Source organism: Citrobacter sp. wls613 (assembly GCF_005281195.1).
Classification (GTDB): domain Bacteria; phylum Pseudomonadota; class Gammaproteobacteria; order Enterobacterales; family Enterobacteriaceae; genus Citrobacter; species Citrobacter gillenii.
Genome location: NZ_SZXN01000051.1, coordinates 39,429 through 97,099 on the forward strand (window position 1 = coordinate 39,429; position 57,671 = coordinate 97,099).

Genomic DNA, 57,671 nt, shown 5'->3' on the forward strand with positions numbered 1-57,671 from the left:
TCTATCACCGACCAAATTTAAAGCCCTGCTCAACGAGCAGGGTTTTTTGCATCTGAAGCCGAGAGGAGTTGTAGGCCTGATAAGCGCAGCGCCATCAGGCAATTAAAGCGCGTGGGAGTCTGCATCGCCGGATGGCGGCGCAGACGCCTTATCCGGCCTACGGGCTGCTTCCCTGTTTCATCTTCATTTCGCCTGCAAAAATTGTGTACCACTTCCCACTGTCTGTTAACGATTCTGTGACATATTCCATTGTCTTTTTTTATATTTGCTTGAATCTTTTTTTGCGTTACTTATGGCTGAACCTAGCATTTTCCGCTGTGCGCTTTAACGTTCATGGTATTAATCGCTCAGATATGCAGCATTCATTAAGAAATTTTTCACATTTTGCATAAATGTTAATCACTAAACGTTGCTAAATATGAAGATATTTATTCTGGTATAGGCCGCGTAGCACAAATTTCCCTGCTGAAAATGCCCCTCTGCACTTTTTTTAATCTTTGTTTGCGAATTCTCACCGTTGGCGTAAATCACGGTTACCTGTATTGACGTTTTCACATTCTGTTGACAGATTGTAGGGCATGAGGGGCATTTCATGGAGAATCCGCACTGCAACTCAGTCGCTTATGTGAACGGAATCCCCATCCTCTTAACGCCGACCCGGCCGGGTAAAAAACAAAAAAGGCCAGGCGGTGCAAACCCACTGCAAAGGGTAAAACAACAAACATCACATTTGGAGCAGAAGAATGAGTATTTCCTTGAAGAAGTCAGGGATGCTGAAGCTTGGTCTGAGCCTGGTGGCTATGACCGTCGCAGCAAGCGTACAGGCTAAAACTCTGGTTTATTGTTCAGAAGGATCTCCTGAAGGCTTTAACCCACAGCTTTTCACTTCTGGCACAACCTATGATGCCAGCTCAGTACCGATCTATAACCGCCTGGTTGAGTTCAAAACCGGTACGACTGAAGTGATCCCGGGCTTGGCTGAGAAGTGGGAAATCAGCGAAGACGGTAAAACTTATACCTTCCACCTGCGTCAGGGCGTGAAGTGGCAGGACAATAAAGAATTTAAACCGACGCGTACCTTCAACGCTGATGACGTGGTGTTCTCCTTTGACCGCCAGAAAAACGCCCAGAACCCGTACCATAAAGTCTCTGGTGGCAGCTATGAGTACTTCGAAGGGATGGGCTTGCCGGATCTGATCAGTGAAGTGAAGAAAGTCGACGATAACACCGTCCAGTTCGTACTGACCCGCCCGGAAGCACCGTTCCTGGCAGATCTGGCGATGGACTTCGCGTCTATTCTTTCCAAAGAATATGCCGACAACATGCTGAAAGCCGGCTCCCCGGAGAAAGTGGATCTGAACCCAATCGGTACCGGTCCGTTCCAGATGCAGCAGTACCAGAAAGACTCGCGCATTCTGTATAAAGCGTTCGAAGGTTACTGGGGCACCAAGCCGAAGATCGATCGTCTGGTCTTCTCCATCACCCCTGACGCATCCGTGCGTTACGCCAAACTGCAGAAGAATGAGTGCCAGGTGATGCCGTACCCGAACCCGGCTGACATCGCGCGCATGAAGCAGGATAAAAACCTCAACCTGCTGGAGCAGGCGGGCCTGAACGTGGGTTACCTGTCTTTCAACACCGAGAAGAAACCGTTCGATGACGTGAAAGTGCGTCAGGCGCTGACCTACGCGGTGAACAAAGAAGCGATCATCAAAGCGGTATATCAGGGCGCAGGCGTTGCAGCCAAGAACCTGATCCCGCCAACCATGTGGGGCTATAACGACGACGTTAAAGACTACAGCTACGATCCGGAAAAAGCCAAAGCGCTGCTGAAAGAAGCGGGCCAGGACAAAGGCTTCACCGTTGAACTGTGGGCGATGCCGGTACAGCGTCCGTACAACCCGAACGCACGCCGTATGGCTGAAATGATCCAGGCGGACTGGGCGAAAATTGGCGTCCAGGCCAAAATCGTCACCTACGAGTGGGGCGAGTACCTCAAGCGTGCCAAGTCTGGTGAGCACCAGGCGGTGATGATGGGCTGGACCGGGGACAATGGGGATCCGGATAACTTCTTCGCCACCCTGTTCAGCTGTGCGGCAGCGAAAGACGGCTCCAACTACTCTCGCTGGTGCTACAAGCCGTTTGAAGATCTGATTCAACCGGCCCGCGCGACCGACGACCACAACAAGCGTGTTGAACTCTACAAACAAGCTCAGGTAGTGATGCATGACCAGGCGCCTGCGCTGATCATTGCTCACTCCACCGTGTATGAGCCCGTGCGTAAAGAAGTCAAAGGCTATGTGGTTGATCCATTAGGCAAACACCACTTCGAAAACGTCTCTATCGAATAACTAAAACTCAGGGGTGTTCATGCACCCCATGCCTGGCGGCGCTACGCTTGCGCAGGCCTACGAGAGTAGGCCGGATAAGCGTAGCGCCATCCGGCGTAGTGCTTTACCCACAGTTGTTTATGCGTGGGATAAGATTTGTGAGCAATACAGATTCACGGTTCCAGGCCGTGCGTCATTAGAGAGAATCCGGGTTATGTTGCAGTTCATTCTCCGACGTTTGGGACTCGTCATCCCTACGTTTATCGGTATCACTCTTCTCACCTTTGCCTTCGTCCATATGATCCCCGGCGATCCGGTAATGATCATGGCGGGTGAGCGTGGGATCTCCCCTGAGCGTCATGCTCAACTGCTGGCTGAACTCGGTCTGGATAAACCGATGTGGCAGCAGTACCTCCATTACATTTGGGGGGTTATGCATGGTGACTTAGGCATTTCGTTAAAAAGCCGCTTGCCGGTGTGGGAAGAGTTCGTGCCGCGCTTTAAAGCGACGCTGGAACTCGGTGTCTGCGCCATGATGTTTGCCACCGCGGTAGGCATTCCCGTTGGCGTACTCGCCGCGGTTAAGCGTGGTTCTATTTTCGATCACACCGCTGTGGGTCTGGCACTGACCGGTTACTCCATGCCTATCTTTTGGTGGGGCATGATGCTGATCATGCTGGTTTCCGTGCAGTGGAACCTGACGCCGGTTTCCGGGCGGGTGAGCGACATGGTGTTCCTTGATGACTCCAACCCGCTGACCGGGTTTATGCTGATCGACACCGCCATCTGGGGTGAAGAGGGTAACTTCATTGATGCCGTGGCGCATATGATCCTGCCCGCGATGGTGCTGGGCACCATTCCTCTGGCCGTTATCGTGCGTATGACCCGTTCGTCAATGCTGGAAGTGCTGGGCGAAGATTACATTCGTACCGCGCGCGCCAAGGGGCTGACGCGGATGCGCGTGATCGTCATTCATGCTCTGCGCAACGCCATGCTGCCCGTGGTGACCGTTATCGGTCTGCAGGTCGGTACGCTGCTGGCTGGGGCTATTCTGACCGAAACCATTTTCTCGTGGCCGGGTCTGGGGCGCTGGCTGATTGATGCGCTGCAACGCCGTGATTATCCGGTAGTGCAGGGCGGTGTATTACTGGTAGCGACGATGATTATTCTCGTCAACCTGCTGGTAGACCTGCTGTACGGCGTGGTGAACCCGCGTATTCGGCATAAGAAGTAAGGGGCCATCATGTCACAGGTTACTGAAAATAAAGTTATTGCTGCACCGGTGCCGATGACCCCGTTGCAGGAGTTCTGGCACTATTTTAAACGCAACAAAGGTGCGGTCGTTGGCCTCGTTTATGTGGTCATCGTGCTGTTTATTGCAATTTTCGCCAACTGGATTGCGCCCTATAACCCGGCGGAACAGTTTCGCGATACGCTGCTGGCACCTCCTGCGTGGCAGGAAGGCGGCTCGTGGGCGCATCTGTTTGGTACTGACGACGTAGGGCGCGATGTGCTGTCGCGCTTGATGTACGGTGCACGCCTGTCGCTGCTGGTCGGCTGTCTGGTGGTGGTGCTCTCGCTGCTGATGGGCGTGATTCTCGGGCTGGTGGCCGGTTATTTCGGCGGCATCGTTGATAACGTCATCATGCGAGTGGTCGATATCATGCTGGCACTGCCGAGCCTGTTGCTGGCCTTGGTGCTGGTGGCGGTATTTGGCCCATCGATAGGTAATGCGGCGCTGGCACTGACGTTCGTGGCGCTGCCGCACTATGTGCGTCTGACACGTGCCGCTGTGCTGGTGGAAGTGAACCGCGACTACGTCACCGCCTCTCGCGTGGCGGGTGCCGGTGCGATGCGCCAGATGTTCGTCAATATTCTTCCTAACTGTCTTGCGCCGCTGATTGTTCAGGCGTCGCTCGGCTTCTCTAACGCCATTCTCGATATGGCCGCGCTTGGCTTCCTGGGCATGGGCGCGCAGCCGCCAACACCGGAATGGGGCACTATGCTCTCCGACGTGTTGCAGTTCGCGCAAAGTGCCTGGTGGGTCGTGACCTTCCCGGGTCTGGCGATCCTGCTGACGGTGCTGGCATTTAACCTGATGGGTGACGGTCTGCGTGACGCGCTCGATCCCAAACTGAAGCAGTAAGAGGTTCGAGATGGCGTTATTAAATGTAGACAAATTATCTGTACATTTCGGCGACGTTGGCGCCGAATTTCGTGCCGTAGACCGCATCAGCTACAGTGTGAACCAGGGCGAAGTGGTGGGGATTGTCGGGGAATCCGGCTCCGGTAAGTCCGTCAGTTCACTGGCGATTATGGGGCTGATTGACTATCCCGGCCGCGTGATGGCGGAAAGCCTTGAGTTTAACGGCCGCGACCTGAAACGCATCTCTGAAAAAGAGCGTCGCCAGCTGGTGGGTGCTGAAGTGGCGATGATTTTCCAGGACCCAATGACCAGCCTCAACCCGTGCTACACCGTCGGCTACCAGATTATGGAAGCCATTAAGGTGCATCAGGGTGGCAACAAGAAAACCCGTATTCAGCGGGCGATTGACCTGCTGACGTTGGTGGGCATTCCTGACCCGGCTTCACGTCTTGATGTGTATCCGCACCAGTTGTCTGGAGGCATGAGTCAGCGCGTGATGATCGCCATGGCGATTGCCTGTCGTCCGAAATTGCTGATTGCCGATGAACCGACAACCGCGCTGGACGTGACTATTCAGGCGCAGATCATCGAACTGCTGCTGGAGCTTCAGCAGAAAGAAAATATGGCGCTGGTATTGATTACTCATGACCTGGCGCTGGTGGCAGAAGCGGCACACAAAATCATCGTTATGTATGCCGGTCAGGTGGTGGAAACCGGGGCTGCACACGATATTTTCCGCGCGCCCCGCCATCCGTATACCCAGGCATTGCTGCGTGCGTTGCCGGAGTTTGCGCAGGATAAAGCGCGTCTGGCCTCGTTGCCGGGCGTGGTGCCGGGTAAATACGACCGCCCGAACGGTTGTCTGTTGAACCCTCGCTGTCCGTATGCCACGGACAAATGCCGTAGCGTAGAGCCGGAGCTGAACATACTGGGCGAAGGTCGCCAGTCGAAATGCCACTACCCACTCGATGATGCCGGGAGGCCCACACTATGAGTACGCACGAGGCCACCTCGCAACAGCCATTGTTGCAGGCAATTGACCTGAAAAAACACTATCCGGTGAAGAAGGGGATGTTCGCCCCGGAGCGCCTGGTTAAAGCGCTGGACGGCGTGTCATTTACCTTAGAGCGTGGCAAAACGCTGGCGGTGGTTGGCGAGTCGGGCTGCGGGAAATCAACGCTGGGTCGCCTGCTGACGATGATTGAAGTTCCGACCGGCGGAGAGCTGTATTACCAGGGGCAGGATCTGCTCAAGCATGACCCGCAGGCGCAGAAGCTGCGTCGGCAGAAAATCCAGATTGTGTTCCAGAACCCGTATGGCTCGCTGAACCCGCGTAAGAAAGTGGGGCAGATTCTGGAGGAGCCGCTGCAGATCAACTCCTCGCTCAGCAAAGAGCAGCGTCGTGAAAAAGCGCTGGAGATGATGGCGAAAGTGGGCCTGAAAACCGAGCACTACGACCGCTATCCGCACATGTTCTCCGGTGGTCAGCGTCAGCGTATTGCCATCGCCCGCGGTCTGATGCTTGACCCGGACGTGGTGATTGCCGACGAACCGGTTTCCGCGCTGGACGTTTCCGTGCGTGCGCAGGTGCTGAACCTGATGATGGATCTGCAGCAGGATCTGGGGCTGTCCTATGTCTTTATCTCCCACGACCTGTCGGTAGTGGAACATATTGCCGATGAAGTGATGGTGATGTATTTAGGTCGCTGCGTGGAGAAAGGGACCAAAGATCAGATCTTCAACAATCCGCGCCATCCGTACACCCAGGCGCTGCTCTCTGCGACGCCGCGTCTGAACCCGGACGACCGTCGTGAGCGCATCAAGCTGACCGGCGAGCTGCCAAGCCCGCTGAATCCACCGCCGGGCTGCGCGTTCAACGCCCGCTGCCGCCGTCGTTTTGGTCCTTGTACCCAGCTACAGCCGCAGCTTAAAGATTACGGCGGTCAGCTGGTGGCGTGCTTTGCCGTAGACCAGGATGAGAATCCGCAGCAATAAGCGTGGGTTATGACCCAATAACCGGAGCCTTGTGCTCCGGTTTTTTTATATTTCGTTTTTACTTCCACAATGTGAGTCCATTGGCAGAACATTATTCCACAGCGTCTAGAATGTAGTCAGATTCTTGAGCGTCACCGAAATATCTACTTCGCAGTTGCTAACTACCTGGAGCAAATGTGGTCACGATACGCTGGGATATTAAAACAATTGATCGCCTGTCTATGGTTGAGGATGTCCTGAAGGAGTTTTCCTGCTGTGATATCAATATCATCTCAATGAAAGTGACGGCAGGCCGGATCCTGATTAAATCCTGGTGTCGTCAGTTGCAGGATATTTCCTGCGTGCAATCCAGCTTAAGTCAGCGTGCCGATATTATTAACGTTGCTTACTTTTGCGAAGAGATAAGCGAACTGTCGATGCCCGAAGTGGAACGCCCACGCTATTTTTCAGACATTATTTGCAGCAGCCAGAGCATGCAGGCACTGATCGAAAAAGCGATCAGAATTGCGGACAGCAAGTATACCGTCCTGATCCGCGGTGAAACCGGCACCGGTAAAGAGCTGCTGGCCCGAGCGATTCATAACTCTGGCCAGCGTAGCTTTTATCCATTTATTCCGGTTAACTGCTCTGCATTACCCGAGTCGCTGATGGAGAGTGAATTCTTCGGATACGAAAAAGGCGCCTTCAGCGGTGCGGACGGTAAAGGCAAAAAAGGGCTGTTTGAAATGGCGGATAAAGGCACCCTTTTCCTGGATGAATTTGGTGAGATGCCGCTGAATTTACAGGCCAAATTACTGCGAGTACTGCAAGATGGCGGGATCCGCCGCGTGGGCGGGGCGCAGATTATTCCGGTTAACGTGCGTATTATTGTGGCGACCAACGCCAATCTGGAAGAGATGGTCGAACAACGCCTGCTGCGCGCTGACCTGTATTATCGAATTAACGTCCTCTCCCTGACTATTCCTCCGTTGCGGGATCGCCCGCAGGATCTCAGCCTGCTGATCCGCCATTTTGTGCAGAAATACGCGAAAGAATTTCAGCGCCGGTTAATTTTGGATAAAGGCTGCTTTGATGCGATGCATCATCATGGTTGGCCGGGGAACGTGCGCGAACTGGAAAACACCATTATTCGTCTGATGTTGATGGCAGAATCTGATGTGATTACCCGAGAGGATTTGGATATCGCGAGTATAACCTCAGTTAATCAGGCCCGCGGCGGACAGCCTTTTAAACAGCAGGTTCAATGCGCTGAGCGTCAGTTGATAGAGCAGATGGTGGATGAGAATGTTTCATCGCGGCATATTGCCAAAGCGTTGGGGGTGTCGCATACCACGGTACTGAATAAAATCCGTAGCTATCAGCTGGAGAGCGTGGAGTAAGCGCCGTCAGGGCTGACGGCGCTGTTATCGGGTTAATTAATTTGTTATTCAATCAGCTTCAACAGTGGTGACAGGCACAGCAACATTCCGTACAGCAGGATAAGCCAGGTTTTTACCCCGCGCAGTTTTTCCAGCTGTGTGACTTTATAAATCAGGAAGAACGGAATAATGCACGAGACGATACCGTAAAGCGGGCTACCCAACTGGAAGAACACCAGTACTGATACGCGGAACGACACCCAAATCACCAGCGTGGTGACGATAAAGGCGCAAATCCCCAGCGTCAGAACCAATGGATTAATTTTCTCAACGTCGATAACACGACCCAGTACGTTAAGAATAATACCCTTCATAGCCTCATGGAATCCCAGATAAATACCGAAGAATGCTGTCAGTACGGCAAAAATATTCAACACCGTGGAGGTGATATGAATAATTTGTCCTGGGATAACTTGAGCCGCCAGCGCCAGTGCGGAAATATTTTGTTCGAAGGCTGAGACCGCTTCTTCATGGCTAATAGAGAAGGTAAAGGAAAATGAGAAGAACAGAATGACTGCAATCAATGTAATATAACTGATGCGGTGGGTACGAATGACCATGCGCGTAGCCAACACCCGGTCTGACACCCGTTTGCGGTAGGCGATATTCATGGGGTTCAGTACCTGAATAAACACCGCCGAGAAGAAACAGAACGGGATGGTTAGCAGGACATCGCGGAAGAAGACGCCCGCCTCAGGGAATGCGCTGATATTATTAAAGTTCCAGTGCGGGACCATCGCAAAGCCAAACACAATGATGATGCCAACTTTTACCACCACCATCGGGCCGGAGATTTTGAACAGCAGCTTTTCTCCGCCGGAAGCAATGGCAACCAGCACCGCAAAAATCGCGACTTTGTAGATAATTGACTGCGAAAGATCGGCATCGGTGAGTCCGAAGGTTTTGATATAGGACGCACTGTCAAAAACAACCGATAATGAATAAATAAAGATGCCGTGGATAATCATCAGAAAATAGATGACGCCAAGAAATACACCCCAGTTCTTACCTAAATAATGACTAATAATATCGGTGTAGTCATTACAGGTTTCACTTTCAGAGAGCGTTTTTAAATAGATATCCTGCACAATATAGGTGGCGGGATAAGCAATAATAAAGGCGACAATAAATACCCAAATACCGGTTAAACCAATTTGTACCGGCATCAGCACCGTTCCGGCGCCAATTGCCATGCCGATGCAGAGTAATACCCAACCAAAATCGTATTTTGTAAAAGGTAGCTTTGTTGAGAAGGATGCGGCGGTTGCTGTAGTGTTGCTTAATTGTAATGTGTTGTCCTGCATAGAACCCCCTGCCGAAAATACACGCTCTCCCCCCGAAAAGGAATTACGTGTATAGCCAGGCTGTTGTGCCTTGATTCTCAACGGCCTGAACCGATCTGCATCGGTTCAAGCCGTAATAGTCAGAATGTTGCCTTTCTGATGGCGTGTTCAAGGTCGTTAATAATATCTTCTGGATCTTCAAGACCAACAGAAAGACGGATAAGTCCGTCGGTAATACCTGCTTTAAGCCGTTCCTCTGGCGCAACGGGCGAATGTGTCATAGACGCTGGGTGCTGAATGAGGGTTTCGGTGTCACCGAGACTGACCGCGAGGAGGCACAATTCTACAGAATTGATCATCCGTCTGCCAGCCTCGAGGCCGCCGGCGATTTCGAAGCTGATAATTCCTCCCGGCAGGCTCATCTGACGTTTACCCAGCTCATACTGCGGATGTGAAGGCAAGCCAGGGTAATACACGCGGGTAATGGCCGGATGCCCTTCCAGGAAGCGGGCAATTTTTAACGCGTTTTCACAATGGCGCTCCATTCGGATGCCCAGCGTTTTCACGCCGCGCAGCGTCAGCCAGGCGTTGAACGGACTCATGCAGCCGCCGGTGATATCTTTCAGCCCGACGAATCGTGCCTGGTCGATAAATTCCTGCTTGCCAACAATCACACCGCCAATCACGTCCCCGTGGCCGTTGATGTACTTGGTCACGCTGTGCACCACGATGTCGGCACCTAACAGCAGAGGTTGCTGGCAGTAGGGCGACATAAAGGTGTTATCCACGACCAGCAATGCGCCTTGCTGATGGGCGATACCGGCGACCGTTTCAATATCAACCAGCGAGAGCGTTGGGTTTGCTGGTGTTTCGATATACACCACTTTGGTTTCCGGGCGCATGGCCGCGCGGATTTCTTCCGGCTTGGCGGCGTCGACGAAGCTGACGTTAATGCCGAACTTCGGCAGGCTGTGTGACAGAAAAGCGTGAGTACAGCCGTAAATAGCACTGGCGGAAACGATATGGTCGCCCTGCTGGCACAGGGTCAGCAACGAGGTGGTGATGGCTGAAATACCGGATGCAGTTGCCAGCGCGGCATCGCCTCTTTCCAGCACAGCCAGCTTTTTCTCCAGCGCGTCGGTGGTGGGGTTTCCAAGGCGCGTATAGATGTAGCCGGGTTCTTCAAGCGCAAAGCGGGCGGCGCCCTGTTCGGCACTGTCAAAAACGAAGGTTGACGTCTGGAAAATAGGCGTACTGAGCGCGCCAGTGGAAGGGTCGGGTTGTTGGCCCGCATGAACGATCTGGGTATTGAATCCGTAAGCACGACAGTCAGACATGATATCTCCTTTGATTCGGAACAGAACAGCTCACAGTCAAATAGCAATCGCTGTGCCAGAACATGAATGTATAGATATCAATGTGTTAGTAATTTAATCATTTGAGATGCCGTCAGGAAAGTTGCCAGCTGGCAAATAACTTTCCAGTTACGGCGAGATAAACGTGAATGCGAGGCTTCACGCAGACGGGGTACTGGCGAAGTGGTTGGGGTGATGTGTTACCGCAGAATCATCGATAAGCCGGGCTTGTCCGGTGAGGCGTAATCTTGCGGCCTTTTTCGCCTTTCTGTCGGTAACTTGCCACGCCAGGCGTCAAACCTGCGGCGAAAATACACGATGGGAACTTTTCAGATAGCGCCTCTCTTAATAACGCTATGATCGGGTATACTCTGACGGCAGTTTTATTTATCCATGGAGAGTCAGTTTGCGTGTCAGTCGCTCGTTAACAATTAAGCAGATGGCGATGGTTGCGGCCGTAGTCATGGTGTTTGTTTTTATTTTTTGCACCGTTTTGCTGTTTCATTTGGTACAGCAGAACCGCTATAACACGGCTACGCAACTGGAAAGTATCGCCCGCTCTGTACGTGAGCCCCTGTCGGCCACCATTCTGAAAGGGGATATCCCCGAAGCGGAGACGATTTTACGGCGAATTCAGCCCGCGGGCGTGGTCAGCCGCGCCGATGTGGTACTGCCGAATCAGTTTCAGGCATTGCGGATGAGCTTTATTCCCGAACGTTCGGTCCCGGTAACGGTGACGCGTCTGTTCGAACTGCCGGTGCAGATCTCGCTGCCGGTCTATTCTCTGGAGCGTTCTGCCAACCCACAGCCGCTGGCCTATCTGGTGCTGCAGGCGGATTCGTACCGTATGTACAAATTCGTGATGAGCACGCTCTCAACGTTAGTGACCATTTACTTACTTTTATCCCTGGTCCTGACGGTGGCGATCTCCTGGTGTATTAACCGCTTGATTGTGCATCCGTTACGTAAAATAGCCCGAGAACTGAATGAGATCCCTCAGCAGGCGTTAATGGGCTACCAACTGGCGTTGCCGCGCCTGCATCAGGATGATGAGATTGGCATGCTGGTGCGCAGCTACAACCTGAACCAGCAGTTGGTGCAGCGCCGCAGCGAAGAGTTGAGCGACTATTCAATGCGTTTTCCGGTCTCCGAACTGCCCAACAAAACGTTTTTAATGGGGCTGCTGGAGCAGGTTGTATCCCGCAAGCAGACCACAGCACTGATGATTGTCACCTGCGAAACGTTGCGGGATACCGCAGGCGTGCTGAGCGAAACTCAGCGGGAAATCCTGCTGCTGACGGTTGTCGAAAAACTCAAGTCGGTACTGGCGCCCAGAATGGTGCTTACCCAGGTCAGTGGCTACGATTTTGCCATTATTGCGCATGGTGTGAAGGAACCCTGGCATGCCATCACATTAGGTCAGCAAGTACTCACTATCATTAATGAGCGTTTGCCTATCCACGGCATCCAACTGCGCCCCAACTGCAATATTGGGGTCGCGATGTTTTATGGCGACTTAACCGCAGAGCAGCTTTACAGCCGTGCGCTCTCTGCGGCACTCACCTCACGCCGGAAGGGTAAAAACCAGATTCAGTTCTTTGACCCGCAGCAAATGGAAGAAGCTCAGCAGCGTTTGACGGAAGAGAACGACATTCTTACCGCGCTGGACAACCAGCACTTTGCGCTGTGGATGCAGCCGCAGGTAGAAATTGCCAGCGGCAAAATACTGAGTGCGGAGGCGCTGTTACGGATGCAGCAGCCGGATGGAAGCTGGGAACTGCCGGAAGGGTTAATCGACAGGATTGAATCCTGTGGTCTGATGGTAACTGTCGGGTACTGGGTGCTGGAAGAGTCCTGCCGCCAGCTTGCTGCCTGGCAGGAGCGCGGTCTGATGCTTCCACTATCGGTCAATCTTTCTGCACTGCAGTTAATGCACCCAAATATGGTGTCAGACCTGCTGGAACTACTAAACCGGTATCGTGTGAAGCCCGGCACGCTGATTCTCGAAGTGACCGAAAGCCGACATATCGATGATCCCAACGCGGCCGTTGCCATTTTGCGCCCGCTGCGTAATGCAGGTGTGCGTATCGCGTTGGATGACTTTGGTATGGGCTACGCCGGTTTACGCCAGCTACAGCATATGAAGTCGCTGCCGGTGGATGTGCTCAAAATCGATAAGATGTTTGTCGACGGCGTGCCTGAGGATTGCAGCATGATCACGGCGATTATTCAGCTGGCGCACAGCCTCGATTTACAGATGATTGCCGAAGGTGTCGAAACCGAAGCCCAACGCGCGTGGTTAGAGCAGGCGGGTGTGGAAGTGGCGCAGGGATTCTTATTTGCCCGTCCCGTTCCGGCAGATATCTTCGAAGAACGTTATTTAACGCAGTAATGGGCTGATTACAAAACTTAAAAAAGGGTGCGCTTGTGCGAGCCAGCTCAAAATTTTTAACATTTTTGTATCAATTATGATCTTTGTACATTTCTGTCATGTTGTGTGGGTGTTACTTTAGGGTCGCAGGTTAAATAAAACCTTACAAGACCTGTGGTTTTTACTTTAAGGACACCCTATGAAAACCTCAATATTCAAAAGCCTTTACTTTCAGGTCCTGACAGCGATTGCCATCGGTATTCTCCTTGGCCATTACTACCCTGAATTGGGCGCCCAAATGAAACCGCTTGGCGACGCGTTCGTTAAGCTCATTAAGATGGTCATCGCTCCCGTCATCTTCTGTACTGTCGTTACCGGCATTGCAGGCATGGAAAGTATGAAAGCAGTAGGCCGCACGGGTGCGGTTGCACTGCTTTATTTTGAAGTAGTCAGTACGATTGCGCTGATCATCGGTCTTATCATTGTCAACGTGGTGCAACCCGGTGCCGGGATGAACGTTGATCCGGCCACGCTGGATGCCAAAGCTGTCGCGATTTACGCTGAGCAGGCAAAAGACCAGGGGATTGTGGGCTTCCTGATGGATATTATCCCAGGTAGCGTCATTGGCGCGTTCGCCAGCGGCAACATCCTGCAGGTATTGCTGTTCGCGGTGATGTTTGGTTTCGCGCTGCACCGTCTGGGCAGCAAAGGCCAAATGATTTTCAACGTGATTGAAAGCTTCTCGCAGGTCATTTTCGGCATCATCAATATGATCATGCGCCTGGCGCCAATCGGTGCTTTCGGGGCCATGGCCTTTACCATCGGTAAATATGGCGTCGGTACGCTGGTACAGCTGGGGCAGTTGATTATCTGCTTCTACATCACCTGTATTCTGTTTGTGGTGGTGGTGCTGGGGTCTATTGCTCGTGCAACCGGCTTTAGCATCTTCAAGTTCATCCGCTATATCCGTGAAGAATTGCTGATCGTTCTGGGGACATCATCTTCCGAGTCCGCGCTGCCGCGTATGCTTGATAAGATGGAAAAACTGGGCTGTCGGAAGTCGGTGGTCGGGCTGGTTATCCCTACAGGTTACTCGTTTAACCTTGATGGGACCTCGATCTATCTGACGATGGCGGCGGTGTTTATCGCTCAGGCCACGAACAGTCATATGGATATCTTCCATCAGATAACCTTGTTGGTGGTGCTGCTGCTCTCCTCGAAAGGGGCTGCGGGTGTCACCGGAAGTGGCTTCATTGTCCTGGCGGCGACGATCTCCGCTGTGGGCCATTTACCGATTGCCGGTCTGGCGTTGATTCTCGGTATTGACCGCTTTATGTCTGAAGCCCGTGCGCTGACCAACCTGATTGGTAACGGTGTGGCCACGGTCGTTGTGGCTAAGTGGGTGAAAGAATTGGATACCAAAAAGCTGGATGACACGCTGAATAACCGTGCGCAGGATGGCAAAACGCACGATTTATCCTCTTAATCTCGTCACTTCTGCCCGTAGTCCCTTGTAGGGCTACGGGCTCCTGCGCATAATTACCCCCTGTACCTGAAGCCGTCGATCCGATGGCTTCGGGATTTTTTCACTTCTTCCGTGACATTTTTATGTTTTCGCGGTCTAACACGAAGTGTTTTAACGTCATATTCAGAGAGTCCTGTTCAGGGCTGTCTTTTTATTACCAGGATTGTTGATCAGGGGTTCACATGCAGGGCACAAAAATTCGACTTTTAGCGGGCAGCTTGCTGATGATGGCCTCTGCCGGCTATGTGCAGGCAGATGCGCTCCAGCCTGACCCGGCGTGGCAACAGGGTACGCTGGCAAACGGTTTACAGTGGCAAGTATTAGCCACCCCCCAGCGCCCCAGCGACCGTATCGAGGTTCGCCTGCTGGTTAATACCGGTTCACTCACCGAAAATACACAACAGAGTGGTTTCAGCCATGCGATCCCGCGTATCGCGCTGACGCAAAGCGGTGGCCTTGATGCCACGCAAGCCCGTTCACTGTGGCAGCAGGGGTTCGATCCCAAGCGTCCCATGCCGCCTGTTATTGTTTCCTATGATTCCACACTGTATAACCTCAGCTTGCCCAACAGCCGTAACGACCTGCTGAAAGAGTCGCTCTCTTATCTGGCGACTATCTCCGGCAAACTGACCATCACGCCAGAAACCATCAACCATGCGCTGAGTAGCGAAGATATGGTGACAACCTGGCCGGTGGACACCAAAGAAGGCTGGTGGCGCTACCGACTGAAAGGATCAACGCTGCTGGGACACGATCCTGCCGATCCGCTGAAAACCCCGGTCGATGCTGAGAAAATCCAGTTGTTCTACCAGAAATGGTATACCCCGGATGCCATGACGCTGATTATCGTCGGCAACGTTGACGCACGTAACGTGGCAGAGCAAATCAACAAAACCTTCGGCGAATTAAAAGGTAAACGTGAGACTCCGGCACCGGTGCCGACACTTTCTCCGCTACGCGCTGAAGCGGTGAGCATTATGACCGATGCGGTACGCCAGGATCGCCTCTCCATCATGTGGGATACGCCGTGGCAACCGATTCGTGAATCTGCCGCGCTGTTGCGCTACTGGCGTGCTGATTTAGCCCGTGAAGCGCTGTTCTGGCACATTCAGCAGACGCTTACTAAAAACAATGCGAAAGATATCGGCCTCGGCTTTGACTGTCGGGTGTTGTTCCTGCGTGCGCAGTGCGCCATTAACGTTGAGTCACCGAATGATAAGCTGAATGCGAATCTGGGTACGGTGGCGCGTGAGTTGGCGAAAGTGCGTGATAAGGGGCTGCCAGAAGATGAATTTAACGCGCTGGTGGCACAAAAAAATCTGGAACTGCAGAAGCTGTTTGCCACCTATGGCCGAACCGATACCGATATCTTAATCAGCCAGCGCCTGCGCTCGCTGCAAAATCAGGTGGTGGATATTGCGCCGGAACAGTACCAGCGTTTACGCCAGAACTTCCTCAATGGCCTGACCGTAGAAATGTTGAATCAGGACCTGCGCCAGCAACTGTCGCAAGAAATGGCACTCATTCTGCTGCAGCCGAAGGGTGAGCCGGAATTCAATATGAAGGATCTGCAGGCGACGTGGGATGCCATCATGGCGCCGGTGGCCGCTGCGGCAGCGTCGGTTGAAACCGATGAGTCGCATCCTGAAGTGACGGATATTCCGCCAGTACAGTAGAGGGTATCGTAACCTGTAGGCCGGGCAAGCGAAACGCCCCCGGCGTACCCAATGCCGGATGCGGCGTTAACGCCTTATCCGGCCTACAAGAACAATAAGTTACTGCGGCATTGCGTCGCGGGGAATAATCGCCCCGCGATGCTGAATCACCGTGCTGGCCGTCAGATGACCGCGTTTGGCGGCTTCTGCGGCATCACCACCGGTTAAGCGTACGGCCAGATACCCGGCGCTGAACGAGTCGCCCGCGGCAGTGGTATCAATCACTTTCTCTTTCGGCAGTTTTACCGCCGGTACATCAATGAGCTCTTCGCCATTGATAGACACCAGGCACGAGTCTGCGCCGCGTTTCACCACTACCTCTTGCACACCGGCCGCGTGGGTGCGGGCAATGACCTCAGCAACGGGTTTTTCACCCCACAGCGCGTCTTCATCATCCAGCGTCAGGAACGCGATATTGGTGCACTCCAGCATCTGCTGATACACCTGCTGCGTCTCTTCTTTACTGCTCCACAAGCGCGGGCGGTAGTTGTTGTCAAAAATGACTTTTCCGCCGTTGGCGCGGCATTCGCGCAGCAGTGACAGCAGTTTCTCGCGGCTGGTCGGGCTTAAGATCGCCAGGCTTATACCGCTCAGGTACAGGTAGTCGAACGTCGCCAGCTCTTCGCAAATGGCGGCGGATTGTTCACTCTCCAGCCAGAATTTTGCCGCGGCTTCATTACGCCAGTAATAGAAGGTACGTTCGCCGGTGCTGTCTGTTTCAATGTAATAGAGACCCGGAAGGCGATTGTCCATGCGTTGCGTTAATGAGGTATCGACGTTTTCGCCATGCCAGGATTCCAGCATCTGTTGGCTGAAACTGTCCGTGCCCAGCGCCGTGACATAGTGTACAGAAAGGGCCGCAGAATCGACCTGACGGGCGATATAAACGGATGTATTCAACGTGTCGCCACCGAAACCGCGCTGAACGTCTGCGCCTTTCTGTGACAGTTCAATCATGCATTCGCCAATCACGGCAATCTTGCTGGACATAGTCGTAACCTGCTCTGAAAAAAATTAACGGTAGTGTGCGCTGTGGGTGTTAAGTGGTCAACTATATTAAAACATCGTTCCATTAATTTTTTGAGCCAACGCGTATTCTGCGCAATTTTTTTGCTGCCTGGTTTTTATTTTGCGATGTGCTGAACGTAAAGTTCTGCGCCCGAGCGCCGATAACCTTTGACGAGTCCGGTCAGTCACACTCTTATTTACAGGACATCTCAGATGATAAAGCAGGTTACCCAGCAGCTAATTACGCCTGATGCGAGTATCGAGAGCTTGCTGGAGAGACGCTATTGGCTGCAGTGCGAGCGTGCTTACACCTACCAGCCGATTTACCAGACCAATGGGCGGCTGATGGCCGTTGAACTGCTGACAGTGGTGAGCCATCCTGACAATCCTGCCCAGCGTCTTGCGCCGGACCGCTATTTTGCCGAAATAGCCGTACGTCATCGTATTGACGTGGTGAAAGAGCAGCTTCTGCAACTCCAACTGAAAAGCGACTTTTTCAGAGCCCACGACCTGCTGGCGTCGGTGAACGTCGATGGCCCGACGCTGCTGGCGATGCGCCAGGATCCCGACATACTGAAAATCATTGAATGCCTGCCGTGGCTGCGCTTTGAACTGGTGGAGCATATTCGTTTACCGAAGGGAGCGTCATTTGCCTCAATGTGCGAGTTTGGTCCGCTTTGGCTGGATGACTTTGGCACCGGGATGGCGAATTTCTCCGCTCTGAGCGAAGTCAGCTATGACTACATTAAGGTAGCGCGGGATCTGTTTATTATGCTGCGCCAGACGCCGGAAGGCCGCAACCTGTTCACACTGCTGCTGCAGTTGATGAACCGTTATTGCCGCGGCGTGATTGTTGAAGGTGTGGAAACACTGGAAGAGTGGCGCGACGTGCAAAACTCACCGGCGTTCGCTGCGCAGGGCTATTTTCTCTCGCGTCCGGTTCCCCTGAATACCCTTGAAGAGGTGATATTGTCGCTGTGATGTTGGCGTCATCGGCCTCCTTTTAACCCTGCTGGACTATCTTTAGAACAGGCAAGGAAGAAAGTGAGGAGGTAAAAGATGACGAAAGCAGGCAAAATAACCACAGCAGTATCAGGGGTTTTCTTGTTGTTGATCGTCGTACTCATCATCGTGATTGCGACATTTGACTGGAACCGGCTCAAACCGACCATCAACCAGAAAGTCTCTACTGAGCTCAACCGACCGTTCGCGATACGCGGTGATTTGGGCGTCGTCTGGGAACGCCAGAAGCAGGAAACCGGCTGGCGAAGCTGGGTTCCGTGGCCGCACATTCATGCGGAGGATATTATCCTCGGCAACCCGCCGGATATCCCTGACATCACCATGGTGCATCTCCCGCGCGTTGAAGCCACGCTCGCGCCGCTGGCGTTGCTGACCAAAACCGTCTGGCTACCGTGGATTAAGCTGGTGAAACCGGACGCGCGGCTTATTCGCCTGTCGGAGAAAAACAACAACTGGACCTTTACCCTCGCGGGGAGTGAAAACCCCGATCCCAACACCCCGCCTTCAGCCTGGTCATTTCGACTCGATAATATTTTGTTCGATCAAGGACGTATCGCCATCAACGATAAGATCACCCAATCGGAGATTGAAATCGTCGTTGATCCGCTGGGCAAACCGTTGCCCTTTAGCGAAGTGACGGGAACGAAAAGCACAGAAAAGCGTGCCAACGTTGGCGATTACGTTTTCGGCCTGAAGGCACAGGGGCGGTATCGCGGTGAACCGCTAACCGGCAGTGGAAAAATCGGTGGAATGCTGGCGTTACGCGGCGAAGGCACACCGTTCCCGGTGCAGGCCGATTTCCGTTCAGCTAATACGCGGGTGGCCTTTGTCGGTGCGGTAAATGACCCGATGAATATGGGCGGCGTCGATCTTCAGTTGAAATTCTCCGGTGATTCGCTCGGGGATTTGTACGATTTGACCGGCGTTCTGCTGCCGGATACTCCCCCCTTTGAAACAGACGGGCGGCTGGTGGCCAAAATAGGCAGCGAGAAATCTGCCGTATTTAGTTATCGCGACTTTAATGGCCGCATCGGCGACAGCGATATTCACGGCACGCTGGCTTACACCACCGGCCAGCCGCGCCCGAAACTGGAAGGCGACGTTGAGTCGCGTCAGCTTCGGCTGGCGGATTTAGGACCGCTGATTGGCGTGGATTCCGGTAAAGGTGCACAACGCGCCAAACAATCTGAACAGCGTAAAGGCGAGAAGAGCGTTCAGCCCGCGGATAAAGTCTTGCCGTACGACCGTTTCGAAACCGATAAATGGAACGTGATGGATGCCGATGTGCGCTTCAAGGGACGGCGTATTGAGCACGGCAGCAGCCTGCCGGTAAGCGATCTCTCCGCCCATATCATCCTGAACAATGCCGACCTGCAACTGCAGCCGCTGAAATTTGGTCTGGCGGGAGGCAGCATCGTCTCTCGCATTCATCTGGAAGGGGATAAAAAGCCGATGCAGGGCCGGGCGACTATTCAGGCGCGTCGTCTGAAGCTGAAAGAGCTGATGCCGGATGTGGAACTGATGCAGAAAACGCTCGGTGAAATGAACGGTGATGCCGAATTTCGCGGGAGCGGGAATTCGGTGGCTGCGCTGCTCGGAAACAGTAATGGCAACCTGAAGTTGTTGATGAACGATGGGTTGATCAGTCGAAACCTGATGGAAATAGTGGGGCTGAATTTGGGCAACTATATCGTCGGACAGATATTTGGTGATGACGAAGTGCGAGTGAACTGTGCGGCGGCGAATCTGGATATCGTCAATGGCGTTGCGCGCCCGCAAATTTTTGCTTTTGATACCGAAAATGCGGTTATCAATGTTACCGGAACAGCGAGTTTTGCCTCTGAACAGCTGGATTTAACCGTCGATCCGGAGAGTAAAGGCATTCGTATTATTACGCTGCGTTCACCGCTGTATGTTCGCGGGACATTCAAAAATCCACAGGCCGGAGTGAAAGCAGGGCCGTTGATTGCGCGTGGGGCCGTCGCCGCGGCACTGGCAACGCTCGTCACGCCGGCTGCCGCCCTGCTGGCACTGATCTCACCGTCAGAAGGTGAGGCTAATCAGTGCCGGACGATTTTGTCGCAAATGAAGAAGTGATGTCTGGCCGGATGTTTACCCGGCCTGGATTTCATGCTCAACGTAGGCCGGATGAGGTGGTTACACCGCCATCCGGCAAAAGAATCACAACGACTGATGACGCGTCTCGTGGATTAACAGCAGCGCGATCAGCGTTAATGCGGCCATCGATGCCAGATAAATCCCGACGGCCGGCAAACCATAGTTACCTTGCAACCATGCCGCGATGTAGGGGGCCACGGACGCGCCGAGAATCGATGAAACGTTATACGAGAACGACGCGCCCGTGTAGCGCACCTCGGTCGGGAACAGCTCCGGCAGCAGCGCGCCCATCGGGCCGAATGTCAGCCCCATCAGGCTCAGCCCCAGCAGCAGGAAGACAAAGACCAGCGCCGGATTGCCAGAACCCAGCAGCGGTTTAAAGGCGAACAGGGCGAACAGAATGATAAGCGTGGTGATGATGAGCATGCTCTTGCGACGACCAAACGCGTCGGCCAGCAGTCCGGCAACCGGGACCATCACGCCAAAGCCAATCACCGCCATCATCAGCATCCACAGGACTTCATTACGCGGTAAACCAAGGCCCACAGGGGCGGCGGCGGTACTGAAGGTCATTGAGTAAACGGTCATGATATAGAACAGCGTATAGGTCGCCAGCATGATAAACGTGCCGAGGATCGTGACGCGAACATGTTTTGTCAGCAGGGTTCCCAGCGGGATCTTGACCTGCTTTTTCGCTGCCGCGACTTTGGCGAACACCGGGGATTCATGCAGTGAGACGCGAACGTACAGACCGATAATCACCAGTACCGCAGAGGCTATAAACGGTACACGCCAGCCCCAGCTCATAAACTGCTCATCGGTCAGCAGCCAGGAGAGCAGCAGAAACGTGCCGTTGGCAAAGAAGAAGCCGATCGGTGCGCCCAACTGCGGGAAGGACCCATAGAGCGCCCGTTTGCGCGGTGGGGCATTTTCTGTGGCCAGCAATGCAGCACCGCCCCATTCACCGCCAAGACCCAATCCCTGACCAAAACGCGCCAGTGCCAGCAGGATCGGGGCGAAAATCCCAATCGACGCATAACCCGGCAACAAGCCGATAATCACCGTCGAGATCCCCATGGTCAGCAGCGAAGCAACCAGCGTGACCTTACGCCCGACGCGGTCGCCGAAATGTCCGAACACCGCCGAGCCGATCGGCCGCGCCACAAAGGCGATAGCAAAGGTGGCGAGAGACTGCAGCGTAGCCGCCGCCGGGTCGCCCTGCGGGAAGAAGATATGGGGGAAAACGATCACCGCGGCGGTCGCGTAAATATAGAAGTCGAAGAACTCAATGGCGGTACCGATGAGTGAGGCGACGACGACTTTATTGCGCGAATTGACCGGGGTGTGTTCCTGTTCGTTGTCGAGCGTTGTGGCGGTTGCTTGCATAATATTTTCTTATTTTTTGTCGAACGAACGGTCATATTACGCACAGCAAAAGAGACATTTCAATCTGTAACAAACGTTGCGCTTGGTCAAAAATCGGGCAAAAAGGGGATAATGTTTAGGCCGAAGATTTCGCTTCTATGAAATGCTTCACATAATTTAAAACTTGGATGATAAAACTGGTTTTTGGTTAAATAAAAGTTACGGGTTGGATTTATTCACTGAATCAGTGAGAGCGGGCGGCATTATAATTGCCGGATGGCGCTACGCTTATCCGGCCTACAAAACTCACCAGTAGGGCAGATAAGCGTAGCGCCATCCGGCAGTTAACGAAGATTAGCGGTGTGTTTTCCCCGGCATCCGCGGGTCGTCTTTGTATTCTGCGGTGGCTATCCAGGCGGCGCAGAACAGGGTCAAACGGGCGAAGAAGTAGAAGAAAGCCATTAGACCTAATACCGAGCCAAACGCCGCGCCTGATGGGGATTGCACCAGTGACGGCAACGTGTAAGTCATAATAATTTTGATTGCTTCAAAGCCAAAGGCCGCAATAAAGGTACCGCGAATGAGCGCCTTCTTACGTGGGCGATGACGCGGGAGTCGCCAGAAAATCCAGAAGAACAACAGATAGTTGGCGAAAATAGAGATCGCCAGGCCGATCAGTCGCCAGGCGGGCTTCAGCCAGTCAATACCATCGAGGTACAGGGCCGAGATTATCATCTGCTGGGCGGAACCGGCGATGGAGGTAATTGACAGGGTGACAATCAGCGCAATCAGTAATCCAATCAGCGAGACAAAATCGCGCAGATATTTAACCCAGATTTTCTCCTGATCCTGCGGCGTGCGTTCCCAGACATCACGCGACTGGGCGCGAATGGCCTCGCGCAGGTTTCCCATCCAGTTAACCCCGGAGTAAAGGGCGATACCCAGCCCGACCAGCCCGACGGTGGTACGTTGCTGAACGGCGGTATTGATGGTGTTTTTCAGCGTGGATGCCAGCGTCGGATCGCTGACGTTGGCCAGGATTTTACTGAAGATATCCTGCAATAACGTGGGGTGCGACGCGAGAATAAAACCGGCGGCAGCGAACGATACCATCAGGATAGGGATCATCGACAGGAACGAGAAATAGGTGATTGCCGCGCCAAACTGGTTTCCCATCCGGTCATTAAAACGTTCTGCGGCGCGGATAAGGTGGGCGATCATGGGCTGGTGTTGAACGCGTTCCGCCAGAGTCAGGGCTGTTTTCAGCGCCTGATGGGTCTTATTGTTGGTTTCTGTCTGGTCACGCTCTGGTGTGTCAATTTTGGCGATCGGCGCGTGCTCAAGTTCCTGAATGGGGCGTTTTACGTCTTTTTCCTGCGTCATCAGGGCGGTAGTCCTTATTCTGTGCATTCACAGGACAGTATAGCGCGTCAGTCCACATAGTCTTTCATCACGCCGGTCAGCCATTCCATAAACAGGTGGACCCGGCGGGAGAGATTACGGCGATGTGGATACAGCAGAGAAACCGGCATCGGTTCGGCGCGATACTGCGGTAAGACTTCAACCAGCGTACCGGCGCGCAATGCCTCACGTACACCCACGCGTGGGACCTGAATGATGCCCAACCCGGCAAGACAGGCCGCATGATAGGTTTCGGTACTGTTCACCGTCAGCATGCCGCCGGTTTTTATCCAGCGGGGCCCGTTGTCGGTCGCTATTTCAAAGCCCTGCGAACGGGTACCCAGATTTACCGCGTAATGCACCACCGCATGCGAGGCCAAATCGTCCAGACTTTCGGGATAACCAAAACGGGCCAGATACTGTGGGCTGGCGCAGTTAATCTGCGTCAATTTCCCCAGCGGGCGGGCAATCAGCCCTGAATCTTTCAGCGCACCCACGCGCACCACGCAGTCGAAACCCTCACGGATTAAATCCACCAGACGGTCGCTGCTGCTGAGTTCTAGCTCAAGTCCTGGATACTGATGCAAAAAGGCAGGCAGGCGGGGCATCACCAGATTTCTGGCCACGCCAACCGGCATATCGACCCGCAGTTTACCGCTGATGCTGGTGGGATCGTGATGAAAAAGTCCGTCCAGCTCATCCAGATTGCTCAACAGATCTTTCGCACGTTCGTAATAGATCATCCCGTCCTGGGTCAGTTGAACGCGGCGGGTGGTGCGATGCAGCAACTGGGTACCCAGATGATTTTCCAGCGCCTGGATTTGTCGCGATACGCTTCCCTTAGGCAGTCCGAGGGTGTCGGCCGCACGCGAAAAACTCTCCAGTTCTGCGACGCGGAGGAACAACTGCATTGCGTGAATTTTATCCATCTCTCTGCCCTATTGTTGTTCTCAAGGAAACAGTAATGCGCAATTCGACATATTTATTGTTTTTCTAACACCTAATAAGCTTTATCTCAATCTTCACAACGCCTGAAATGAGGTTTCTTATGACGCAACGTATTGTATTGGTGACCGGCGGCGGTCGTGGACTGGGGAAAAACGCGGCGCTTAAGCTGGCGAGTAAAGGTATGGGCATCATTCTGACGTGGAACAGCAATGAAAAAGAAGCTCAACAGGTGGTGGATGATATTCGCCAACTTGGCGGCAAAGCAGCAGCATTGCCGCTGAATGTCGGCGATGTCTCAACGTTTCCGCGCTTTGTTGAACAAATGCAGGAGACGCTGCAAACCCAGTGGCAATGTACGAGGTTTGATTATTTATTGAACAACGCCGGAATCGGCATAACTGCGCCGTATTCTGCTTTCACCGAAGCGCAGTTTGACCAGCTTTTGAACATCCAGTTTAAAGGGCCTTTTTTCCTGACACAGAGCCTGTTGCCGCTGATAAACCAAGGGGGCAGGATCCTCAATGTGTCGACCGGGCTGTCGCGTTTTGCCCTGCCAGGCTACAGCGCCTATGCCGCCATGAAAGGCGCGATGGAAGTGCTGACCCGCTATCAGGCAAAAGAGTTGGGGGAGCGCGGTATTACGGCGAACATTATTGCGCCCGGCGCGATTGAAACCGATTTTGGCGGCGGGAACGTGCGGGACAATGCGCAGCTGAATGCATATATTGCCTCGCAAACCGCATTGGGACGTGTCGGGATGCCGGATGATATTGGTGATGCCATCGCTGCGTTGCTTAGTGATGACCTGGCGTGGATGACCGCGCAGCGCATTGAGGTCTCTGGCGGGATGTTCCTGTAAACCCGTCCCGTGCTTATTCGGTCACTGACTCTGATTAAATAAGCACTTCATGCTACATTATTTTTTGTAACATATTTCCCTGATATGCCATGTTCCTTATTTTTGGTGAAAAACATAGACTCTGATTAATTAATATTACTTGGCGAGAGGTATGCGCTAATAATAAGGAATTCCTTAATTCAGAGTCTTTTTATGACCTCTTTATGTAATCCTTTTGTTTGAGCTGTAACTATTCATAACTTCTGCTTCTCTCTTCTTCTTTCATCGGTAGAATGGCCCCTGCCAAATGGTGAGTTCTTATTTTACCCCGTGGGTAATACCCTTCCGCGTGTTAAGGCCAATATCTTATTCAGACGGAGAGAAATAATGCAGGTAATAATGTTTGACAGGCAGTCAATATTTATTCATGGAATGAATGTCAGTTTACAAGAAAATCTTCCAGGAGTGGATGTTCAGGGTGTCAGTCAGGCAGATGACCTTTGGCAAAAGCTGGAAGACAATCCCAATGCGTTGGTTATGCTTGATGGCGATCTTGGCAGTGAGTTTTGCCGTGAACTGCTCCAACAACTCGCGCAACGCTATGCGACAGTAAAAGTACTGATCACCGCCACAGATTGCCGTAAAAAATGGCTGCAGGAGGTGACACAGTTAAACGTGATGGCCATTGTGCCGCGCGACGCTGACGCAGAAACATTCGCGCTGGCGCTCAATAGCGTGGCAATGGGCATGATGTTTTATCCCAGAGATTGCTTAACGCCAACCGCGTGCGGTAGCCAAAATATAAAAGCACTAAGTTCGCGTCAGCGCGAGATCTTGACCATGCTGGCTGCGGGGGAGTCCAATAAACAAATTGGTCGCCTGTTAAATATCAGCACCGGGACGGTAAAAGCGCATCTGGAGTCGCTGTATCAGCGTCTGGAGGTAAAAAACCGTACCCAGGCGGCGATGATGTTAAACGAAGTACATTAATCAACGCTTATTTCACAGTCAGAACGTCTCTGGCTGTGAAATATGAGCAGGCCACATTTCTGATGCGCAAAACCGGGTTATCCCCACGCTAAACATCCACGCAATTAATGCTTCCAGCTGAAACAGATCGTTAAGTTGCGGCAGTTTCGCCTGGATTAATTCCTCGCAGGCGTAGAGATCCATGAGCAGCAGCGTTTCTGCCTGTGCTACTGAAATTTGGCTCGTGAAGGTTTCACCTACGGTGATTTCATGCCCGTAGCCAATGACCCAGACCCCGCGTTCATCCTGATATTTTTCCAGCGACAATCCCTGTCCTTGTTTAATAAAGGCGATACAGGCGGGCGTAAAATGTGATGAATGGCGGTACATACTGATTTCTCTGCAAAGAGAACCATTCTAGAGCAAACCTTCCGTTATGGTACCTGCCATACAGCCCGTTTTTTCAGTAAGACGCCTTATGACGCGCGGAGCGGATATTCGTGCTTTAACAGGCCGAAAATCCAGTCATCGTGCCAGGTTTGATGCAGCCAATAGCTTTCGCGCAGTGTACCTTCGAGAATAAATCCCGTCTTTTCCAGCAGACGTCGAGACGCATAATTGCCGGCGGTGACGCAGGCCGTCATACGGTGTAGCCCGCCGGTTGTAAACGCGAAATCACACACGGCATGCAAAGACTCCGCGCCATAGCCTTTACCTTGCGCTTCGGGCGCGAGCAGAAACCCCACTTCGGCACACTCATTATTTTCGTGAACATATCCGGTGACGCCGAGCGGCGTTCCCGAGTCGTTATCGCACATGACCAGGCATAGCCAGTGTGGGCTTCCGGGAGACCATTCGGCTAAACGCGAGTCGAATATTGTCCGTACGTCTTGTTCAGAGCGCGCATCAGAGACATAGTGCATTACGCCAGGATCCTGCTGTAATGCTAAGAAAAAATCCCAATCAGACGCCGTCAGCGGGCGGCAGGTCAGTCGTGGTGTTTTTAACACGGGCACAGGCTTATCTCCTGGATAATTTTCAATGATTACGAGGTCATCACTGTAAAACACATTCATTTGTTATATGAATGTGTTTCAGTTTACACCGGCACGTTTTAATACGGCGTCGCGTTTATAAAAAGAGCAATAAAGACCATTGTGAGGCCGTACCGTTACGGCCCTTTTAGGGATGATAATGACCAATAGCGCATTACCGGCGACATGTACGCCATTTGAACACTGTTTGGGGATCATCCGCCAGGCATCGGTGGAAATCCTGTTGTTGTTAGGTGTGCATGTTGCAGAGGGAAAAGACCCGCGCTGGTTTCTGGAACAGCTCGACCAGGCTCGCCTGAATCTGGGTGGCTGGGGGGCGGTAGCCAGACGATTGCAGATGAACGATGCGCAATTAAGCCAGTTCACCCTGCGGTTACGCCATCTTCAGCAAAACGTTCCCCAGTATGAAAGTGGTCAGGATGTCAGTGAAAACCAGCTCATTTCTGCGCTGCGTTTTGTCGCGTCTCTGGAGCAACTGCGCCAGCTTCAGCCGATCCTGCACTATCAAACCGATATTGAAAGTGGAGGACAGGAGGCGCAGCTGCAAGCGCAGAGTCAACTTCGTGCTATAGAGTTAACCCTCAAAGCCCTTGTCGCAAGGGTATGGCCGGACCAGCATCCGCTCAACAGCTTCCTGAAACAGCACTTCGGTGCCGACCGGCTGCGCCGCTGGCTTAAGCTGGGTGAGGGGCGTGATGCGCTGGACGGCATGTTGTTTAGCGAGCTGGCGCTGATGGTGGTCGATAAGAAACTGTTCGTGCGCCACTTTACCCAGATTTTTAATGACACTTCGGTACTCACGCTGTTTGTCGAACCGCGCTTAACGCTGCGCATGTTTCTTGATGATTGCCGGATAGCACGTAATAGCATTCTTGCTCAGCAGCCGCTGACCTCGGTACAGCTGATGTTGTTAAAGTATCAGTACCGACAAATTACCCACCCCGTGCAGCGGGCGTTTGAAGAACGTCGTGTCCGCATCAATCCCGCATCGTATCTGGAATCTGATGAGGGTCTCGTTCGCCAGTTCTGGGAAACGGCAAAGCAAAAGGCTGAACAGACCGGGGATGATAAACAAGAAATTGCCGACAGCATTGACCCACCAGAAAAGCGAGCGCAGCGTACGGCTGAAGAGCGTGAGCAGCTGATTTCCAACATGCTGTGGGTCGCCGTTGGCGCGATGGTGCTGGCAATATCGCTGGGCGCATTCTGGTTATTTAGCTCGCCTGCGCCGCGGGTGACCGCCGGTCAATCGGTTGAAATCATACAAGAGGAACCGCGACGTGATGCTCCTTCCGCACGGGAAGCCGTGACCCGCATGGGCATTTCGTGGGATGCGTTTACCATGCGGGCGGCTATCGATCGCAATGATACCCGCATTACGTCATTGTTTTTACAAGGCGGGATGGACTGGAAGCTGGCGTGGACGGAGCAGGCGTTCTCTGCGGGCAATACTGCTGTGCTGAAGCTGTTGTTGCGCTATCCCTTGCAGATGGATGAAACCCAGCCCTGTCAGCAGTTTATGAGTACGCTAAGTCATGCGATGTCGAACGGCGCATCGCTGACGTCGCTGCATAAAAGCTATCTGCAAAGTTTTTGTGCTAAACCGGACGTTGTCGCGCGCCAACGGTATGACGCCGAGCAAGCCGAACGACGCGCTCGCGCGGAGCCAAACGCCGAAAACAAGAAATGGCAGAAAATTCATACCGCGCTGTATGACGCCATTAACTGACGGTCTGATGAGCAACGTCTTGTCAGACCGTTACGGCTCGCCGTAGAGACCGATTAATCGGCGCACGACGCCGTTGGTCCAGCCAAAGCCATCCTGCAACGGGTACTCGCCGCCGCCGCCTTCACGCGGCGTGCCGTCGGCGATATGGTACTTCTCGATAAGCTTATGGTGCTCCTGATAAAAAAGGTTAACCGTTTTCAACCAGTTGCGGGCAATCTCATCTCCCAGGTGGTCGTCACCGTACAGCTTGAAGCCCTGAATCGCCATCCACTGCAGCGGTGCCCAGCCGTTGGGTTTATCCCACTGTTCACCGGTTTCGTATTCCGTCGCCATAATACCCCCGGGGGTTAACAGACGGCTGCGTACGGCATTAGCGAGGCGGTCGGCTTGTGCATGGGTTGCCATACCGACATACAGCGGCACGATACTGGCGGCGGAGAAGAGGGCCATCTCTTCGCGTCGCCAGTCATAATCCCGATAACAGCCGTTTTCATCATCCCATAGAAAGTGGTCCACGGCGGCGCGGCGGTTGGTGGCTTTCTGGCGAAACAGAGCCTCGGTTTCGCGATCGCCTTTCAGTGCCGAAATGTTTGCAATGGTGCTTTCCAGTTTGTACAGGAAGGCGTTGAGATCAATGGGGATGAACTGGGTGGTGCGGATGCTGGCAAGGCGGCCCGCATCGCGCAGCCAGCGTGAGGAGTAATCCCAGCCGGAAGCCGCACCGGCACGCAAATCCCGGTACACCTCATTCGGCGGTCGGCCAGAATGCTTGGCCGTTTCGACGTCTTCGATCCACGATTCATCGCGCGGGGTATCACGATCGTCCCAATAACGGTTGAGCAGAGAACCATCTGGCATTCTGATGACATGACGGTACGCCTGGTTTAACGCCAGGGAATCTGCGCCATCCATCCAGAACGCGTATTCCATTTTGAGATGATCCAGATAACGCCGCGCGCCGCGCACGCCATCTTCTTCAAACAGTTCCACCATCAGTGCAAACACCGGCGGCTGAGAGCGACTCAGGTAGTAGGTCCGATTACCGTTCGGGATATGGCCATAGTTTTCAATCATCCAGGCAAAGTTATCCGCCATACATTTCAGCAGATCCCCCCGACCGCTCTCCGCCAGACCGAGCATAGTGAAGTAGGAATCCCAGTAGTAGGTTTCGCTAAAACGTCCGCCCGGCACAATATACGACTGCGGCAGCGCCAGCAGCGAGGACCAGGGAATGTGATCCTGCGGTTCGCGTGTCAGCACTGGCCACAGCTGGTCAATATGCTCTTTCAGAGAGTCCTGCGGGTTGGAAACGTACTCACTCGACGGGGTCTCGGGGAGCCAGAAATGGTTCTCAACAAAGCGCTGCAGGTCAAAGTCCCGGTGCCGCTTAACCTTGCGATAGCGGATCAAAATGTCCAGCGGGTCCATTTTGGGTGCGCAGTCGGGGAAGGTTTTGCTGTCGGCAAACAGCTTTGACGACTGAACATGTTCGAACAGTTCGAGGTAACGATCGGCGGGCGTTAACGCATCTGAGGCAGGCAGCCCTTCAATCATCTCCGGCTCAGGCTCTGCCTCAATCATTTCATCCAGCTTTAACTCGCACGGATCCATTTCATAAAGCAGATCGAGGTCGATCGTCAGTTCTTCTGAAGGGGCGTGGGGTAGTTTCTGGTTGAGCATAATGAGAAAGACCTCCGGTAAAGAGATGGTGAAAGGAAACGGCTATTGCCCGGCTGTCTGTTAAGCGTAGACATTCGCTTCGGTGTCGGGTGAGTAAAGCGTGCGGTTGATCACGTTCTTATGTTTTTTAATATTTAAAAAATCAAACTATCTTAATGATAATAATGAAGAATTACTGGTCTTGTGCGATCTGTATATTTTCCATTTTCAGAACATTCGATTGCAACGAGGTGTGAACAGAATCAGCTAACATCCGATCCCTGTAATAGGTGCAGGCTATTCTAATGATAGTTCTGGCCCATGTAATCTGGGCCGGTAAGGTCAGTGATGCTGAGCGAGAAGACATTCTTGGCTGGGTAGCCAAACAACGTGAGCAGTACTACGCCAGCCGTGATACCGCCACGCAGCATCGTAATGAGCCCGTACAGCCAATACCGGAAAGTATTCCGACTGATGCCCGCAAAGTGGCGCTGGGCTTTACGCTTTATCATGACCCGCGCATTTCTGGCGACAGCACGATCTCCTGTGCGCACTGCCACGCCTTAAACGCAGGCGGTGTGGATGGCAGGAAAACGTCAATCGGTGTCGGTGGCGTCGAAATCCTGGGATGAAATTATCCAGAAGTTAAATAAAGACCCGGTGCTGAAGCAAGAATTTATCACCATTTATCCTCAGGGATTCAGCGGGGACAATATTACCGATGCGATTGCTGAGTTTGAGAAAACGCTAATTACGCCAAATGCACCGTTTGATAAATGGCTGCGGGGTGATGAAAGCGCGTTAACGGCTCAGCAAAAACATGGCTATCAATTATTTAAGGAAAATAAATGTGCCACCTGCCATGGCGGTATTATTTTAGGCGGGCGTTCATTTGAACCCTTAGGCTTGAAAAAGGACTTTAATTTTGGTGAGGTCACTGCCGTAGATATTGGTCGAATGAACGTCACCAATGAATTACGAGATAAGCTGCGCCAGAAAGTCCCTGGATTACGCAACGTTGCACTGACTGCGCCTTATTTCCACCGGGGAGATGTGCCAACCCTCGACGGCGCGGTAAAACTGATGCTGCGTTATCAGGTCGGCAAAGAACTGCCGCAAAAAGATATCGACGATATCGTGGCGTTCCTTGAAAGCCTCAACGGGATCTATACGCCGTATATGCAGGATAAGTGATTAATACAATGCCGAAGGGCGACTGATGCTTTATCTGGCCTACATATTACGGTGTTTGTAGGCCGGATAAGGCATTAGCTGCCATCCGGCATTTATAGTATTAACGCATGGTGACAAATTCTTCCGACGCGGTCGGGTGAATAGCGACTGTGTTGTCGAAGTCTTTCTTGGTCGCGCCCATTTTCAGTGCCACGGCAAAGCCCTGCAGCATTTCGTCCATGCCAAAGCCGATGCCGTGAATACCGACAATCTTCTCTTCCGGACCCACGCACACCAGCTTCATACGGCACGGCTGACGGTGTGTGGTGACAGCGGTATACATCGCGGTAAACGATGATTTATACACTTTCACCTGATCATCGCCGTGCTGCTCGCGCGCCTGTTGCTCGGTTAAGCCGATGGTGCCAATTGGCGGATGGCTGAAGACCACGGTCGGGATGTTGCTGTAGTCCAGATGTTCGTCCGGCTTGTTGTTAAACAGACGTTCGGACAGGCGACGACCCGCGGCAACGGCAACCGGCGTTAATTCAACGGCACCGGTGTTATCGCCCACGGCGTAAATCCCAGGAACGCTAGTGTTCTGGTATTTATCAACGATGATGTAACCTTTTTCGTTGGTTTTCACGCCAGTAACCGCCAGGTTAAAGTTATCGGTTGCCGGTTCACGGCCAATCGCCCAGATCAGGCAATCCACGGTCTGGCTACGACCATCTTCCAGCTCCAGGGTCAGGCTGCCATCTGCATTTTTAACCACCGCTTTTGGAATCGCGTGTGTATGCAGGGTCGGGCCTTCGGCATTCATTACCTCAACCAGCGTGTCGACGATCATCGGGTCAAAGCTGCGCAGCGGCGCGTGTTTACGCACGAACAGATGTGTTTCTGCGCCCAGGCCGTTAATCACGCCAGCCAGTTCAACGGCGATGTAACCTGCACCAACTACCGCAACGCGCTTCGGCAGGGCCGGCAGTTCAAAGAAACCGTCGGAATCAATACCGTATTCCACGCCTGGAATGTTCGGGTGGCTCGGGCGGCCGCCGGTAGCAATCAAAATATGATCGGCGGTGATGGTTTCACCGTTTACTTCAATGGTCTTGGCATCAACGAAGCGGGCAAAACCTTTGATCACATCGACATTATTTTTACCCAGTACGTTGTCGTACGAGGTGTGAATGCGGTCGATATAGGCGGTACGGGTGGCAATCAGCTTGTCCCAGTCGAATTTATTGATGGTGGTATCGAAGCCGTAGTCCGGGCCGTACATATGGATCGCTTCACGAACCTGTGCGGCATGCCACATCACTTTCTTCGGTACACAGCCAACGTTGACGCAGGTACCGCCCAGTTCTTTGGCCTCAATCAACGCGCATTTCTGACCGTACATGGCCGCGCGGTTAATGGAGGCGATACCGCCGCTGCCGCCGCCGATAGCGATGTAATCATAGTGTTTGGTCATGACCGCTCCTTCATGTTCATTGTAGGGCGGAGAAGCGTTATGCCTTCCGCCAAAATATTCGCGATTGTATACCTGAAATCAAAAGGTTCCACCGATGGCTGCGATTACTCCGGTACGATCCAGCTTACCGAGGTATGTCCGGTTCCCGCCGGAACCAGTTTGCGGTGCAGCCACGGCAGCACATTATTCATTTGCTGTTCCAGCTTCCACGGTGGGTTAACCACAATCATGCCGGACGCCGTCATGCCGCGTTGATCGCTGTCCGGACGAACCGCCAGCTCAATTTGCAGGATGCGGCGAATGCCGGTCGCTTCCAGCTCTTTGGTCATGCGTTTGATTTGCTGGCGCAGGACTACCGGATACCACAGGGCATAGGTGCCGGTTGCGAAACGCTTATAGCCTTCGTGGATACCGGCCACTACCGCCTGGTAGTCGGTTTTAATTTCGTACGGCGGATCGATGAGGATCAGCCCGCGACGGGAGACGGGTGGTAATTTCGATTTCAACTGCTGATAGCCGTCGGCTTTTGCCACGCGCGCGCGCTCATCTTTCTGGAATTCGGAGCGCAGCAGCGGAAAATCGCTCGGGTGCAGTTCGGTTAGCTGCAGGCTGTCCTGCGCGCGCAGCAGCTGGCGGGCAATCAGCGGAGAGCCTGGGTAGTAGCGCAGTTGACCGCTACGGTTGAAATGATTCACTACGCTGATGAACGGCTCGAGTTCTGCCGGCAGGTCGTCCTGCTGCCAGATGCGGGCGATACCTTCCAGATACTCACCGGTACGTTCAGCACGTTCACTGCTCAGCTGATAACGGCCCGCACCGGCGTGGGTGTCCAGATAGAGAAACGGTTTATCTTTCTCTTTGAGCGACTCGATGATCAGGCTCTGAACCGTGTGTTTAAGGACGTCGGCGTGGTTGCCAGCGTGAAAGCTGTGGCGATAACTGAGCATGGGTAAACGTGTTCCAGGTTGTAAACGTAGGCCCGATAAGCTGCGTGCTATCGGGCGAAAATAGAGCGTATCGCCACAGTATACAGAAAAGTCGTCACTGCCGCGAAAGCGCAACGCCTGGCATTGAAATCCTCTACACTTAACCCCATTCTACAAATAATATGCACAGCGCCGGATGCGCGCTTCATTCACTCTTTTCTACAGGACTGCGCTAATGACCAATCCATTGCTGACTCCCTTCGAACTGCCGCCGTTTTCCAAAATTCAGCCGGAGCATGTTGTACCCGCCGTCACTAAGGCGCTGAACGACTGCCGCGAAAACGTCGAGCGCGTGGTTGCGCAGGGGGCGCCATACACCTGGGAAAATCTTTGCCAGCGGCTGGCGGAAGTGGACGATGTTCTGGGGCGTATCTTCTCTCCGGTCAGCCATCTGAACTCGGTGAAAAATAGCCCGGAACTGCGCGAAGCCTACGAACAAACGCTGCCGCTGCTGTCTGAGTACAGCACCTGGGTTGGGCAACATGAAGGCCTGTACCAGGCGTACCGCGATCTGCGTGAAGGTGACCATTACGCCACTCTGAATACCGCGCAGAAAAAAGCCGTCGATAACGCCCTGCGTGACTTTGAGCTTTCTGGTATCGGCCTGCCGAAAGAAAAACAGCAGCGCTACGGTGAAATCGCGACCCGCCTGTCTGAACTTGGCAACCTGTACAGCAACAACGTGCTCGACGCCACCATGGGCTGGACCAAACTGGTCACCGACGAATCTGAGCTGGCTGGCATGCCGGAAAGTGCGCTGGCGGCAGCAAAAGCCCAGGCCGAAGCCAAAGAGCAGGAAGGTTATCTGCTGACGCTGGATATCCCGAGCTATCTGCCGGTGATGACCTACTGCGACAACCAGGCATTGCGTGAAGAAATGTACCGCGCCTACTCCACCCGTGCGTCCGATCAGGGGCCCAATGCGGGCAAATGGGACAACAGCCCGGTGATGGAAGAGATCCTCGCGCTGCGCCACGAGCTGGCTCAATTGCTGGGCTTTGAAAGCTATGCCTTTAAATCTCTCGCCACTAAAATGGCCGAGAACCCGCAGCAGGTGCTCGACTTCCTGACCGATCTGGCAAAACGTGCCCGTCCGCAGGGTGAAAAAGAGCTGGCCCAGCTGCGCGCCTTCGCCAAAGCAGAGTTTGGCGTTGATGAGCTGCAGCCGTGGGATATCGCCTACTACAGCGAGAAACAGAAACAGCACCTGTACAGCATCAGCGACGAGCAGTTGCGCCCGTACTTCCCGGAAAACAAAGCCGTAAACGGCCTGTTCGAAGTGGTTAAGCGTATTTATGGCATCACTGCCAAAGAGCGTACCGATGTTGACGTCTGGCACCCGGAAGTGCGTTTCTTTGAGCTGTATGACGAACACAACGAACTGCGCGGCAGCTTCTATCTGGATCTTTATGCGCGTGAAAACAAGCGCGGTGGGGCATGGATGGACGACTGCGTTGGGCAGATGCGTAAAACCGACGGCACGCTGCAAAAACCGGTCGCTTACCTGACCTGCAACTTTAACCGTCCGGTCAGCGGCAAGCCGGCGCTGTTTACCCACGATGAAGTGATTACCCTGTTCCACGAGTTCGGTCACGGCCTGCATCATATGCTGACCCGCATCGAAACGGCCGGTGTTTCCGGTATCAACGGTGTGCCGTGGGATGCTGTCGAACTGCCAAGCCAGTTTATGGAAAACTGGTGCTGGGAGCCGGAAGCGCTGGCGTTTATCTCCGGTCACTATGAAACCGGTGAGCCGCTGCCTAAAGAACTGCTGGATAAAATGCTGGCGGCGAAAAACTACCAGGCGGCGCTGTTCATCCTGCGTCAGCTGGAGTTCGGTCTGTTCGACTTCCGTCTGCACGCTGAGTTTAACCCGCAGCAAGGGGCGAAAATTCTCGACACCCTGGCGGAGATTAAAAAGCAGGTTGCCGTGGTGCCGGGCCCAACATGGGGTCGCTTCCCGCACGCTTTCAGCCATATTTTTGCCGGGGGTTATGCGGCGGGTTATTACAGCTATCTGTGGGCTGACGTGCTGGCGGCGGACGCCTTCTCCCGCTTTGAAGACGAAGGGATTTTCAACCGTGAAACCGGCCAGTCGTTCCTCGATAACATCCTGACCCGTGGGGGTTCCGAAGAGCCTATGGAGCTGTTCAAACGCTTCCGTGGCCGTGAGCCGCAACTGGATGCGATGCTGGACCATTACGGCATCAAGGGCTGAAGACTGGCGTGAAAATTTGTTTACTGGATGAAACGGGCGCCGGAGACGGCGCCTTATCTGTTCTGGCTGCCCGCTGGGGACTGGAACACGATGAAGACAATCTGATGGCGCTGGTGATGACACCGGCGCATCTGGAACTGCGCAAGCGCGATGAACCCAAGCTCGGCGGCATCTTCGTTGATTTTGTCGGCGGGGCGATGGCCCACCGGCGCAAATTTGGCGGCGGTCGCGGTGAAGCGGTGGCGAAAGCCGTTGGCGTGAAAGGCGATTATCTGCCGGACGTGGTGGACGCGACGGCCGGGTTGGGACGCGATGCGTTCGTGCTGGCCTCCGTGGGCTGTCGCGTACGGATGCTGGAACGTAACCCGGTAGTGGCGGCGTTGCTCGACGATGGCCTGGCGCGCGGTTATGCCGATGCGGAAATTGGCCCGTGGTTGCAGGCGCGTTTGCAGTTAATTCATGCATCCAGCCTGACGGCGCTCACCGATATCACCCCACGCCCGCAGGTGGTATACCTCGACCCGATGTTCCCGCATAAGCAGAAAAGCGCGTTGGTGAAAAAAGAGATGCGCGTGTTTCAGTCGCTGGTGGGGCCGGATTTAGATGCCGATGGCCTGCTGGAGCCTGCGCGCCAGTTAGCCACTAAACGCGTGGTGGTCAAGCGCCCGGACTATGCCCCGCCGCTGGCGGAGGTGGCAACGCCGAACGCGGTGGTGACCAAAGGGCACCGGTTTGATATTTATGCCGGAACTCCGTAAGCCGGATAACACGCGTCGCGTCGCCATCCGGCATGGTTTGCTGCCCGATGGCGCTGCGCTTATCGGGCATACGCGCAGCCTTGCGAGTACGCTGACATCCGGCAATATCAATTACACAAACGGTGCCAGCGGGTCGGCAATCTCAAAGGCGACTGTACGGTCCGCTTTCGGTGGATAAATCAGCTCGCTGACGATTGATCGCTTCAGTTTCTTCGCCTCTGCGCGCGTCAGTTTCACCTGCTGAACCCAGCCTTCGCTGTACACCGCGCCCCACGCGCCCAGATCCAGACAGGTGACGTAGTTTTCCTGGCGATAGGGCAGTGGCATCACATCTAACAGGCAGGCAGCGGCATTGTTCCCGGCAAATTTACCCAACAGAATCGCGTGCTGGCAGGTCATTAAGGCGTGGTTGCCTTTGTCATCAGTGGCGGCCCAGGCGACATCACCCGTCGCGTAGATATCCTCGTGGCCCACAACCTGAAGATGCGCATTCACATGCAGACGGCCCTGACGATCGCGCGGGGCGTCGATCTGTGCCGTTAAGCCGTTTGCCTGCACGCCGACCGTCCAGATAACGGTTTGTGATGCAATCGTCTGCCCGTCTTTCAGCGTCACGCCGGACGCATCCACGCTTTCGACTTCTGCATTGACCCGCCATTCCACACCCAGTTCAGCGGAGGCTTCGGCGATCACATCGCGCAGCTCCCGGCTCCAGCGTGCACCCGGTTGCGGGCCGCGTTCAACTACGACAACTCTGGTCTTAGCATCAGCACCGAGAATGTCGCGCAGGCGACCCGGTAATTCCAGCGCCATTTCGATCCCGGTAAAGCCGCCGCCGCAGACCACCACGGTATTGCGCGCCTCGCTTTCTGGTCTGTGCGCGAGATCTTTCAGATGCTGCTCCAGTACGGTTGCGCTTTCCAGCTGATCGAGGTCGAAGGCGTGCTGCGCAGCGCCGGCAACCCTATTGCGATTAACTTCACTGCCGCTGGCCAGAATCAGCCGGTCGTAGCGGAGAAGCTGTTTTTGGCCCGTTGCGTCCGTCCAGCTCACTTCTTTAGATTGTGGAAGCAACTGGGTAACCGTGCCGCGCAGGAAGTTCACACCGGTGACATCAAACAGCGGCTGCAGTGGCGCAACCAGCGTCTGGACATCATTCTCATAAAAACGCGGGCGCACGCGCAGCTCTGGCTGCGGCGCAATAACAGTAATATCAATGGGCTGCTGATGTTTATCCGCCAGTCGTGCGGCGCTTAATGCTGCCCACATACCGGCAAAACCGGCGCCCACGATCAGAATTTTTTTACGCATTGGCGTTTCTCACTGGTGACTATGAATTATTTACTCGGATTTTATTGGTCGTAGTTAAAGATTGCAATGTGATTTCCTGTAAAAGCGCTTCTTTGTCTGTCGAATTGTATTTATATATTTGATATTTAATGAATTAAATTTTATTTATGAGCAGGTGAATTCTGAGTATCTGGTATGTGCAGGCCGAAAAAGTTACAATAACTCAGATTCATTTTTGCTGAGATAAGAGCATGGCATTCTACAGTTCCGGGGTTGAGTACGGCATCCATAGCCTGATGTGTATGGTTGACAGTAAGGGGGATGCGCGGGATATGAGCGTACGGGAAATTGCTGAGCTACAAAGCGTGCCGTATGACTATCTGGCGAAGATCTTCACCCGTCTGTCGAAGGCCGGACTGGTGCGCAGCAGTGAAGGAAAGGGCGGCGGTTTTCAGCTCGCCAGGCCCGCCGAGCACATCACGGTGCTGGACGTGGTCAATGCCATTGACGGCGATAAGCGCATCTTCGAATGCCGTGAAATCCGCCAGCGCTTAGCGGTCTTTGAGGAGCATCCGCCGGAGTGGGCCTGTGAAGGGATTTGCGGCGTGCGCTCAGTGATGGATATGGCGCAGCAGCGTATGGAAGAGGCGCTTGGTCAGCACACGATCCTGGATTTGGCGCGTAAGATGTATCGCAAAGCACCGGATACGTTTGTCGTAGAAGTGCAGGACTGGATCGACGCACGCAAAGGATAACCACTAAAAATGCCCGATAGCGCAAGGCGTATCGGGCATAATGAATGTAGGCCGGATAAGGCAATAGCCGCCATCCGGCACGGCGTATTACTGTTCAGTACTCGGCGTATTAATCATCCGATTCAGCCAGGGCACCATAATCGCCATCACTACCGTGACGGCCAGCGTGACCAGACCGATTTTACTAAAGACGTTGGTATAGATAGGCAGCGTCTGTAGCGGGTCAGTGATGTTTTCCGGTACCGCGGTGAACGTTGCCACGTAGCCACCCATCAGGAACGCTGCAGCCTGGGTCAGGAACCACATCCCCAGAATAAAGCCCATCAGATGCTGCGGCACCAGCGCGGCGACCATGGCCAGCCCCAGGGCGCTAATCAGCAACTCACCCAGACTCTGGAACAGATACACCAGCACGATGAACCACGGCGAGGTCAGCCCCTGCGCATCGGCAAACCACATACCCGCGGCAGCAGCGGTCAGGAAGCCCAGTGAGCACAGGAACATACCGAGCGTGAACTTCATCGGCATGGTCAGGTCTTTGCCCTTGTTGCCCAGACGGGTATAAATCACTGCCAGTACCGGGCTGGCAAGCACCACCCAGAACGGGTTCAATGCCTGGAAGCTCACCGGGTTGATGGCGAAACCGAGAATTTCATGGTGCACGTTATTGATGGCAAAGAAGTTCAGTGATGTCGGCATCTGCGCGTACAGCACGTAGAACACCACCGCTTCCAGCATCAGGATAAAGGCTACGAACATCTTATTGCGCCCGGTTTTATCCAGTTTGAATGCCTGACGGAAGAAGATGATGGTGACGATAATCGACAGGACGATCAGCACCAGGTTGGCAACTTTCACGTTGTGCATCAACCAGGCGCACACGAATATCATCACCACGGTACCGGCCAGTACACACAGCAGATTGCGGAATACCAGCGGCTTATGGTCCGGCTCAGAACCGATATCCTTCACCATGCCACGGCAGGCAAAATAGACCAGCAGTGCAACGATAAGTCCCGCGCCACACAGGTTGTAAGTCACCGCATAGCCAAACTTATCGGCAATGACCGGCGCCAGCGACAGCGACAGCAGGGAGCCGATGTTAATCGACATATAAAACAGGGTGAAGGCGCCGTCCAGTCGGGCGTCTTTTGGCGGATAGCATTTTGACAGCAAGCTTGCCGGGTTAGCTTTAAACAGCCCGTTACCTACGGCGATGGTACCCAACGCAATAAAAATCAGGTCGGGTTTCAGCAGCGACATTCCGGTCATGAAATAGCCAATGGCTAACACTATAGCGCCGAGAACCAGCGTGCGCTTGGTGCCCAACAGGTGGTCGCCAACGTAGCCGCCAATGGATATCAGGCCGTACACCAGCGCGGCAAACGCACCGAAGGTGATAAACGCCTGTTCCTGAGAGAAGCCGAGTTGTTTAACAAAAAATACCGCCAGGATACCCTGAACGCCGTAATAGCCAAATCGTTCCCATAATTCTACAAAAAAGATCATGAAGAACGGACGAGGTTGCTGCAGCAAGCCCGTAGGTGCTCGTGTATTCATATTCCTTCGCCTTTCAAAGCCATCCCGAAAAGTATGAACGCGTATTCTAAAACGCGCCGAAAAAGTCTTATTTTGTTATAGACTGCGGTGATAGGCCGCGCGGGTAGAGTATTATAGAGATAGTTTTCGATCCAATTAGTTGATCACACTAATTATGATTTATTTGTTGGATTGATGTACTGATGGGCAATGGTTTTCACGCAAGGTACAAAAACAAAAACGCCCGCACAGGCGGGCGCTTACAGGCTTAAATGTTTACAGCGGGGCGGGTTACCCCCCGACAGCTAGCATTTTATGCTTCTTCGTCATCTCGCAGCGGGACAATCAACATGTCGACGTGAACGGTGTTGATCAGCTGGCGCGCAGAGGACATCAGCTTGCTCCAGAAATCCTGGTGATGGCCGCACACGACAAGATCCATATCGTATTTTTTGATGGCATCAACCAGAACCTGACCCAGATCGCCGCTACCGCTCAGGGTTTCGGTGATAGGGTAGCCTGCGTTGGTGGACAGTTCGGTTAACGCGTGATGAGTTTCTTCAGAAATGCGTTTCTGCATGTCGCCCAGATTTACGTCGATTAGCCCGGTGTACAGGTCGGAATAGTTTACGTCAACGTGGATAAGGGAAACTTTTGCATTGTAAGGCCGCGCCATAGAGACCGCTTTTTCAACCAGAACTTTGCTTTCCGGAGAAAGATCAACCGCGATGAGAATGTGTTTATAAGCCATAGTGTTACTCCTTCCATAAGTTGTCGATGACTAGCCTTCTGGCGATCGTTTGCCGCCGCGTCATCCGCATCCTGCGGACCTTACGCGCGGGGCTAGCCCAGTCGTAAAGACGTACCCTATAGGGACTATCCTTACATTATAGCGACCAGAATAATCCGTCAATCCACCTTGATTGCCAAGTAGTTAAACAAATTTTTCAGTTAATTGTATTGATAGTGATTAACCTTCTGGCAAAAAAATTAACTAATCTCCTACACTATCTAGAGAGGCGCTCGGATGCGTGACACTAACACGAGCGGTTTCGGTAGCACTCTTCACTGCATAGTTTGGTAGGGTATCGGGGAGCGGTAGTCCCGGAGAGGAACTCCGTGGGCGGGTCGCCGGGGAGGGGGTATGATAAGCACCATTGCGTTATTCTGGGCTTTGTGTGTCGTTTGCATTGTTAATATGGCGCGCTATTTCTCGTCGTTGCGCGCACTGTTAGTGGTACTTCGTGGTTGCGATCCATTGCTTTACCAGTATGTTGATGGCGGAGGCTTTTTTACCTCGCATGGGCAACCCAACAAGCAGATGCGTCTGGTGTGGTATATCTACGCTCAGCGCTATCGCGATCATCATGATGATGAGTTTATTCGCCGCTGTGAGCGCGTGCGCGGTCAGTTCATTCTCACCAGTTCGTTATGTGGGCTGGTATTAATCAGTATGGTTGCGCTGATTATCTGGCACTGAAGCTGATGACAGCGTAAAAAAAAGCGGACCTGTTTGCAGGCCCGCTTTTTTATTGCGCATTCGCTTAGATAAGCTTCAGGGAGAGCCAGTACAGCCCCCCGGAAAGAATAATCGCCGCAGGCAGGGTGAAGACCCAGGCCATCAGAATGCTGGTCACTGTTTTACGCTGTAAGCCGCCACCGTCAACGACCATCGTACCCGCAACGGAAGAGGAGAGTACGTGGGTGGTGGAAACTGGCATACCGGTATAACTGGCGAGACCGATAGAGACGGCGGCCGTCATCTGCGCCGACATCCCCTGAGCATAGGTCATGCCTTTCTTACCGATTTTCTCACCGATAGTGGTTGCCACGCGACGCCAGCCAATCATCGTACCGCAGCCCAGAGCCAGCGCAACGGCCATGATGATCCACACCGGAGCGTACTCAATGGTGCTCAGCATGTCGGTTTTCAGTTTCTTCAACAGACGCTGATCGTCGTTGCTTACACCAGGCAGTTTCACGACCTTATCGGTGGTATCGGAAATGCACAGCATAATACGGCGCAGTTGTCCGCGCTGCTCAACGCTTAACTTGTCGTAGGTTTCCAGATTCGCCAGCATACCTTTCGCACGTTCCAGCGCGTTAATGGTATTAGCCGGGTGGCAATGGAACTCTGTCGTCGTCGCTGTACCTGTTTCCGTCGGTGACGGAATCAACTGGTCTACGCCGGTCGCCTGCTTGAGCAGGTCAGGACGTTGCTGGAAGAAGGTTTCGACGTTATTGATAGCATCGCGTGTACGGGTAATTTCGTAACCGGAAGCGTTCATATTCACCACGAAACCGGCAGGTGCTACGCCAATCAGTACCAGCATGACCAGACCAATGCCTTTCTGCCCGTCGTTTGCGCCATGAGAGAACGCCACGCCGATTGCTGAGAGGATCAGTGCGATACGTGTCCAGAATGGCGGCTTTTTCTTGCCGTCTTTCTTTTCACGCTCTGCTGGCGTCAGGTGAATACGGGCACGTTTTTTAGTACCGCTCCAGTAGCGACGCAGCAAAAAGATCAGGCCGCCTGCAACCACCAGGCCGACAATCGGCGAGATGATAAGAGAGGCAAAAATACCTATCACTTTCGGGATGTTAAGTGCATCCACGACCGATGTGCCGTTCATCAATGCATTGGTTAAACCAATACCGATAATCGCGCCAATCAGCGTGTGGGAGCTGGATGCAGGCAAACCAAAGTACCAGGTACCCAGGTTCCAGATAATTGCCGCCAACAGCATAGAGAACACCATGGCGAGGCCATGTGATGAACCCATGTTGAGCAGCAGATCCGTTGGCAACATATGCACGATGGCATACGCTACGCTGAGACCGCCCAGCAAAACACCAAAGAAGTTAAACACCGCAGCCATGATCACCGCCAATTGCGAACGCATGGCACGGGTGTAGATCACAGTAGCGACGGCATTGGCTGTATCATGGAAGCCGTTAATTGCTTCGTAGAACAGAACAAAAGCCAAAGCAAGCAAGAGTAAAAGCCCGGTATGTAAATCCAGGCCAGCAAACAAATGTAGCATAGGACGTTACGCCATTTTGAGGACATGAACGCGGCGCATTATCAGTGACTTTGGCGGCGCGGGCAAAGTGAAATATAGAGTTTTTTTGATTTGTCTCCTGCTTTGTATGACACCACTAAAGAATTATCTTATAGAATTCAGATAAATACCTATTTTTGATGGTTTGGTGCTGGTGCGGCCACTGAGGAATCTTTACAATTCACGCCCGCTTTTTAGAGAGGATCGCAACGTGGAAAGGTTTGATACCGTTATTATAGGCGCTGGCGCAGCGGGTATGTTCTGTGCCGCGCAGGCAGGACAAGCAGGAAGTCGAGTACTGCTTATTGATAATGGTAAAAAGCCCGGTCGCAAGATCCTCATGTCTGGCGGGGGGCGCTGTAACTTTACCAATCTTTATGTTGAGCCTGCGGCTTATTTGAGTCAAAACCCTCATTTCTGTAAGTCAGCGTTGGCGCGCTATACCCAGTGGGATTTTATCGATCTGGTGGGTAAACACGGCATTGCCTGGCATGAAAAAACGCTCGGCCAGCTTTTTTGTGACGACTCCGCGCAGCAAATAGTCGATATGCTGGTAGCGGAATGCGAAAAAGGTAACGTTACGATGCGCTTACGTAGCGAAGTTCTGAGCGTTGCACGGGATGATGAGGGCTTTACGCTGGAGCTCAACGGCGCAACCGTTGGTGCGACGAAACTGGTGATTGCCAGCGGTGGGCTTTCTATGCCGGGTCTGGGTGCGACGCCATTTGGTTATAAAATTGCCGAACAGTTTGGCCTGAATGTGCTGCCAACGCGTGCGGGTCTGGTGCCTTTTACGCTGCATAAGCCGCTGCTTGACCAGCTTCAGGTGCTCTCCGGCGTGTCTGTTCCCTCTGTCATTACCGCCGAGGACGGCACCGTATTTCGTGAAAACCTGCTCTTTACGCACCGTGGGCTGTCAGGCCCGGCCGTTTTACAAATTTCCAGTTTTTGGCAGCCGGGTGAATTTGTCAGCATTAATTTGTTGCCAGATGTTGACCTCGAAAGCTTCCTTGATGAACAGCGCAGCGCGCATCCCAATCAGAGTCTGAAGAACACGCTGGCGATGCAATTACCGAAGCGACTGGTGGAGTGTTTGCAGCAGTTGGGGCAAATCCCGGACGTGACGTTGAAGCAACTTAACCTACGCGATCAGCAAGCGCTGGTGGAAACGCTGACCGAATGGCGCGTGCAGCCAAACGGCACGGAAGGGTATCGCACGGCAGAGGTGACGCTGGGCGGAGTAGACACCAACGAATTGTCTTCACGGACCATGGAAGCCCGCAAAGTACCGGGCCTTTATTTCATTGGCGAAGTGATTGACGTCACCGGCTGGCTGGGTGGTTATAACTTCCAGTGGGCATGGTCGAGCGCCTGGGCGTGTGCGCAGGATTTAGTTGTCCGAGGACAATAAAGTTGTACACAAAGCACTAAAGTTGTAACCATTCTCAAAAAACGACGCTAATGTTGTATACTTACTGAATGTGTGGTTATAGGGTTGGAGACTATAAAATGCACATATAGGTACGTATCAATGTCGTTTTTAGGGTACGATCATGGCTAGGGGTAGGCGTCTCAAATCCTATTTGGATTATGAAAATGCGCTAGGTGACGGCATAGGAGTGGGCTATGGCCAAAGTTATCAGCCCTGGCTTAGAGCTCAGGACGTTAAATCCCGTGGAAACCGTTCGATAGTCTTTGGCCTTAAGACGTTTCGAAACCATCATCTCCTTTCTTCTGTCGAAAGTAACTTTTTCTATCTGGCTGAGTTTAATGACTCGGTGATTGATATCCGGGAACAATTCCCACTCTTTCCTCTCCGGCTTACCCAACAAATAGCAAATCATCTACATTTTCAACATCCTATGGTGAGGGGAGTAAGAGGAGTACCTGTCGAAGTTCTGAATGTTATGACAACCGATTTTTTACTGACCTTGAGAACTCCTGAAGGCGGACTTCGATACAAAGCTATAGCAGTAAAACATAACGAGAGCATACCTGAACGCGAAGCCCAAAAACTTGAAATAGAGAGGATGTTTTGGCAGTTGATTGATGTTGAGTTTCAAATTTATGTTGGCTCGGAACTCAATAACGTCGTCGGTAAAAACATTTGCTGGGCTACTTCTGTATTAAGAGATGGTTCTGAATTTTATGATAAATATCCTCTTGATAAAATCCTATGGAAGCTTAAACCAGATGTTTATCCCATAGTAGGACTACGTGCAATGATTTCATCAATCTTTGGGGTAGATGCACAAGAAGCGATGATGTTATTGCAGGCAATGATTGGATTAAAAATGATAAATGTTGATTTATCATATCCAATACTCGAAACCGGTCTGATAAAGATAATTTCCAATGACCACTATATAGGACTGAACGCAAATGGATATTATTAGGAATTCAGTCTGGCTCTCTCAAGGCACTGATTTGCTTGCAGAGGGACTTTACCGTGTTTTGGATTTTGACAGAAAGGTCGATTTGTTAATTTTGTTTAAAATAAAATCAGAAAGAACGGGTAAGCCAATCCCTTTCTCATTTTCAATGTTTAAATATTATATTGAATCAAATAGCATAACTTGTAAAGATTATATATATCCTTCATATATGTTAGTAGATGAGAAAGAAATAACAGATAAAGACAGAGGAAGGCGAGATGAAAATTACAATATCATTAAAGATCTTGTAGATGACAGAATGTTTCTGTTCGACTATGCATTACATAAAAAGTCGCACCTTTTAATGGATTACTCCAGAAATAAAAAAATATCACAATATACTATCAGAACGCTTCTGGCGTTGTATTGGCGACATGGGCAGGATATTTATGCATTGCTACCCGCATTCTCGAACTGTGGCGCCGCTGGGAAAAGTAGAATCAAACATGAAATTAAACTTGGGAATTCCAAAAAAAACAGAGCATTACCTAATGAACGATCACGTGTTTTCATTCTTAATGAAAGAGATATAAATAATATTAGAAAATCTCTCATTACGTATCATTATAAAGTTAACGGAGATACGATAAAGAAAACATTAGAGAGACATATTGATTTGTATTTTAGGGATGAAATTAAAACAGCAAACCTAGAAAATAGAGCTCCATATGTTCCTTCTTTAAAACAATTTTCATACTGGAATAAAAAACTCTTCACTAAAGATTTCTCGATAAATAAGAAGAACACGAAAAAAGAAATAGACCTCAAAATGCGGGCGCTTTTAGGTAGTGTGGCTAATACAACTGTTTTGCCGGGTGATGTTTTCGAAATAGACTCAACTGTCGCTGATGTACATCTTATTTCGAGTTTAAACAGACGAAAAGTCATTGGGCGTCCTACTATTTATACAGTGGTGGATCGTGCAACAAGAATGATTGTTGGCCTTCATGTTTCTTTATACCATGCTTCATGGCGAGCCGCCCGACAAGCGTTAGCAAATTGCTTTATGCCAAAAAAAGAATATTGTAGATTATTTGGAATCTCTATTACTGATGATGATTGGCCTTGTTCTCATATTCCATTAACATTGATGTGTGACAACGGGGAGATGATTGGTCTTAAACCTCAGGAAGAGATGACCCCCCTGACAAAACTTGAGTTTGCGCCAGTCGGTAGAGGCGACAGAAAAAGCATTGTTGAACGCTGTTTCGGCATTCTGAATGATGAGGTTATTCATAGGCTTATTGGAACAACACGAAGGGGAAAGATTGTTAAAGGAGAGCCAACACCGCAATCCAGGGCTTGTTTAACGATTCAGGAGGTCACGTCTTTACTGATTCGGGAGATACTTGCACATAATCAGAGAACGTATGAGGAACTGGCTTATATCAATCCCTTACTGATTGAAAATGATCTCGTAATATCACCAAAAAATAGTTGGATGATAAGCTTAAAGCACGGGAGATTCAGCGCAAGAGCCGTTGGGGCCGACGAAGTGATCGCACGATTGTTAATCCCTGTGAACGCTAACATTACCGCCGGTGGGATTCAGTACAATAATCTTTTTTATGAATGTGATCCTGAAATTGCATCAGGTGTCAGAGTATTTGGAAGAACCACTTGTGAAGCAAGAATAGATGACAATTGCGTAGATTATATATATGTAAGATTTGACAAAAATAGCATTTTCAAAAAACATTACCTACTTAAGAAAAGAGATGTATTTAAAGGGAAAGCTCATCTTGATACAGATGTAATGGCTGATTGGGTAGATACTCAAAAAGAAATTAATTTATTTACTCTGGATTCGCTCAGCAATATCAATAATAAAGATGAATTTAACAGGAAAGGTAACGAAAGATTAAATGAAATATACGAATCTCGCCGGGTACATGGTAAAGATATTAAAAAGAACAGGAAAAATGAACTTGATTCATTAGGGCGAACTCATGTTGCTAATGGAAGATCTGAACCCCTACTTCCTTCATCCAGTAATGTTCTGCTTTTGCCTGGCCGGGAGGAGAAACAAAGATGGTTAAAAGGTAAGAAGAAGACTGAGGACGCAGAATAATGAACCTTATACGGCGCGTTTCAGCGATATATAAAGAACAGGAGTTACCTGAGTATCGTGGCAATCCCTTAATTGAAGCACTTCCTGAAGCGCTTACGGAAGATGAAGTACTTCTGGAAATGAGTTATTTCCCCGAAATTGACGAAAAAATCCGCTGGACTGCCCCGGCGAATGTTAGAGAGCAGTATGTCGAACGTATAAAGAAATTCCGTTGCCCTCAAACCAATCTTATCCAGGCTTATAAGATGATCTTACGGGCACTTAGGGAAAGCTATGCAGCTCGTAATCCTTTAAAAAGCGGAACAATTCAATATCTTCATTACTATGGAAATGAGCGTCCTGATATTGAGCCAGAAAGTGGATATTTTAAATCCCAGGCTGAAACTATTACGATAGTTGGAATGAGTGGTTCTGGAAAAACTACCATGATTGAGCAAGTCATGGATCATTTCCCTCAGATTATAGAACACAGCAGCTATAAAGGAGTTTTTCCCGGCTTCAGTAAGCAAATTGTATGGGTAAAGATTAATTGTCCATACAATTCAAGTGTGAGAGACCTTTGTGAAGAGATTTTACAAAAATTAGATGATGCAATTGGTATTGAACGAACTACACCTGAGATTAGAAATGGTGCTCTGGCTCGCCAGATTGCACAAAGAATTAAATCATCATTTTTGGGTATCCTTGTTATTGATGAAATGCAGAGGCTTAAATTTTCAAGAACCGGGGGTGAGAGTAAGTTGATTGATTTTTTACATGAAATTGTAGATTCCATGGGGGTATCTATGGTTTTTTGTGGAAATCATCCTTTTGACGAGACGCTGACAAAGAAAATGAGAATTGCCAGGCGGGCAGAGTCTGGTGGTTACATGAAAATTAAGAATGTTAGATACGATTCACAAGACTGGCAATCGTTTATTCATTATTTATGGCCATTACAATGGACAAATGTTGAAACTCCATTAAATGATGAGTTAAACGAAAAATTATTCATTTTATCTAAAGGCAATATTGGATTGGCTCAGATGATTTATCGGGGGGCACAATTAAAGGTTATCGGTAGCGGCAATGAAATCATCACTGGCGCAGTCTTGTCGGCCTCTGTACCGGTACTCGTGAGTCATACGGAGGAATATAAGGATACTCCACTCCCGGGGGCCGCGACTGAAGATGAGGAAGCTAAATGGCTCTCTGCATCTAATGAGGGTGATGCTTCGGCTAAAATCATGGCAGAGAAGTCCCTAAAGTCTTTGATCCCTGGGGATATAGACAGGCCACAGCACAAGGAATTCGTAGGAAAAATAGACGAGGTTTTGCGCAATTTCGACGAGAAAATACTGTCTCTTGACCACGATCTTGTTATCAACAGAACAGCTGAAAAGAAAAATACCTACGATGCTCTTCAGCGTTGCGGGCTTATAAATATAGATCCACTTAATAAATTGTAATGAGGTAACAGTTCGTAACGGTCAAAGAGAGGTGTGGGAAATGAGAATGTTGCCTGTTTTGCCTGATGAATCCTTGTTCAGCCGGTTTTGTCGGACAACTACCGTGTATGGTATGTCCCCATCTTCTCTGTTAACGATCATTTTCAACAAACCTGATATGAACGTCCATCCAATTCTCAATTCAGGATTAAAGGCTATTTCTCTTCATACATCCGAAAGTGCAGATCAGCTCTGGCATGAACAGACTTTACTCCCTCTTTTTGCCTGGGCACTACCAATCAGTCGTAATGAAATTATGGATTTCAACACGACCCCTGCCAGGCTTAATCGATTGTGCCGCCTTAGTAATTTTTCACTAGGGCAGCGCACACTATTGAAGTTTTGCCCGGTTTGCGCTCGTGAAGATACTTTTCATTATGGTGTTACTTATTGGCATCTGGCGCATCAGCTTCATGGGGTTACAACCTGCCATCGGCATCCGGTAGCGCTTGAAAGCATCCATGTCCCTTCTTCACCGCACATACGTATTGGACTGATGCCTCCTGTTTCGTATACAGAACAACTTAGCAATGAGATAGACTTCGATTTTGCTAAGTTTTGTTATGAGTCCCTAAATATAATCAGAAGAAAAGATATTACACACCCCAATTACATGGATGTACTTAAAAAGTTGAATTTATTATCATTGGATGGAAATTTAAAGAAAAATGTATTCTACGCACATGTTTATGCTAAGTGCCAGTTATTTGGGGAGGGTTCATCGGGACTTATACCAACATCCCTAACTGATTATCATTACTGGGAGCCTATACTCAAAGACAAATGTTGTCAGCATCCCACAAAGCATCTTTTGCTTTGTTATTGTTTGTTAAATACTTGCTGGCCAACGTATGCAGGAAGTCGTACTAATAAAAAGAAAGAAATCTTTAAAAGTCATAAGAAATACAGTTTTCATATAGTTGAAAATAATACTAGTGTTAGCAACCTTGGGAAGGAATTTAGTCGCAGCAGATGTTACATTAAAACACTTATTTATAAAAAATACCTGAGGGCGTTTAAGCGAAACACAAAAATTAATATATTCACTGAATTGCTTATCAAGTCTATGGCTGTAAGGGGGTTTAGTCTGGCATCCATAGCTGAGAAAAACTCATTATCGGAAGGAGCTGTATCCTCTGTAATTTCATCTTGTTACGGTTTATGCTCATGGCGTAAAAAATGTAAAAAAGATTCTTTAAGACGGCGTCATAAGCAGAAAATATTAAGATTTATACATAATCAATCCGTTTCTATAACACGAAAGTTAGTCAAAGAAAGTTGTTATGCAAGTTTCTATTGGCTAAATAAACATGAATGTGACTGGCTTAATTCCTGTCTTCCTAAAACAATACGATGCTATAAAAATAAAAGAGTAGACTGGAGCGAGAGAGATATTATCTCATCATCATTAATAAATGATGTTTTATCTCAGGGGCAGTACTCGATGTCACTTACAAGTCTAGATGCTTTACTGGGAGGGCATGGCTGGCTTTTGAAATACAGAGATAAACTACCAATGACAATGATACTTCTCAGAAAAATGGAACTAATTAAATAAGAGGGAGTTATATGGTTTACGAAAATGAATTGTGGCACAGTTTTCTTCTGCGTTCACAGATAATGTATAACTTATCCAATTGCAGGAACATAATATCAAAGCATGGCGCACTAAGGTACGATGCCTTTCCTCGTTTCGAACTGATTGATATGTACAAATTGCATAGCTTGCAGGATATATATGACATTCTTGCCACTAGAAATGGTTATATACTAACTTCCAATATAGTGTCGTTATCTTCTGGTGTTTACGGGTATTTTAACGCTGTTGAAGATGCCTGTCGGAAAAATTTTCACATAACTAATTCATATCCATTGGTAAACATCTCAAACATTCGTTACTGTCACAAATGTATTGTTGAAGATATACACTCTAAAGGCATTGGTTATCTGCGTCATAGATGGTTGTTTGAATCTAAATGTGCAGTTCATAGTACCAGTTTATATGAGGTTTGTTTTGATAACTATTTGAATGCAGTGAAAGGACTTAGTGACTTAATTATAAGTGGAATAAATCCTCATGGTTATTGTTCCCTTGTGGTTGACGTTTCAAACCCTTTCAAAAATCCAGTGTATATATTACCATGTGCACGTAATAAAATTTTAAAATGGATTTCGGACAATAAAAATATGCTGATTTACTTTCTCTTTGATCTCTTCAAATGTAAGTCGCATTCAAGTTTATCTAAGGTTATCGAAGTCAAGATAATGCATGATAGATATATTTCTGCGGTGTTCAAGATGTTAAGTGAAGTTAATTTTTGTAATTTCAACTCATTTATTTCTGATATTTTTGAGGACGTAAGTTATGCCTCTATCGGACTTGATGATTATTCTGTTAATGTGCATTTTCTCAGGCTAAGGGCTGCAGATTGTAAATTTTGCCAGTTGAATGGTAAATATTTTTGCTCACTTTACAATGTAAAACTTCTTCGCTAATTTCACTTCATTTATAAAATACTAAGAAAGCTAGTTAGATAAGGTTTTATATTTTGACTGGGGCAGGAATAAATTATCACTCATAGAGTTTCCCTGGGGGTTACCACCTGTGTATGATGCCGGTTAGCAACAACGTCTAAAAGACCTGCGATCACGTGGGTCCCTCTCCAGCAAAGGGGCAAGGGGTGCTATATAACGGTGTACTGCTTACCCAATACGGCCTTGTATTTGAAAGATGCCGCATCTTGGCAGGATTCGTATTACAGCCTATAGTCTGTTAATGAGCATTACAGCCTATATGCTGTAAATCCCTGCGTTATGCTTGTTAACCCGTCGATACGGAAGGTCACTTATGAACACTCAATACGCTTTGAAGACTTTGAATCAGTTACGTCCTGTTTTAATCGGCTTTCGCAAAGCCAATGGACTGACGCAAAAAGATGTTTCTGAACGTTTGGGTATAACACAGCAAACTTATGCCCGACTAGAGGCCAACCCTGCAAGTGCGGGTTTTGAGCGTTTGTTTAGGGTGTTCAGCGTCCTTGGAGTGGAGATCGTACTTTCATCCAGGGAACCATTGTCAGATGCAAAGCCCGAATACGGAGCTATGCACAATTATTCTTCACTTCCAGCCAGGCGGGAGAAATGGTGACGCCTGGCGCTTCCCGGTCTAATTTTTCTTCAACAAGATTAACCCCTTAGCGGCCTGAAGTATCAGGTTGCGATAGAGCCTTTCATTTCTTCTGTTATGTTAAATACACCATTTTGAGCTATTTCGCTCGGCCTTAAATTATCTCTTCATTCTTCAGTGAAAATTTTATGTCGATCACATTATCGATGAATTTAGGAAATAATCCGTAAATGAAAATCTATCTTCTTTTAAATTCATCAGTGTCAGTAGCAAATATTACGCATAAAAGAATGGTTATTATTATCATTTAAATTATAAAGCTCATGAGTCAATTCCAAAAAATATAATAAGCATTGAAATCATTACCCGTGATTCTGGAGTTTTAACTTTGCCATGTAACCAACCACAAGTTAGTTTCCGGTGTTTTGAGGGGCAGTAAAGTTCTGAAAGCGCGACCAGATCATAATCCCGAAATGTCGTTAAGATATTCTGAATAACGGTTATCCCTGCTTGTTGGCAGGCATTTGAAAATATATTTTGTATTCAGGTTGCAGCAAAACGCTTTCTTACACACAGGACTTCATATGCGGCTCAGAAAATTAAAACTGAAAAACTTCAGAGGCTACAGAAACTCTACTGAAATCATTATTGATGAAAGCATGACGGGTATTGTCGGTCGTAATGACTTTGGGAAATCAACGCTTCTGGAAGCGCTGGCTATTTTTTTTGAAACAGAAGGAATGAAGGCTGACAAGAATGACATGAACTGTTTCAGCCTAAGAGAAGGGGACGGCCGTTTTGAAATAGCCTGTGAATTTGATGACCTGCCCGATTTTATCATGATCGACGACAGGGTGCAGACCACGCTCGCCTCAGAACATCTGCTGAATGAGGACGGCAATTTTGAAATCGTCAAAACGTTTAAAGCAACGACCTCAGGAAAACCGGAGCAGACCTGCATCCGCTGCATCCACCCGGATGAGGAGCCCCTGAGAAATTTACTGGGCATGAAAATTTCTGAGCTCAAGGCGGTGGGAAAAGAAGTTGAAAAAAATGTGGCGGATAAACGCACTGCATCGTTATGGCGTCAGGCCATCAGGGAAGCCGCAGCCCCCTATACCTGTTCGGAAATTATGCTGGATGTCGATAAAGAGTTCGGAACCGACACAAAATCATTATGGGGTAAGATCCTCGATTTGCTGCCCACGTATGCGATTTTCAAAGCCGACAGGGAAAGCAGCGACGGGGATTCCGAAGCTAAAAACCCCTTACAGCAGGCCGTAAAAGACGCTCAGGCTGCGCTGCAGGACAAAATTACAGCGCTGGAAAATGAGATTCAGGACAGCGTCCTGGATGTCGCACAGAGAACGCTGGATAAATTACGTGAAATGGCCCCCGAACTCGCCAGTGAACTGACTCCACGATTTAAGGAGAAACCCAAGTGGACCTTCAATTTCACCCTGGACGGGGAAAATGGCATCCCCATCAATAAGCGCGGCAGCGGGATAAGGAGGCTTATCCTGTTGAATTTTTTTCGGGCTGAGGCTGAAAAGAATGTCGCGGGGACGCCCAGAAATGTGATTTATGCCATAGAGGAGCCTGAAACGTCACAGCATCCGAACTATCAGATGATGCTGATGAAAGCGTTACTGACACTGGCAGGCCAGCCGCACCGTCAGATTATCGTCACCACCCATGTCCCGGCGCTGGCCGGATTAATCCCTGTCGAAGGCGTACGTTATGTTACCCGAAATGAGGCGGGTGAACCCGTAGTAAAAATGCCGGATGACGCAGTGCTGAAGGAAGCCACTGAAAGCCTGGGGGTGCTGCCAGAGACCGGTATGGAAAGGGCGCAGGGGATTGTTCTGGTAGAGGGAAAGTCGGATGTTACTTTCCTGAGGCATGCGGCCAGTTCATTAAAACAGTCAGGTGCGCTGCCAGCCTCTCTGGAGGACGTGAAAATAGTGCCAGTCCTCATAGGAGGGTGTGGTAGCGTCAAACACTGGGTTACATTGAATCTGGCCAAAGATCTGGGGCTTCCCTGGTGCGTATTTCTGGACTCCGATATTGGGGGAGACCCTGCACAGGTTCTGTCCATCCAGAAGCGTAAAAAAGAAGTAGAGGAGGCCGGTAAGGTATTTTTCGCTACGCGCAAACGTGAGATAGAAAACTATCTGTGCCCGGATCTTATCGAGGAAATTACTGGTGTAGCCGTCACGTTTACGGACACCTGTGACGCTAAAAAAATAATCGGCCGGGCTGTGGGAATGAAACCCGATAATGTACTAGATAAATTCTGGCCTCAGATGACATCAGAAAGAATCATCTCAAGATCAACCTATCATGACGGAACGCAGGAGAGAAGCGAGCTGGTTGAGATCCTGAGCGACATTGTATCCATGACGAGATAATGTATTAAATAAGCATCTCAGGTGCATATATTCCGGTCCTCAACAAAGGACCGGAGTACAGAGTAGTAAAAACCCGAAATTAATCGGGTTTGAATTATATAAAGATTAACCGACTCCCGCGCCCAGGAACGATGTAAAATCACGCTTGTCGTGACATTTCTACAATGTTTACTTTTGACTATCAAGCCATTTATTCATCTGCTCAATTTCACCTTTTTGAGCTTTAATGATGTCCTGCGCGAGCTTTCTCATTTTCGGATCTTTTCCGTATTTGAGCTCGGTCTCAGCCATTGCTATTGCCCCTTCATGGTGCGCTACCATGCCTTTCGCAAAAGCCTTGTCGGGATCGGACTCATTTACGGCAGCCATCATTTTGTCATGCATGTCTTTCATGCCAGCCATATATTCCTGTGACGAAGCCGAGGTAGACATATCAGTCATTTTCATTTCTGAATGTTCTGCTGAAATCGCTGGCAGGGATAACATTAATACTGCAAATAAAGTGTTTCTGGCTTTCATAAAAAATATCCTTTTAGCGTTGATGCCCGTTAACTGTAGCAGAATCTGATAAAAATGCCCCCTGTAGGGGGCAAAGATGTTGCCATATATCCGGTTACGGAAAAATCTATCAAGGAAATAAGGACAGCACAGATACTTCCCTCGCCGTCAGCCTGCACTGAGCATGCGACGATGCGCTTCGGCCATGGCCTGATGTGGGCCAGACTGACCGTTATTCATAAATTCATGGGCAACTGCAGCTCTTTCATGCTCATTCATTGCCGCTAATGACTTCGACGGCCCGGTAGGGGAAACGGTCTGACTTCCCATCATCCTCTGATGACTTTCCACCATTTTCTGGTGCGCATCCGCCGACCCGTTCGTCATGGTTTCATGAGCAATAATGGCCTGTTCATGCTGGTCCATACCGGCCATACGAGGTGCAGTCCCCTGGATCCCGACAGGAGCCGCAGCAGACTGCATCTGGTGAGCAGGAGCCTGTGCATTGTTGACGCGATCATGGATATTCACGGTTTCAGTGGCCCAGGCCGATGAAATTAAACCAAAGCCCAGCAAAGATGCTAATACGATATTTTTCATGATAACTCTCCATTTCTGAATTAGTGATGTCCGGGGAAGTACAACCGGTGTTTTCAGTTCCATAACTGAAACAGGTTCGGAAGTGTTTATTTCTCCGGGAGGGGACTGGATATTCATTTCCTGGCGTCCACTGACGCCGGATATTGATAAAGCAATCCAGCCTTCCTGATAAGTTGCACTAATTATATCGAATGGCTTCTGTTTGCTGCATGACAGGCTAATGACATCTTTGTCATTTAAATCTTTATTCCCAGCACTGGGTGTCCGGAATCATTTTCTCCAGTCTGGGCACGGATAAGATAAAACGCGTTGAGTGTACGTCCGATTCCACCTGCACTCTTCCGTGATGTGCTTCCACGATTGACTTCACAATCGCAAGGCCGATGCCGCTGCCTTCTCCTTTTCGTTGTCTGGACGGATCCACCCGATAAAAACGGTCAAACAACCTTGATAAATGCTCTTCAGGGATTGGTTTCCCCGGATTTTCAATCACAAGGTCAAAAAAGCTCTCCTGCTCTCTTATTGAGACGGTGATTGCCTGTCCCTCCGGGGTATAACGCAGGGCGTTGGATAACAGATTATTGATCGCTCTTCTGAACATTTGTGGATCTCCCTCAACCAGGCAGGGCATCCCGTTAAATTTGAGCATAATATTGCGTTCTTCGGCCCAGGCTTCGAAAAACTCGAAGACTTTCATGACTTCTGCTCTGAGGTCAAACCGAACCCTGTCAGGTATCAGCTGATTATTGTCCGCCTGTGCCAGGAACAGCATGTCGCTGACCATTTTGGTCATCCGGTTATACTCTTCAAGGCTGGAATAGAGGACATCCTCAAGTTCCTTCTGCGTTCGATCCTGACTCAGAGCGATTTCAGTCTGCGTCACCAGATTGGTGATGGGTGTTCTGATCTCGTGCGCGATATCGGCAGAGAAATTGGCCTGGCGGGTAAAAACATCCTCAATCTTTCCAATCATATGATTGAACGAGATAACCAGCTGCTCCAGCTCAATGGGAACGCGTGTCGGTTCCAGCCGCGCATCAAGATTCTCGGAGGTGATGTTTTTAATGGCATTGCTGACATTACGAAGGGGCAGGTGCCCCTGACGGACAGCAATGCGAATGATCAGAACAATCAGCAGGCTTATCACGACGGCGATCGCAATCAGATTTTTTTTCAGCGCATCGAGGTAATGGAGATGGAAATTAATGGAGAGGCCAGTCAGCATGACATAGTTCTGCTGTTTGCCCTGAAATGTCGCCTGGCCAGAGGAGGCGATAATCCGGTACGTTTCCATCTTCATTTCAGACCCGGTATCCATCGCTCTCGCAGTATCCTCCACCGTCCAGAGAAAGACATCCCGTGCGCGGCTGTGCTCGCTAAAATCGGCTGAATTCACGGCCGGGCGTAGTGCTGCCCCCTGCGCAGAGCTGTACAGCACCTCACCCCGGGGATTGAGGAGCAAAAGGGCAACGTTGCGGTAGCTGGCGATCGATTCCTTTATTTTGCTTACTTTTTTTTCATCCGGATCTGCCGGGG

The 57,671-nt window shown here is 50.8% G+C and carries 45 protein-coding genes and 1 pseudogene (1 of these 46 only partly in view); 28 read left to right on the forward strand and 18 right to left on the reverse strand.

All coding sequences use genetic code 11. The features are described 5' to 3' along the window. Nucleotides 1-592: 592 nt before the first annotated feature. From FDX01_RS23065 to FDX01_RS08805, 7 genes are all read left to right on the forward strand, one after another. A complete protein-coding gene (locus FDX01_RS23065) occupies nucleotides 593-829 on the forward strand; it encodes a hypothetical protein (RefSeq protein WP_162604169.1) in 237 nt (78 codons plus the stop codon). After that, nucleotides 744-2,351 carry a dipeptide ABC transporter periplasmic-binding protein DppA gene (dppA, locus tag FDX01_RS08780; protein ID WP_115257213.1) on the forward strand — a complete coding sequence of 536 codons (1,608 nt, stop codon included), beginning with the start codon at nucleotides 744-746 and terminating at the stop codon, nucleotides 2,349-2,351. The genes FDX01_RS23065 and dppA overlap by 86 nt, the downstream gene beginning before the upstream one ends. Before the next feature lie 193 nt (nucleotides 2,352-2,544). Next, nucleotides 2,545-3,564, forward strand: a complete 1,020-nt coding sequence (gene dppB / locus FDX01_RS08785; RefSeq protein ID WP_096759162.1) for a dipeptide ABC transporter permease DppB — start codon at nucleotides 2,545-2,547, stop codon at nucleotides 3,562-3,564. Between the two features lie 9 nt (nucleotides 3,565-3,573). Then, complete coding sequence (gene dppC, locus FDX01_RS08790) at nucleotides 3,574-4,476, forward strand: dipeptide ABC transporter permease DppC (RefSeq protein WP_115257214.1); 903 nt, start codon at nucleotides 3,574-3,576, stop codon at nucleotides 4,474-4,476. A gap of 10 nt (nucleotides 4,477-4,486) precedes the next feature. Beyond that, entirely contained in the window at nucleotides 4,487-5,470 is a 984-nt protein-coding gene (gene dppD / locus FDX01_RS08795) for a dipeptide ABC transporter ATP-binding protein (RefSeq protein ID WP_096759164.1), read from the forward strand. Further along, a complete protein-coding gene (gene dppF, locus FDX01_RS08800) occupies nucleotides 5,467-6,471 on the forward strand; it encodes a dipeptide ABC transporter ATP-binding subunit DppF (protein ID WP_115257215.1) in 1,005 nt (334 codons plus the stop codon). Before dppD ends, dppF begins: the two co-directional genes overlap by 4 nt. A gap of 176 nt (nucleotides 6,472-6,647) precedes the next feature. Beyond that, entirely contained in the window at nucleotides 6,648-7,850 is a 1,203-nt protein-coding gene (locus FDX01_RS08805; protein WP_137399640.1) for a sigma 54-interacting transcriptional regulator, read from the forward strand. A gap of 44 nt (nucleotides 7,851-7,894) precedes the next feature. Here the strand turns inward: FDX01_RS08805 and FDX01_RS08810 are convergent, their stop codons facing one another. Together FDX01_RS08810 and megL are read right to left on the reverse strand one after the other, a co-directional pair. Further along, nucleotides 7,895-9,193, reverse strand: coding sequence for an amino acid permease (locus FDX01_RS08810; RefSeq protein WP_096759167.1), 1,299 nt, complete (start codon nucleotides 9,191-9,193; stop codon nucleotides 7,895-7,897). A 119-nt stretch (nucleotides 9,194-9,312) separates the two neighbouring features. Next, a complete protein-coding gene (gene megL, locus FDX01_RS08815; RefSeq protein WP_096759168.1) occupies nucleotides 9,313-10,509 on the reverse strand; it encodes a methionine gamma-lyase in 1,197 nt (398 codons plus the stop codon). Between the two features lie 424 nt (nucleotides 10,510-10,933). Here megL and hmsP point away from each other — a divergent pair, with 424 nt between their 5' ends. The 3 genes from hmsP (at nucleotide 10,934) to FDX01_RS08830 (ending at nucleotide 16,099) form a co-directional block, all read left to right on the forward strand. Next, entirely contained in the window at nucleotides 10,934-12,919 is a 1,986-nt protein-coding gene (gene hmsP / locus FDX01_RS08820) for a biofilm formation regulator HmsP (protein WP_096759169.1), read from the forward strand. A gap of 178 nt (nucleotides 12,920-13,097) precedes the next feature. Beyond that, nucleotides 13,098-14,384, forward strand: coding sequence for a dicarboxylate/amino acid:cation symporter (locus tag FDX01_RS08825; RefSeq protein ID WP_115257217.1), 1,287 nt, complete (start codon nucleotides 13,098-13,100; stop codon nucleotides 14,382-14,384). Nucleotides 14,385-14,605: 221 nt separating this feature from the next. After that, entirely contained in the window at nucleotides 14,606-16,099 is a 1,494-nt protein-coding gene (locus FDX01_RS08830; protein WP_137399641.1) for a pitrilysin family protein, read from the forward strand. Between the two features lie 99 nt (nucleotides 16,100-16,198). Here the strand turns inward: FDX01_RS08830 and FDX01_RS08835 are convergent, their stop codons facing one another. Further along, the gene (locus tag FDX01_RS08835; protein ID WP_096759172.1) at nucleotides 16,199-17,128 is read right to left on the reverse strand and encodes a sugar kinase; all 930 of its coding nucleotides are present in this window, start codon (nucleotides 17,126-17,128) and stop codon (nucleotides 16,199-16,201) included. Nucleotides 17,129-17,359: 231 nt separating this feature from the next. Here FDX01_RS08835 and pdeH point away from each other — a divergent pair, with 231 nt between their 5' ends. Together pdeH and FDX01_RS08845 are read left to right on the forward strand one after the other, a co-directional pair. Then, a complete protein-coding gene (gene pdeH / locus FDX01_RS08840; RefSeq protein ID WP_096759173.1) occupies nucleotides 17,360-18,127 on the forward strand; it encodes a cyclic-guanylate-specific phosphodiesterase in 768 nt (255 codons plus the stop codon). 78 nt (nucleotides 18,128-18,205) lie between these two features. Next, entirely contained in the window at nucleotides 18,206-20,266 is a 2,061-nt protein-coding gene (locus FDX01_RS08845) for an AsmA family protein (protein ID WP_135911249.1), read from the forward strand. 84 nt (nucleotides 20,267-20,350) lie between these two features. Here the strand turns inward: FDX01_RS08845 and FDX01_RS08850 are convergent, their stop codons facing one another. From FDX01_RS08850 to FDX01_RS08860, 3 genes are all read right to left on the reverse strand, one after another. Beyond that, nucleotides 20,351-21,673 (reverse strand): MFS transporter, encoded by a 1,323-nt coding sequence (locus FDX01_RS08850; protein WP_096759175.1) that lies wholly within the window; start codon nucleotides 21,671-21,673, stop codon nucleotides 20,351-20,353. 333 nt (nucleotides 21,674-22,006) lie between these two features. Further along, complete coding sequence (gene yhjD, locus FDX01_RS08855) at nucleotides 22,007-23,035, reverse strand: inner membrane protein YhjD (protein WP_137399642.1); 1,029 nt, start codon at nucleotides 23,033-23,035, stop codon at nucleotides 22,007-22,009. A gap of 47 nt (nucleotides 23,036-23,082) precedes the next feature. Beyond that, on the reverse strand, nucleotides 23,083-23,982 hold the full coding sequence (locus FDX01_RS08860) for a LysR family transcriptional regulator (RefSeq protein WP_096759177.1): 900 nt from the start codon (nucleotides 23,980-23,982) through the stop codon (nucleotides 23,083-23,085). Between the two features lie 119 nt (nucleotides 23,983-24,101). On the opposite strand from FDX01_RS08860, the gene FDX01_RS08865 reads away from it, so the two are divergent. Both FDX01_RS08865 and FDX01_RS08870 read left to right on the forward strand, forming a co-directional pair. Beyond that, entirely contained in the window at nucleotides 24,102-24,860 is a 759-nt protein-coding gene (locus FDX01_RS08865; RefSeq protein ID WP_137399643.1) for an SDR family oxidoreductase, read from the forward strand. Between the two features lie 366 nt (nucleotides 24,861-25,226). Further along, nucleotides 25,227-25,829, forward strand: a complete 603-nt coding sequence (locus tag FDX01_RS08870; protein WP_137399644.1) for a response regulator transcription factor — start codon at nucleotides 25,227-25,229, stop codon at nucleotides 25,827-25,829. 18 nt (nucleotides 25,830-25,847) lie between these two features. On the opposite strand, the gene FDX01_RS08875 is transcribed toward FDX01_RS08870, so the two are convergent. Then, entirely contained in the window at nucleotides 25,848-26,198 is a 351-nt protein-coding gene (locus tag FDX01_RS08875) for a lysozyme (protein WP_137399645.1), read from the reverse strand. A gap of 86 nt (nucleotides 26,199-26,284) precedes the next feature. Next, nucleotides 26,285-26,824, reverse strand: coding sequence for a GNAT family protein (locus FDX01_RS08880; RefSeq protein WP_117342615.1), 540 nt, complete (start codon nucleotides 26,822-26,824; stop codon nucleotides 26,285-26,287). A gap of 178 nt (nucleotides 26,825-27,002) precedes the next feature. On the opposite strand from FDX01_RS08880, the gene FDX01_RS08885 reads away from it, so the two are divergent. Beyond that, a complete protein-coding gene (locus FDX01_RS08885; RefSeq protein ID WP_137399646.1) occupies nucleotides 27,003-28,592 on the forward strand; it encodes an STY4199 family HEPN domain-containing protein in 1,590 nt (529 codons plus the stop codon). Nucleotides 28,593-28,622: 30 nt separating this feature from the next. On the opposite strand, the gene FDX01_RS08890 is transcribed toward FDX01_RS08885, so the two are convergent. Beyond that, a complete protein-coding gene (locus FDX01_RS08890; RefSeq protein WP_115257227.1) occupies nucleotides 28,623-30,272 on the reverse strand; it encodes an alpha,alpha-trehalase in 1,650 nt (549 codons plus the stop codon). A gap of 302 nt (nucleotides 30,273-30,574) precedes the next feature. Between FDX01_RS08890 and FDX01_RS08895 the strand changes: the two are divergent. Beyond that, nucleotides 30,575-31,445: pseudogene (locus FDX01_RS08895) on the forward strand (cytochrome-c peroxidase); the annotation flags it as partial. A gap of 100 nt (nucleotides 31,446-31,545) precedes the next feature. On the opposite strand, the gene gorA reads toward FDX01_RS08895, so the two are convergent. Both gorA and FDX01_RS08905 read right to left on the reverse strand, forming a co-directional pair. Further along, the gene (gene gorA / locus FDX01_RS08900) at nucleotides 31,546-32,898 is read right to left on the reverse strand and encodes a glutathione-disulfide reductase (protein WP_137399647.1); all 1,353 of its coding nucleotides are present in this window, start codon (nucleotides 32,896-32,898) and stop codon (nucleotides 31,546-31,548) included. Between the two features lie 104 nt (nucleotides 32,899-33,002). Further along, nucleotides 33,003-33,845: a 23S rRNA (adenine(2030)-N(6))-methyltransferase RlmJ gene (locus FDX01_RS08905; protein ID WP_137399648.1), complete on the reverse strand. Its 843-nt coding sequence runs from the start codon at nucleotides 33,843-33,845 to the stop codon at nucleotides 33,003-33,005. Nucleotides 33,846-34,059: 214 nt separating this feature from the next. Here FDX01_RS08905 and prlC point away from each other — a divergent pair, with 214 nt between their 5' ends. Both prlC and rsmJ read left to right on the forward strand, forming a co-directional pair. Beyond that, a complete protein-coding gene (prlC, locus tag FDX01_RS08910; RefSeq protein ID WP_117342500.1) occupies nucleotides 34,060-36,102 on the forward strand; it encodes an oligopeptidase A in 2,043 nt (680 codons plus the stop codon). An 8-nt stretch (nucleotides 36,103-36,110) separates the two neighbouring features. Continuing rightward, entirely contained in the window at nucleotides 36,111-36,860 is a 750-nt protein-coding gene (rsmJ, locus tag FDX01_RS08915; RefSeq protein ID WP_115257231.1) for a 16S rRNA (guanine(1516)-N(2))-methyltransferase RsmJ, read from the forward strand. A gap of 111 nt (nucleotides 36,861-36,971) precedes the next feature. Here rsmJ and FDX01_RS08920 read toward each other — a convergent pair whose 3' ends face one another. Continuing rightward, nucleotides 36,972-38,171: an NAD(P)/FAD-dependent oxidoreductase gene (locus tag FDX01_RS08920; protein WP_137399649.1), complete on the reverse strand. Its 1,200-nt coding sequence runs from the start codon at nucleotides 38,169-38,171 to the stop codon at nucleotides 36,972-36,974. Nucleotides 38,172-38,401: 230 nt separating this feature from the next. On the opposite strand from FDX01_RS08920, the gene FDX01_RS08925 reads away from it, so the two are divergent. Then, nucleotides 38,402-38,905 carry an Rrf2 family transcriptional regulator gene (locus FDX01_RS08925; protein WP_115257233.1) on the forward strand — a complete coding sequence of 168 codons (504 nt, stop codon included), beginning with the start codon at nucleotides 38,402-38,404 and terminating at the stop codon, nucleotides 38,903-38,905. A gap of 87 nt (nucleotides 38,906-38,992) precedes the next feature. Here the strand turns inward: FDX01_RS08925 and dtpB are convergent, their stop codons facing one another. Both dtpB and uspA read right to left on the reverse strand, forming a co-directional pair. Beyond that, nucleotides 38,993-40,465, reverse strand: coding sequence for a dipeptide/tripeptide permease DtpB (gene dtpB / locus FDX01_RS08930; RefSeq protein WP_115257234.1), 1,473 nt, complete (start codon nucleotides 40,463-40,465; stop codon nucleotides 38,993-38,995). 292 nt (nucleotides 40,466-40,757) lie between these two features. Then, nucleotides 40,758-41,195, reverse strand: coding sequence for a universal stress protein UspA (gene uspA / locus FDX01_RS08935; protein WP_003023368.1), 438 nt, complete (start codon nucleotides 41,193-41,195; stop codon nucleotides 40,758-40,760). Nucleotides 41,196-41,588: 393 nt separating this feature from the next. On the opposite strand from uspA, the gene uspB reads away from it, so the two are divergent. Further along, entirely contained in the window at nucleotides 41,589-41,924 is a 336-nt protein-coding gene (uspB, locus tag FDX01_RS08940) for a universal stress protein UspB (protein WP_096759190.1), read from the forward strand. Between the two features lie 64 nt (nucleotides 41,925-41,988). Here the strand turns inward: uspB and pitA are convergent, their stop codons facing one another. After that, nucleotides 41,989-43,488 (reverse strand): inorganic phosphate transporter PitA, encoded by a 1,500-nt coding sequence (gene pitA / locus FDX01_RS08945; protein ID WP_115257235.1) that lies wholly within the window; start codon nucleotides 43,486-43,488, stop codon nucleotides 41,989-41,991. 229 nt (nucleotides 43,489-43,717) lie between these two features. Between pitA and FDX01_RS08950 the strand changes: the two genes are divergently transcribed. From FDX01_RS08950 to FDX01_RS08985, 8 genes are all read left to right on the forward strand, one after another. Further along, on the forward strand, nucleotides 43,718-44,917 hold the full coding sequence (locus FDX01_RS08950; RefSeq protein WP_137399650.1) for an NAD(P)/FAD-dependent oxidoreductase: 1,200 nt from the start codon (nucleotides 43,718-43,720) through the stop codon (nucleotides 44,915-44,917). A 142-nt stretch (nucleotides 44,918-45,059) separates the two neighbouring features. Beyond that, entirely contained in the window at nucleotides 45,060-45,902 is an 843-nt protein-coding gene (locus FDX01_RS08955) for a TnsA endonuclease N-terminal domain-containing protein (RefSeq protein WP_000090707.1), read from the forward strand. Beyond that, nucleotides 45,889-48,012 carry a transposase gene (locus FDX01_RS08960; protein ID WP_000351433.1) on the forward strand — a complete coding sequence of 708 codons (2,124 nt, stop codon included), beginning with the start codon at nucleotides 45,889-45,891 and terminating at the stop codon, nucleotides 48,010-48,012. The genes FDX01_RS08955 and FDX01_RS08960 overlap by 14 nt, the downstream gene beginning before the upstream one ends. Continuing rightward, on the forward strand, nucleotides 48,012-49,460 hold the full coding sequence (locus tag FDX01_RS08965) for an ATP-binding protein (protein WP_001049180.1): 1,449 nt from the start codon (nucleotides 48,012-48,014) through the stop codon (nucleotides 49,458-49,460). The genes FDX01_RS08960 and FDX01_RS08965 overlap by 1 nt, the downstream gene beginning before the upstream one ends. Before the next feature lie 40 nt (nucleotides 49,461-49,500). Beyond that, complete coding sequence (locus tag FDX01_RS08970; RefSeq protein ID WP_001324699.1) at nucleotides 49,501-51,057, forward strand: TnsD family Tn7-like transposition protein; 1,557 nt, start codon at nucleotides 49,501-49,503, stop codon at nucleotides 51,055-51,057. A gap of 11 nt (nucleotides 51,058-51,068) precedes the next feature. Next, nucleotides 51,069-51,995 carry a hypothetical protein gene (locus FDX01_RS08975; protein WP_000262423.1) on the forward strand — a complete coding sequence of 309 codons (927 nt, stop codon included), beginning with the start codon at nucleotides 51,069-51,071 and terminating at the stop codon, nucleotides 51,993-51,995. 352 nt (nucleotides 51,996-52,347) lie between these two features. Further along, nucleotides 52,348-52,647, forward strand: a complete 300-nt coding sequence (locus tag FDX01_RS08980; protein WP_001097216.1) for a helix-turn-helix transcriptional regulator — start codon at nucleotides 52,348-52,350, stop codon at nucleotides 52,645-52,647. A gap of 563 nt (nucleotides 52,648-53,210) precedes the next feature. After that, on the forward strand, nucleotides 53,211-55,037 hold the full coding sequence (locus FDX01_RS08985) for an AAA family ATPase (RefSeq protein ID WP_001239421.1): 1,827 nt from the start codon (nucleotides 53,211-53,213) through the stop codon (nucleotides 55,035-55,037). A 168-nt stretch (nucleotides 55,038-55,205) separates the two neighbouring features. Here the strand turns inward: FDX01_RS08985 and FDX01_RS08990 are convergent, their stop codons facing one another. From FDX01_RS08990 to silS, 3 genes are all read right to left on the reverse strand, one after another. Then, a complete protein-coding gene (locus FDX01_RS08990) occupies nucleotides 55,206-55,556 on the reverse strand; it encodes a DUF305 domain-containing protein (RefSeq protein ID WP_000647571.1) in 351 nt (116 codons plus the stop codon). Nucleotides 55,557-55,703: 147 nt separating this feature from the next. Continuing rightward, complete coding sequence (silE, locus tag FDX01_RS08995; RefSeq protein WP_137399651.1) at nucleotides 55,704-56,135, reverse strand: silver-binding protein SilE; 432 nt, start codon at nucleotides 56,133-56,135, stop codon at nucleotides 55,704-55,706. 244 nt (nucleotides 56,136-56,379) lie between these two features. After that, on the reverse strand, nucleotides 56,380-57,671 hold the 3' portion of the coding sequence (gene silS / locus FDX01_RS09000; RefSeq protein ID WP_137399652.1) for a copper/silver sensor histidine kinase SilS. It continues 190 nt past the right edge of the window; 1,292 of the gene's 1,482 nt are visible here — the last part of the coding sequence; its start codon lies off the right edge, out of view; the stop codon is at nucleotides 56,380-56,382.

Coding starts and splice junctions, on each gene's coding strand:
- FDX01_RS08890 (WP_115257227.1), bottom strand. CDS start 30,272: ATGCTCAACCAGAAACTACCCCACGCCCCTTCAGAAGAACTGACGATC.
- uspB (WP_096759190.1), top strand. CDS start 41,589: ATGATAAGCACCATTGCGTTATTCTGGGCTTTGTGTGTCGTTTGCATT.
- FDX01_RS08875 (WP_137399645.1), bottom strand. CDS start 26,198: ATGTACCGCCATTCATCACATTTTACGCCCGCCTGTATCGCCTTTATT.
- FDX01_RS08860 (WP_096759177.1), bottom strand. CDS start 23,982: ATGGATAAAATTCACGCAATGCAGTTGTTCCTCCGCGTCGCAGAACTG.
- FDX01_RS08810 (WP_096759167.1), bottom strand. CDS start 9,193: ATGCAGGACAACACATTACAATTAAGCAACACTACAGCAACCGCCGCA.
- FDX01_RS08920 (WP_137399649.1), bottom strand. CDS start 38,171: ATGCGTAAAAAAATTCTGATCGTGGGCGCCGGTTTTGCCGGTATGTGG.
- FDX01_RS08865 (WP_137399643.1), top strand. CDS start 24,102: ATGACGCAACGTATTGTATTGGTGACCGGCGGCGGTCGTGGACTGGGG.
- dppC (WP_115257214.1), top strand. CDS start 3,574: ATGTCACAGGTTACTGAAAATAAAGTTATTGCTGCACCGGTGCCGATG.
- FDX01_RS23065 (WP_162604169.1), top strand. CDS start 593: ATGGAGAATCCGCACTGCAACTCAGTCGCTTATGTGAACGGAATCCCC.
- FDX01_RS08925 (WP_115257233.1), top strand. CDS start 38,402: ATGGCATTCTACAGTTCCGGGGTTGAGTACGGCATCCATAGCCTGATG.
- gorA (WP_137399647.1), bottom strand. CDS start 32,898: ATGACCAAACACTATGATTACATCGCTATCGGCGGCGGCAGCGGCGGT.
- FDX01_RS08850 (WP_096759175.1), bottom strand. CDS start 21,673: ATGCAAGCAACCGCCACAACGCTCGACAACGAACAGGAACACACCCCG.
- dppA (WP_115257213.1), top strand. CDS start 744: ATGAGTATTTCCTTGAAGAAGTCAGGGATGCTGAAGCTTGGTCTGAGC.
- silE (WP_137399651.1), bottom strand. CDS start 56,135: ATGAAAAATATCGTATTAGCATCTTTGCTGGGCTTTGGTTTAATTTCA.
- FDX01_RS08870 (WP_137399644.1), top strand. CDS start 25,227: ATGCAGGTAATAATGTTTGACAGGCAGTCAATATTTATTCATGGAATG.
- FDX01_RS08825 (WP_115257217.1), top strand. CDS start 13,098: ATGAAAACCTCAATATTCAAAAGCCTTTACTTTCAGGTCCTGACAGCG.
- dtpB (WP_115257234.1), bottom strand. CDS start 40,465: ATGAATACACGAGCACCTACGGGCTTGCTGCAGCAACCTCGTCCGTTC.
- FDX01_RS08955 (WP_000090707.1), top strand. CDS start 45,060: ATGGCTAGGGGTAGGCGTCTCAAATCCTATTTGGATTATGAAAATGCG.
- yhjD (WP_137399642.1), bottom strand. CDS start 23,035: ATGACGCAGGAAAAAGACGTAAAACGCCCCATTCAGGAACTTGAGCAC.
- FDX01_RS08970 (WP_001324699.1), top strand. CDS start 49,501: ATGAGAATGTTGCCTGTTTTGCCTGATGAATCCTTGTTCAGCCGGTTT.
- dppD (WP_096759164.1), top strand. CDS start 4,487: ATGGCGTTATTAAATGTAGACAAATTATCTGTACATTTCGGCGACGTT.
- pitA (WP_115257235.1), bottom strand. CDS start 43,488: ATGCTACATTTGTTTGCTGGCCTGGATTTACATACCGGGCTTTTACTC.
- megL (WP_096759168.1), bottom strand. CDS start 10,509: ATGTCTGACTGTCGTGCTTACGGATTCAATACCCAGATCGTTCATGCG.
- FDX01_RS08965 (WP_001049180.1), top strand. CDS start 48,012: ATGAACCTTATACGGCGCGTTTCAGCGATATATAAAGAACAGGAGTTA.
- dppB (WP_096759162.1), top strand. CDS start 2,545: ATGTTGCAGTTCATTCTCCGACGTTTGGGACTCGTCATCCCTACGTTT.
- FDX01_RS08845 (WP_135911249.1), top strand. CDS start 18,206: ATGACGAAAGCAGGCAAAATAACCACAGCAGTATCAGGGGTTTTCTTG.
- FDX01_RS08830 (WP_137399641.1), top strand. CDS start 14,606: ATGCAGGGCACAAAAATTCGACTTTTAGCGGGCAGCTTGCTGATGATG.
- FDX01_RS08960 (WP_000351433.1), top strand. CDS start 45,889: ATGGATATTATTAGGAATTCAGTCTGGCTCTCTCAAGGCACTGATTTG.
- FDX01_RS08975 (WP_000262423.1), top strand. CDS start 51,069: ATGGTTTACGAAAATGAATTGTGGCACAGTTTTCTTCTGCGTTCACAG.
- FDX01_RS08905 (WP_137399648.1), bottom strand. CDS start 33,845: ATGCTCAGTTATCGCCACAGCTTTCACGCTGGCAACCACGCCGACGTC.
- pdeH (WP_096759173.1), top strand. CDS start 17,360: ATGATAAAGCAGGTTACCCAGCAGCTAATTACGCCTGATGCGAGTATC.
- FDX01_RS08835 (WP_096759172.1), bottom strand. CDS start 17,128: ATGTCCAGCAAGATTGCCGTGATTGGCGAATGCATGATTGAACTGTCA.
- FDX01_RS08990 (WP_000647571.1), bottom strand. CDS start 55,556: ATGAAAGCCAGAAACACTTTATTTGCAGTATTAATGTTATCCCTGCCA.
- FDX01_RS08985 (WP_001239421.1), top strand. CDS start 53,211: ATGCGGCTCAGAAAATTAAAACTGAAAAACTTCAGAGGCTACAGAAAC.
- prlC (WP_117342500.1), top strand. CDS start 34,060: ATGACCAATCCATTGCTGACTCCCTTCGAACTGCCGCCGTTTTCCAAA.
- dppF (WP_115257215.1), top strand. CDS start 5,467: ATGAGTACGCACGAGGCCACCTCGCAACAGCCATTGTTGCAGGCAATT.
- FDX01_RS08885 (WP_137399646.1), top strand. CDS start 27,003: ATGACCAATAGCGCATTACCGGCGACATGTACGCCATTTGAACACTGT.
- uspA (WP_003023368.1), bottom strand. CDS start 41,195: ATGGCTTATAAACACATTCTCATCGCGGTTGATCTTTCTCCGGAAAGC.
- FDX01_RS08980 (WP_001097216.1), top strand. CDS start 52,348: ATGAACACTCAATACGCTTTGAAGACTTTGAATCAGTTACGTCCTGTT.